The following is a 57,671-nucleotide window of genomic DNA, read 5'->3' as shown; positions in this document are numbered from 1 at the left end:
CGCGTCGTAGTGCGGTCGAAGCCGCAGCAGCGTGGCGGTAACGAACTGTTTTACCCTGCCGTCCAGCCAGCATGCCGGGTTGTCAAACACCCCGGCATCCGCCGCGCTGAGGCTCTGCACCAGGGCCGGAAAGTCCGGCTCGCGTCGGTTATCCGGGTCGACAAGGCTGAAGTTAAGCGCCTCGCTGCCCTGATAGATATCCGGCACGCCGGGTGCCGTCAGCTTGATCACCGTCTGGCTGAGGCTGTTCATCAGCCCGGCGCGGATAAAGGGCTGCATCGCCTCGCTGAAATCATGCAGGAACGGGCTGTTGTCCGGCGAAAGCAGGTGCCGCGCGTAGCTCAACACCACGCTCTCATAGCTCTCGTTGCTGTCAATCCAGTCGGTGCGCTGTTTCGCCTCGCGCAGCGCTTTTTCGAGGAAGCCGAGAAAACGTTCTTCCAGTGATGCCAGCCCGTCAGCGTCGTCCGGTGACAGCATGGCGGGCCAGACGCCCGCCAGCGCCTGGTAGATCATCCACGTATCGGCGGCGTTTGGCGCGGTACCGTCATTGAGAAAACGCACCTGGGTCTGGTTCATCTGCCGCCAGCGGGCCAGATTTTCCCCCCAGCGTTCCGGGGCTTCCGTCAGGGTGTAAAGGCGCGCCCGGGCATCTTCCCCGCGCTTGGTATCGTGCGTAGAGGTGCCCAGCAGCGCGTCGGGCTGACGGGCCAGACGAATGCGCATCTCCTGGTGGAAGCGGGATAAGGAAAACGCGCGCGGGGTCGGGTCGGCACCGACTTCATTGAGCGCAAGCTCGAGGTTGTGGCGAAAGAAAAGCGTGTCTTCAACGGACTTCGCCATCAGCGGCCCTGTGAGCTGCTGGAAGCGGGTCCTGAACAGCGCGGCGCTCTCGCGGCAATCTTCCGGCAGGTCGCCGGTAAGAATGCGCACGATCAGGCTGAGCGCGGCTTCCGACGTCTCCACGCTGGCAACCACGCGGTTGAGCAGCGCCACGTCCGGCGGGGTTAACCCCTCGCGAGTGCCATAGGTACGGTAGACCGGAAACGCAATAAGCAGTTCGCGCAGCGCGTGGCGGATTTCCTCGCGCGGCAGCGCAACCTCATTGCGGCGTGCCAGATCCTCTGCAAGGTTTAGCAGCGTGGTGAATTCGCCCTCAAAATTACGATCGGCCATCAGGCCTTTGGCATCGCGCAGTTCCGCGTGGCGATCGACCGTGATGCCCAGCGTCTCGTCGTGGATTTTCTCCAGACGCCCCAGGCTACTGTCGTCGACCAGCACTTCCGCCAGCGAGGCGATAAACTCGTAGCCGGTGGTACCGGATACCGGCCAGTCAGTGGGGAGCTGTTCCCCTTTGGCGAGAATCTTTTCGACCGTAATGTAGCAGTCGGGCCCGGTGGCCTGCCGCAGGCGCTGCAGATAGCCCAGCGGATCCGCCAGGCCGTCGACATGGTCAATGCGCAGACCATCCACCACGCCCGCGTGGACCAGCTCAAGGATCAGCCGGTGCGTGTCGTCGAAGACTGCATCATCTTCAACCCGGACGCCGACCAGCCCGGTGATCTCAAAGAAGCGCCGCCACGAGAGCTGCTTTGGCGCCTCCCGCCAGGACATCAGCCGCCAGCTTTGCGCGTTGTGCAGTTCTGCAATGCTCTTCTCCTCGCTGTACGTGCCGGGGTTGAGCGGATACTCCGCGTCGTAGTAGACCAGCGCGGCCTTTTTCGTGACAGAGTCACGTTTTAGCGTGATAGCTCCCTTCTCCAGCTCCGCCTCAAAGGTGTCGCCAAGAAACGGCAGCGTTAGCGGTCGCGACCCGTCGATATCGAAGTAGCGGAAATAGCGGCTCTGCTGGCCATATTCAATCACATCCCGCCACCAGAGGTTTTCCAGCGAGGTGGACATATGGTTCGGGACAATATCCAGAATCAATCCCATGCCGGCCTGTTTGAGCGCGGCGGCCATACGGTCAAACCCGTCTCGCCCGCCGATGGCGGGGTCGATTTCATTCGGGTTGGTCACGTCATAGCCGTGGGTAGACCCCGTCGTGGCAGTGAACACGGGCGATGCGTAAAGGTGGCTGATGCCGAGGTCCTTCATATACGGCACCAGCGCCACAACGCGATCGAAGGTCATGCCGTTACGGAATTGAATTCGGTACGTGGCGGAAGGGATCATAACGATGCTTCTCCATCAGCAAAGCGAACGACAATACCGTTCGGGGGTAAAACGTCGGTAACGTCTGGCGAGGCAAAACGCGTCTCCCCCGCCATAGCGGGCAGCGCGACGGGCTTAATGCCGATATTAAGCGCCAGTGAGAGCGTCCCCGACGGAAAGCGCCAGCATACCGCCACCATGCCGGGCGCGGTCTTGAGCACATGGCCCTCAACGGCGCCGCCCGGATGCAGAAGCGGAACGATATAGTGATGGCGCAGCGTCAGCAGATGGCGCGTATAGCGCAGCCACGTCTTGCCCTCGTCGGTGGCGACTTTATGCCAGTCGAGCTTTGAGCGGATAAACGTGTTCACGTCGTTCGGGTCCGGGACGGTTTCATCGTGCCCGGCATGGCCAGTAAACTCTTTCGCGCGCCCTTCCCGCACCGCCTTTGCCAGTTCGCCGTGAAAGTCGGTGAAGAACAGGAACGGGTGGGTTTCACCATACTCCTCGCCCATAAACAGCAGCGGGATATGCGGGGAGAGCAGCAGCGCGGCAAGCAGCACCCGCGTCTTGTCGGCACCCGCGAGGGAGATAAGACGCTCGCCCTGGGCGCGATTGCCGGTCTGATCGTGGTTTTGAATAAAATCGACGAAGAACTGCGGCGGCTGCGTGCGGCACTCCACCCCGCGGGATTCTCCGGTTTGCAGAGACACCTCGCCCTGGTAGACAAACCCTTCCGCCAGCGCCCGGGCGAACTTTTTCTCCGGCTCAAAGGCAAAATCCTGGTAGTAGGCGTGCGTCTCACCGGTGGCAAACACGTGGGCGGCGTTGTGGAAGTCATCGTTCCACTCGCCGGTAAACAACGGCGCGTTGCCCTGTTCATCGCGCGGATGCAGGAAAATCACGTTGCGGCTGTCTTCCGTGGTCAGGTGAACGTGACGGTGCGGAATGGCCTCGCGAATTTTTGCGGCAATCTCCTCGAGAATATGCGTGTCCGAGCCGTCTTTAATCTGGTCGATGGCATCAAACCGCAGACCGTCCAGCCGGTATTCCGTCAGCCAGAAGAGCGGCGCGTCGGTCATGTACTGTCTCACCGGCTCGCGATCGTAGGCGATGCCGTTGCCCCACGGCGTCATCCGCTGAGCATCGAAAAACGCGGGCGACAGCAAAGGCAGATAGTTCCCCTCCGGGCCGAAGTGGTTGAGCACGATATCCAGTACCACGGAAAGCCCCAGCCCGTGCGCGGCGTCGATAAACGCGTGGAAATCCTCCGGCGTACCGTAAGCAGAGTGAGGGGCATACAGCAGCACGCCGTCGTACCCCCAGCCGCGAGAACCGCCAAACTGAGAGACGGGCATCACTTCAAGCTGAGTAATCCCGAGTTCTGCCAGATACGGCAGCTTGTCGATGGCCGCCCGGAAGGTGCCCTCCGGGGTAAAGGTGCCGATGTGCAGTTCATAAATTACCGTCTCTTCCCACGGACGCCCTGCCCAGTCGCGGTTGACCGGCTGGTAACGTCGGGGATCGATCACCACCGAGGGTCCATTAACGTCGCCCTTTTGCGCCCGCGAGGCGGGATCGGGCACCGCCATACCGTCCTGAAGAACAAACTGATATTCTGCGCCGTGCGTAACGCCAGGGACGTCTGCCTGGAACCAGCCGCCGCCTGTTGCCGTCATCGGCACATCGGTGGCGGCAAGACGTAGCGTAAGTTCTTTCTGTCCTTCTGCCCAGACGCGAAAACGTACAACGTCATCGGAAATAAACTCAGCACCCCACTGCTTTTGAAATGTCCTGAATTCCATTCATTGTCCTCGAATGACCCACATTTTACGCGGAACGAAGTACAAGCTTAGTTCAGGATTAAAAGTGCGTGAGCTCAGCGGATTTAACCGCTTCGTCTATTCTTTATGAAATAACTCACTATCGGGAATACTATGCAGATTCGAAAAGGATTAAATACGGACCTCGTCCGTCTTGAATGTTGTGACTTTTCTTTCACCATTAGCCACATTGCGCGAGAGCCCTTTATCCATTGTGATTTGCATATTGAAGCCGTCGCCGAGCCGTGGATAAAAACCTACGAACTTGACATTCAAACGCTTGAAAACCATTGCGTTAATCCGGACGCCATATTTCTTGTGGCGGAAACGGATGACGGTGAATTAGCCGGATTTATTACCGTGTCAATCGGCTGGAATAAGTTTATTTCAGTGGATTATATTGCCGTTGATCGCACCAGACGCAGAACCGGCGCCGCGCAAAAATTAATGGCCGCCGCCCACGTCTGGGCCCGTAGCGTAAATGCGCCCGGATTACGGCTTGAAACACAAAATGTGAACGTCTCCGCCTGCCTGTTTTACCGTCACTACGGATTTACTCTGGGAGGGTACGACCGTTATCTCTACAACGCCTTGCCGGAAAAAGACGAGGTCGCCCTGTTCTGGTATTACATGCTGGTCTAGCGGAAACACATTGCCACATCGCGGTCATATTTCTGTCACTGAATTTCATTACGCTTTCGGGATTTTAACCAGGGTGTTGAGGAAAAAAGCGTGAATTCAATGGCTAAGGCATTACTGCTGGCATTACCTGTTATGAGTGCAGCGGCAACCGCGACGGCTGCCGGGCGCGACCTGTGTGAACCGAAAGCGTACGAAATGGCGCTGCGCTATCAGCAGAAATCGGCAGAGATTATGGCCCTTCAGCTGCAAACCTATCGGTTTGCCACCGAGCGTTTCAACGAGAAGTTAAAAGATCTGAAAACGCCCGAAAACTACGCCGTGGTGATGGACCTCGACGAAACGGTGCTGGATAACACCCCTCTGCTGGTGCGCGACGCGGAGCAGTGTCACGACTATACACAATGGGACACCTGGAGCGACTGGGAGAAGCAGGGAAAACCCGGCTTAATCCCGGGAGCAAAAGCGTTTCTTGACCATGTGAATCAGAGCAAGGTCCGGATCTACTATGTCTCGGATCGTATGCAGGAAAATAAAGCCGACACGCTGAAGACGTTAAACGCTCTTGGCCTGCCGCAGGTGTCTGACGAAAGCGTGCTGCTGGATACGGTCAGCAAGGAAGAGCGCCGCCAGAACATCCTCAAAAAGCAGCAGATCGTGATGCTGTTCGGCGACAGCCTGCCGGACTTCGCCGTGCAGTTTAAAAACAAAAAGCCGAGCGAGCAGCAGCGTGAGCTGGTTGAAGCCAGCGCCGAACACTTCGGCAACGACTGGATTGTGCTGCCTAATGCCGCTTATGGCGCCTGGTCCAAAGCCACGCTCGATAGCTGGAACGCACCGCTGAAAAAATAAGGTCTTACGGGCCGGAAAAGCATTGCACGCCTTCCCGGCCCTTCGGTTGACTATCCATCCCGTTTATAGGTCCTATCATTTCTGGGCAGGTTCTTATAATTTTACGGAGCAGTAAGATGAGCACTTTCAAAGGAGACTCGTATGCTTACCGTGAAAAAACTTGCTCTTTCCACGCTGATTTCCAGTTCACTGCTTTTCTACCCTGCGCTCCAGGCCTCGGCAGAGACGCCCCAGCACGTCGTTAAACAACCGGCGGGCGGATACAGCGTTCAGGTTGGGGACGTTCTGGTCACCTCGTTTACCGACGGGACCGTCGCGCAGGATCTGCACAAGCTGCTGCGCCGGACAACGCCGCAAAACATTGATGCGCTGCTCGCGAAAAACGCCCAGACCAACCCGGCTGAGGTCTCCATCAACGCGTTCCTGATTGCGATACCCGGACATAAAATCCTGGTGGATACCGGCTCTGGCCAGCTCTTTGGTCCTGATACCGGCGGACGTCTGGTTGAAAGCCTCGCCACGCAGGGGATAAAACCCGAGGACATCACTGAAGTCCTGTTGACTCACGCTCACTCCGATCACGCCGGTGGTCTGGTGAAGGATGGAAAAGTGGTGTTCAGCAACGCGCGCGTTTTCGTTGGCAAACCGGATATCGACTTTTTCTTTAACGACGACAATCAGAAGAAAACCGGCTACGGCAAGAACTACTTTGACGTCGCGCAGAAGACCTTAAAGCCCTATCTTGATGCGGGGAAAGTGGTGCCGTTTAGCGGCACATCGGAGATTCTTCCGGGTCTGACCGGCACGGTTCATCCCGGCCATACGCCGGGTTCAGCCTTCTACACGCTAACGAGTAAAGGCGAGAAGATCACCTTTGTCGGCGACATCATTCATGCCGCGGCGGTTCAGTTCCCGCAGCCTGCGGTGACCATCACCTATGATGAAGATCAGAACAAAGCGGCAAGCGTACGCGAGCATGCGTTCGCTGACTTTGTGAAAAACAAGGACCTGGTTGCCGCCCCGCATCTGCCTTTCCCGGGCATCGGCTATGTGACGAAAGGCGAGAAAAGCGGTTATGCCTGGGTCCCTGTCACCTATACCAACCGGGACGCCAGCGGCGCGAAATAGAGCGATGACGCGGATATCTGACATGGACATAGCCCTGCTCCTGACGCTGGACGCCCTGCTTCAGGACAGGAACATCACCCATGCGGCCGCTCGGCTGGGCATCAGCCAGCCCGCGCTGTCTGCCCGTCTCGCACGTCTGCGCACACTGTTTGGCGAACCGCTGTTCATTCCCTCCCCGCATGGACGCGGGGTATTACCCACGCCGCGAGCGGAAGCGCTCAGGCCGCAGGTGGCGAACGTACTGCGCGGCATCAGCGCGATGTTTGCCCCCACGGCATTTGATGCGCAAACCAGCAGCCGGACCTTTGTTATCGCGCTGCATGAGAACCCGGCGCTGATGCTCGGCACCGGGCTGCTTAACCAGGTGGGAACCGACGCCCCCGGCATCCGCCTGCGCTTCGCCCTGCCGGAGATGGCTGACCTGCCGCAGCAGCTGGAAAACGGGGATGTGGACATCTACATCGGCGTGAGCGCGGGCGCTCATGACGGCTGGGTGAGGCGCAAACTCCTCGACGACGCGTTTGCCACCGCCCAGCGTAAAGGCCATCCGCGCGGAACAGGTCCGTTAGATCTGGAAAGCTACTGCGCGCTTTCCCATCTGGTGGTGTCGTCGGCGGGAGATCCGTTTACCGGCTTTGTCGACCAAACCCTCGCCGGGCTGGGCTATCAGCGACACGTCACCATGTCCACCCAGAGCTACGCCATGGCGCCGCCGCTGGTTGCCGGTACCGACCTGGTCTGTACCCTGCCGGAACGGATGCTGCGACGGTTCGCCAGCACGCTGGATATTTTTCCACCGCCGCTGCCGCTCCAGCCGATTATCATCAACATGTACTGGCACCCGAAAAACAGCCAGGATCCGGCGAATGCCTGGCTACGCGAGCAGCTGCTGCGGGCCGCCGGACGTCAGGTTTGAGCGAGGGTAACCAGAAACTTTTTAAGCACTTCTGAGCGTATAATCCGGTGGCAAACCAGGGTGAGTTCGCTCTCCCGCAGCCGGTCGAGGATGTCCACGTAGATGACGTTCTCGACGCTCACCGCCTTTGCCGACGCGGGCAGCAGCGCCAGACCAAACCCTGCCGAAACCAGGCTTATCACCGTGGGCACGTCAGTCGCGTTTTGCACCACGTCCGGCTGAAAGCCCGCCCCGCTGCAGGCGTCATAGAAGTACTGTTCCAGCCCCATTCCCTCCGGGTCGCGCAGGGAGATCCATTTTTCGTCTTTCACCGACGAGAGCGTCAGTGCGGCGGACCCGGCCAGCGGATGCTGACGATATAGCGCCAGCACCGTTTTCTCCGAGGCGAACGGCCGGCTTTGCAGATCGTCCGGCAGCGACGGCAGCGGCGCGCGGATGATGGCCACATCCAGCTGGTTGCTCTGCACGGCGGCGTAGAGCGTCTGCACGTTTCCCGTCATCAGCGACATGGTAATGGCCGGCCAGCGGCTATGCATCTGGCGCAGCGCGGCGGGCAGCCTGCCGTCGAACATCGCGCTCGACACGCACCCGAGGTTTAACACGCCCTGCTCGCCCCTTGCCGTCTGTCTGGCGTCCAGCACCGCCTGCTCGGTTAACGAGATGGCAAGCCTGGCTTTTACCAGGAACGCTTCGCCCGCGGGCGTCAGGGTTAAGCGGCGGTTCGCCCGGCTGAAAAGCGTGACGCCTAAACGTTCTTCCAGCGCCTTTATCTGCTGGCTCAGCGCCGGTTGCGCCATGTTCAGACGCTCGGCGGCCCGGTGCATATGGAGCTCTTCGGCCACGACGATGAAGTGGCGCATCTGACGAAACTGCACGAGACGCCTCCTTATATTGATATTAATTTACTTATCAATTTAACAGTAATGATGCAATTGATGCTATTGGTCATTGCCATAAAAATGGAGGTATTCAACCGAGGGAGGAAAATATGGAACACAAGATTAACGATCTCCGCAGCGCCATCGCCTTACTGCAGCGCCACGAAGGGCAATACATTGAAACCGATCATCCGGTCGATCCCAATGCGGAGCTGGCGGGCGTCTATCGCCATATCGGCGCGGGTGGCACGGTCAAACGTCCAACCCGTACGGGCCCGGCCATGATGTTCAACAGCATTAAGGGCTATCCGCACTCCCGCATCCTGGTGGGCATGCACGCCAGCCGCGAGCGCGCGGCGCTCCTTCTGGGCTGCGAGCCCTCTGAACTGGCAAAACACGTCGGCCAGGGAGTCAAAAAGCCGGTTGCGCCGGTTGTCGTCCCGGCCTCGCAGGCTCCCTGTCAGGAGCAGGTCTTCTACGCTGACGATCCTGACTTCGACCTTCGCAAGCTGCTTCCGGCCCCAACCAACACGCCGATTGATGCGGGTCCGTTCTTCTGTCTGGGGCTGGTGCTGGCAAGCGATCCGGAAGACAGCTCGCTGACGGATGTCACCATCCACCGCCTCTGCGTTCAGGAGCGCGACGAGCTTTCCATGTTCCTTGCCGCCGGGCGCCACATCGAAGTGTTCCGCAAAAAGGCGGAAGATGCCGGAAAGCCGCTGCCGGTGACGATCAACATGGGGCTCGATCCCGCCATCTATATCGGCGCGTGCTTTGAGGCCCCGACCACGCCGTTTGGCTATAACGAGCTGGGCGTCGCCGGGGCGCTGCGCCAGCAGCCGGTTGAGCTGGTGCAGGGCGTGGCGATCAAAGAGAAAGCTATCGCGCGGGCGGAGATCATCATCGAAGGTGAACTGCTTCCGGGCGTGCGCGTGAGAGAGGATCAGCACACCAACACCGGCCACGCGATGCCGGAGTTCCCGGGCTACTGCGGCGAGGCGAATCCCTCCCTGCCGGTGATCAAAGTGAAAGCCGTGACCATGCGAAACCACGCCATCCTGCAGACGCTGGTGGGACCGGGGGAAGAACATACCACGCTGGCCGGATTGCCGACCGAGGCCAGCATCCGTAATGCGGTTGAAGAGGCTATTCCGGGCTTCCTGCAAAACGTCTATGCCCATACCGCGGGCGGCGGTAAGTTCCTCGGGATACTGCAGGTGAAAAAACGCCAGCCGTCAGACGAAGGACGCCAGGGCCAGGCGGCGCTTATCGCCCTGGCCACCTACTCGGAGCTGAAAAACATTATTCTTGTCGACGAAGACGTGGATATTTTCGACAGCGACGACATCCTGTGGGCGATGACGACGCGCATGCAGGGCGATGTCAGCATCACCAATATTCCGGGGATCCGCGGCCACCAGCTCGATCCGTCCCAGTCGCCGGATTACAGCACCTCGATTCGCGGCAACGGCATTTCCTGCAAGACGATCTTCGACTGCACGGTGCCGTGGGCGCTGAAGGACCGCTTCGAGCGCGCGCCGTTTATGGAGGTGGATCCACGTCCATGGGCGCCGACACTGTTTGCTGACAACACGAAATAAAATCACGCGCGTATGACCTGCGGGTCATACGCTGATTTTCTTCTCAAGCGTGGCAATATTTTCACCCGCCACGCGTTCCACAGTGAAGCGATCGACGCTCAGCAAAATGAGCATCAGCCCCCTACCGCTCTCCAGCAGCGGCGACATTTCGCAGAAGCGGTCTCGCCTGGCGGCCTCAAGCCGCTCCTGCGGGAACGCGTCACCCGCGTCGCTAAAAACAACGCAGACGTCATTGCCGCGGACATCGAACTGGACGCGAAAGACGCGCGAGTTATCCTCGTGAAGCGCGTAGCGGATGATGTTCGTCGCCACTTCACAGGCGGCGAGATCGAAGGCGAAACGCCACTCATCATCGACGGGAAGCGCGCTCAACCTGTCGCCAAGCCAGCCGGACAGCGGCGTCAGGGACGCGATCGCCGCCGGAAATTCAGCCTGTTCCGGCCTCTGCATCTACTGCCCCAGTTGCGCAAGCGCGCTATGTTTATCCGGATAGATGCGGAAGATGCGATCCATTCGGGTCAGGGTGAACATGTTCATGATCCCGGGGTTCAGGGAGCACAGCGCCATTTCGCCTTTTCCGTTCATCAGCTTGAACAACGACACCAGCATCCCCAGCCCGCTGCTGTCGATAAAATCCACTTTGCTAAAGTCGACGATTAAGGCTTTACGATCGCTGCCAATTTCCTCCGTCACGGACGCTTTAAACGTCGCGGCAACGGAGGCATCCAGCCGCCGGACCGCAGGCGTGAGAATGTTGGCATGCGGTAGTCGCTCGGTGTTAATAATCATTCTGTTCTCCCTGACGTTCAATCACGAGCAGTGACACGTCGTCGGTTAAGGCGATCGGTTCATCACGATTTGCATTGCGCCAGCCAGTCAGGTGGTCACCAAACCGCGGCAGGAGCTGGTCAACCGGGAGCCGGGCATGCTCATGAAGCCAGCGTTCGAGACGCTGCGGGCCAAACTGCTCGCCGCTGACGTTCTCGCACTCCGTAATACCGTCACTGAATAAGCATAAGCGATCCCCCGGATTGAGGGTAAACGCGACATCCTCCCAGCTCAGGTCTGGGATCAGGCCGACCGGCGGGCCACCATCGCCCACGGACGTGACGGCGCTGTCTGCGTTCACAATGACGGGAGTAGGATGCCCTGCCTGGCACAACAATCCCTGCCCGTTTTCTGGATCGATCACGCCGTAAATGAGCGTGAAATAACTGGTAATGTCGCTCTCTTCACTGCAAAAGCGGCTGTTCAACATCCTGACGACCTCCGCGGGTGACTGAATGCCGCCCTCATCGGTAAACAGGAAGCGGTCCACCACCCGGCCATGTAAAAACTGGCGAGCCACCGCGAGGGACATCATCGCGGCCCCCACGCCGTGACCCGAGACATCAACGCAATAGAATCCCAGATGGGAATCCAGCGGAAAGATATTGAACACATCGCCCGAGACCCAGGCTGACGGTAAGAAAAGCCAGTCGGAGAAGTAGTCGCCGTAGCGTAAGCGGTGTGAAGGCAGCACCGAGTGCTGAACGCGTGCCGCCAGTTCAAGATCTTTTTCAATCTGATGCAAGGCTTCACTCAGGCGCTTGTTGTGCGCCGCGAGGGTCGCCTCCAGCGTCAAAATACGAACCCCGGCGTGAAGCCGCGCCCGTAGTTCAGCCTGTTCAACGGGCTTACTCAAAAAATCATCCGCCCCGGCATCAAACCCCTGCGTCACGTCCCCGGCATTCTCACGGGCCGTCAACAGGATGATATACACATAGCGGCCAAACTGACGGTTTCGGATGGTCTGACACAGCGTCAGCCCGTCCATTTCCGGCATTTCCCAGTCGCTTATCACCATGCTGACCGGCTGGCTGGACAAGATTTCCAGCGCAGCAACACCATTTTCCGCCTCGCTCACGACATACCCCCACTGGGTGAGCATCCGGGAGAGTAACCGACGATAAATCAGCGAATCTTCAACGATTAACACGTGCAGCGCCGACATGTATCCCTCCTATAGCGGTAAGAACCAGATGAGGCTCACGGTCCCTTCCCTGAATTTTGCGTTACCGTTGCCGTGCCCCGGATAGCGCGTCCCCGCATAGTTTGCGTACTGGACAGAGAACGATCCCGGCGTATAGCCCGCGTAGCCGAAGCTGTAGCTGTAATCGCCGTTCCAGGGTTGCTGCTGGCTGCTGTCCGGGAACCAGAACGCCGTCGCACGAACGAAGAAATGTTGTTTAAAGGTGTAGCCGCAGCCGCCGAGCATGACGTTTTTATTTTTGCGGATGTCATCGCTGCTGAGGTCGTAGTAGCGCGGCACCCAGCTGTACCCGACCTGGCAAATGATGGAATCCCCTTTATTAATCAGGAGCGTGTTTTCAACCGGTTTCGGTAGTGAAAACTTATAGGCAAGCGTAAAGGCGCCCTGTTCGAAATAGGTATGTCTCCGGCTGCCAGACGTCCAGAAGTGGTTATCGCCGTAGTTGCCGTATACCAGGCTGAACGTATTGGCATGCCAGTCGTCATAGCCGAAGCTGTAGCGAAAATCGGCGGTATAGCGGGTGGTATCTCTGACCGGCAACCGGGAGGTAATGTTGGCAAACCAGAAGCTGTACGGGGAATACTGCAGACTAAGGTTGAGCGTCTGGTTAATTTTTTTCTCCTGCGCGGCGCTGTCAGAGCTATTAGGCACGCTCACCAGCTGCTCTTTCAGCCCCGAACTGAAGCTCAGAGCCCCAGAAAACTTCTTGTCATTTCCCGAGAACAAACGCCCCCACCGGCTGGTAAAAACGCCTGCCTGAACGGGTTCACCGTTCTTATCGCGCAGGGTTTCTTTATCACTACTTTGTGCCGCCTCTGCGGCGGGGATCGCGGCGAGCAGCACGCCCGCCAGAAGCCATTTTTCGCGCATAACCGCCATCCTTAGTTAGGTATCCAGCGTGCGCCGACGTCGTATTTTGCCATCAGCCACAAAATACCCAGTGCCGCCGCATGTACTAACGTGTTCTCTATCCAGGCGTGACGCCATAAGTCGAAGGTGATGAACTGGCTCACCAGCAGCACCACGTACACATGCAAAATAAAGGTATAGAGCGAGTGCTGGCCTAGCGGGATCAGGAACCATCCCAGCAGGCGGTTGAGCGGCGTCCAGCAATACGTCAGCACCAGGTAGACGGTAACCATCAGGGCGATATCGTTTAGCACCCTCACCGGGCCCAGCCCGTTCTTCGCCGCCCAGGTGTGATAAAACGTATTGAAGCTGTCAGGCGGGATGACGTGCATCAGCAGCTTGGGCGGCATAAACGGGTTGGTATGGTTCTGGGCAACAAACCCCAGAATGAGCGCCACCAGCACCAGCGCGATCGCGACCCCTTTTCCCGGCGGCGTACGGGCGAAAGAGAGCAGTTCGGCTTTATACCAGCCGCTGGCCATGCCCAGCACAAAGATGAACTGCCAGGCGAGCAGTGGGAAGGCAAATTCGAACTCCGACGGCGTCAGCCGAAGCGGCCACCGCTGCCACAGGCCGTACACCAGCAGCGACAGCCCCAGCAGCCACCAGACTTTCCCTTTCTGCAGCATTCCCAAAAATAGCGGGCTGAGTAGCAGCAAGAAGATATACAGCCCCAGAATCTGCGTCTGATGGGGGCCGATCTGCAAATAGAGAATAATGTTGAACCAGGTCTCTTTAATTTGCGGCGTAACAGGATAAAGCGACCAGCTTTGGCCCGAAAAACGGTCGGTAAAATGGGTGACCTCGAAAACATTAATATGTGGGATATAGGCCAGGAGAATAAATGACACTATGATAATGATATTTACGCGATATATTTTCCACGCCCTGAGATAAAGCCCCCAGGAAACCGTGAGTAAAACCACTTTTTGCAGACGCGCGCGATTCAGCATTCCCAGCATAAACCCCGAGAGAATGACAAAGCCTTCTGCACCGGTTGTTAGCCCAAAACGTTCCCAGGAGAATATATTAAATACCGACATGACCTCCGTATGCGCCACGACCATCATGACGAGGGCTATGCCGCGCATAAAGTCAATTCTCAGGTCCCGTGCACCTGCTACGGCATAACGCCATGCTGTTGATTTAGCATCATCTTCTTGCGCTACCGACGGCGCAACATGGCTCATAGGGTGTCCTTTGCCTGAAAACGAAAATTAAGGTCTAAATAAAGTAGATAGCCTAAAGGAATAGTAACCGCAATTAATCGACGGCCGATGAAACATCATTAAGCAGAATTTAAGCTGAATTAACCACCGCTAAATATTAATAAAAACGTGGCTGGACACTTTTATTCGGCGTTCTACACTTATCTTAAATCTTGTTTAATCGCTATTTTCTTTCGCTTTTGGGCAACTGTCTGCGCAGCAGAATGGGTCTGCATTTTCACGGAATCAGGAACGCCGGAACTATGGATTTTTATTTTTCCCGTTTTGAACATCGTCGTCCTCCGGAGCCGTTAACAACACCGCGTTGGGTAATGATGACCTGGCAGGTGTTAGCGGTCGCGGCGCTTATTCTGGGTGCCAATTATATTTACTGGCGCTGGACCGCCTCCCTGAATACTGACGCACTATGGTATGCCATTCCGCTGGTCCTCGCCGAAACCCTGGCGTGGATTGGCACCGTGCTGTTTACCATCAATTTGTGGAAAGAACAGGATCCTCCTCAGAGTCCGCCGCCCGGCGAAATTAACGAATGTCTGTCGCCTGAGGAGGCCGTAGAACCTCGTCCTGTAAAAGTGGATTTGTTCATTGCCACCTACTCGGAAGACACCGAGCTGGTCAGGCTATCCATTCGCGATGCCCTGAAGATGGCGTACCCGTTCCCGATTGACTACCGCATCCACGTGCTTGATGACGGCCGCCGCCCGGAGATGAAAGCCGTCTGTGAAGAGGAAGGCGTTAACTATATTACTCGCCAGACCAACATCGGCTTTAAGGCCGGCAACCTGCGCAACGGCCTTGAGCAAACCGACGGCGATTTTATTGTTATCTGCGACGCCGATACCCGCGTATTTCCCACCCTGCTCAGCCATACGCTGGGTTATTTTCGCGATCCTGACGTGGCCTGGGTGCAGACGCCGCAGTGGTTCTTTGATCTTCCGGAAGGAGAAAACCTTTCGCGCTGGGGCCAGCGAAAAGCCGGAAAAGTGGGCTACGGTCTGGGCTGGCTGATTCAAAAGTGTGTTGGCCCGGTCACGATAGGCCGCGACCCGTTTTTTAACGATCCGCGCATGTTCTATGACGTGATACTGCGGCGGCGCAACTGGGCGAACGCGGCTTTCTGCTGCGGCGCGGCGTCCATTCACCGTCGCGAGGCGGTCATGCAGGCCGCGCTGAGAAGCTATGTCTGGTCCGTCGAAGAGGAGATCCATCGACATACCCGCGACATCCGCGATGACGAAACGCGGGACGCGCTGCAGAATGCAATGCGTCCGCACGTGGCGTTTGACACCGAGCTTACCCCCTACAAATTCCACGTCTCGGAAGATATTTACACCTCGGTGCTGCTGCACGGTGACGCCGCACGACGCTGGCGCTCGGTTATGCATCCGCGGGTGGAGTCGAAGATGCTCTCTCCGCAGGATATGCTCACCTGGATGATCCAGCGCTTTAAGTACGCCGCCGGTTCGCTGGATATTTTGTTTCATGACAACATCTTCAGCCGTCGCCGCTTCAGGCTTTCCCTCCCCCAGACGCTGATGTATGCCACCACCTTCTGGTCGTACATGGCCTGCGTGTGGAACACGGTTTTTTTGATTTCGCCCATTATCTATCTGTTTACCGGCATTCCGCCGGTGTCCGCCTGGTCGACGCCGTTCTATCTGCATTTTCTTCCGTTTTTTATTTTCTCCGAACTGGCCTTTATGTTCGGTACGTGGGGGATCTCGGCCTGGGACGGCAGGGCCTCTTACCTCTCCTTCTTTTCCATGAACCTGCGCGCGCTCAATACGGTGCTGCGCGGCGAGCAGATCAAATTTCACGTCACGCCAAAAGAGCGGCAGACGGGCCGTTTTCTCTACCTGGTGAAGCCGCAGATTGCCATCGTGGTACTGACCCTCGCAGGGCTTATCTGGGGCGGTATCCAGGTGGCGCGTGGACAGGTGGACGACCCCTCCGGCTACGTCATCAATATTTTCTGGGGAGGGGTGAACATCGCCGCCATGCTGCCGCTGATTTTCGCGGCCATGTGGACGCCCGCTGAAGAGGACGAGGTCACCCAATGAGGATACGTGATGCCCTGCTGCCCGCGCGCAGCTACCTCACCATTTTGCTCGGCTTCCTGCTCGGCTTTGCCATTGTGGTCTGGGTGGAGAAACAGATGCCCACGCGCGTGGAAAGCAGCGGCGGCATCGCGCTCAGTAAAGACTTCCCGCCGCTGCCTGCGAAACGCGCGCTGACCTATGACGAAGCCATCTGGGCGCGGGTCGCCTGGCAATACTACGTGAATAATACCCAGCCAAACGGTCTGGCGAACGCCAGCGACGGCGAACCGTGGCTGAGTCTCTGGAGCGTAGGGAGCTACCTGTTTGCGACCGCTGCCGCAGAACAGCTCAACATTATTTCCGCCGATGAATTCGACGAGAGGGTCGGCACGGCCCTGTTCACGCTGGGGCAGTTACCGCTCAACAAGCAAGGCCTCCCTGCCGCGTATTACCATGCGGACACCCTGAAGATCCTCGGCAAACCCGACGCCTCGGCAATTGGGCTGAGCCGCCTGCTGACGGCGCTTCAGACCCTCCTGTGGCGCTATCCTCAGCACGCGGCGGCTATCCACGATCTGTTTAGCCTCTGGAACACCGGCGCACTGATTGAAAATAACGTTCAAAGTCAGGCGGCCGTTCCGCTCCATCACTGGACGCTGACTGATGACGAACAGCGGGACAGCTTTGGCTACCGTCTCTATGCCAGCCATACGCTGCGCCTGATTGACAGCGCGGCAGGCCTCGCGGTGACCAACCCGCCTGAAGGGCAAAAGATGATCGATCTGGATGGCGTGATGGTGCCGGATGAAGGGCTACGCACGCCATGGGGCAAGCAAACCTCCCTGATCAGTCTCCCCTATCTGTTAACCGGTCTTGAGCTGGGCTTTGATGCGCAGAGCGCTGAAATCGCGTGGCGGATTATGCAGATCCAGCAGCGGCGCCATAGCCTGCGCAGCCCAAAACCGCCGGTCAGCACGGATTATGCCGAACCGGCGCCGGATTACGTCAACGATCTGCCGGACAGGCAGCCGGTTCAGGCGCGCAACCTGCGCGACGAGGTGCCGGAGAAAGTGGCGATTACCTCCACCCGCACCGCGTTTGCCTGGTATGCCCTGTTCCGCAACAGCTGGAGCGAAGCGCTGCGCCAGCAGGTTCTGGCCCTTCAGGTGCCGGGTAAAGGCTGGCAGCGCGGGTTAAATCTCAACAACAGCGTCAATGCCGTCGTGGACGCCGATACCAATGCCATTGTGCTGGAAAGTCTGTCTTACATCGCGCATGGTCAGATGCTCTGTCTGGCCTGCCTCTACACTTCCCCCTCAGCAGGAGCAACGCCATGAAGCCACGATCCCCGATCCTTTTCCACCTGCTCACGGGAATAACGATCTGCTGGCTGGCCTTATCGACCGTGCGTGCGGATACCGAGCTCCCTGCATCAGGTTACTCCCCGCGCAGCGGCGAGCTGACCGCCCGGGAGATGACAATCGCGAAAAACGCCTGGCAGTATTTCGTCTCCAACTATCAGCCCACGACGGGCCTGGTGAATGCGGTCAACAAATATCCCTCCACCACCATGTGGGACAGCGCCTCCTATCTGGCCGCCCTGACGGCGGCACGCGAGCTGGGGATCATTGATAAAGCGGAATTTGACCGCCGGATGCTGAAATTCCTCGCCACGTTAAACACCCTGGTACTGTTCCGCAACGAGCTGCCCAACAAAGCCTATAACACCATCAGCGGCCAGAAAGTGGACTACACCAACAAGCCCGGCGAAATCGGATTCTCGGCGCTGGATATCGGGCGAATGCTGGTCTGGCTGAAAATCATCAAAGAGCGTTACCCGGAATACGGCAACAGCATTGATAACGTGGTGCTCGGTTGGGATTTCAGCCACGCAATCGACCCCTGCGGCACGCTGTACGGGGCCTATCTGGAGAACGGCCAGCCGAAATATGTTCAGGAAGGTCGGCTGGGCTATGAAGAGTACGGCGCGGCCGGGTTCCAGCTGTGGGGGTTTAATACCTGTAAAGCCAGCCGTCCGCAGCCTTACGAGCTGGCCGAAATCTACTGCGTGCTGGTCCCGTACGATACGCGCGATCCGCGCAACACGTCGCAGCATAACTACGTGGTGACGGAATCCTACCTGCTCTACGGGCTGGAGTTCGGCTTTGATAAACCGACCGACCGGGATAACGCCCCGCGCGACTACTCCCTGACGTGGATGAAAAACTTTGCTGACCGCGTTTATCAGGCTCAGGAGAACCGCTATACCATTACCGGCGTTCTGACCGCGCGCTCCGAGCACCAGCTCGATAAGGCGCCTTACTTCGTCTATGACACCGTCTTCAGCGACGGATACAACTGGAACACCATTACCGATAAGGGCCAGTTCGTCCCTAACGCTGCCGCGATTTCGCTGAAGGCGGCGCTGGGCATGTGGGTGCTGTGGAACTCCCCTTATACCGACCGCCTGCTGAATACCATTGAGAATGCCAACGAAGAGGGAAAAGGCTACTACGAAGGGCTGTATGAAAACGGTGACGGCCCGATCAAAGAGTTCACCGCGAACAATAACGGCATCATGCTGGAGGCCCTGTTGTTCAAAAAAGAGGGAAAACTGCTGGCCTTCAACACCGACAACCCGAAGAGCAAGGATTTTGCGCCGTCGCTGTGGGATCAAAAGCTGCTCGATCAGTTTGAAGAGAACAACGCGCTGCGCAGTCGCCCGTTCCTGACCAGTACACCGGCCGTAAAAAGCTGGTGCGACCGGACCGGCGTCACGCAGCGTACCAAACCCGCCTGTCAGGCCTGTCAGTGCGCGTCATGCAGCGCGGACGAGCCCGTTAAACTGCCTCCGGTGACTGCGCAATGCTTAAAACCTTAGCCAGAGGGCTCGCGGGATTACTCCTCGCAGGCGCGATCGTCTTTGCCCTGTTTGGCCATCAGGGCGCAGGCTGGCGCTGGCTCATCCACGGCGGCTGGCACTCCAGTGCGCGTATTGCCGCCCTGACGCCGGAGGAGCAGACGTGGGCGGCGATCGCCTGGCGCTATTTCGTCAATAATACCCAGCCGCAAACGGGCCTGGTCAACGGGAGCGACAAACAGCCTCGCGTCACGCTCTGGCAAATGGGCGATACGCTTATCGCCCTGCTGGCGGCAAAAGAGCTGGGGCTAATTGATGATGCCGAGTATGACGCTCGCTTAACCCGTATCATGGGCACCCTTAACCGCCTGATGCTGACCGATGCCCGGACGCCGGGCCGACTCTATTCCAGCCAGACGGCGACGCCCGTCGACTTTAGCGGCAAGCCCAGCAAAAACGGCTGGTCCGCGCGCGATATGGCGCGTCTGATGCTCGCCCTGCGCCTTACCGCAGAGCGGGAACCGCAGTACAGCGAATACCTCGATAAAATCATCCTGCGCTGGAATTTCTGTCCGGTCATCGACGACGAAGGTGAACTGTGGTCATCTTCCCTGCAAAACGGCCAGCCGGTGGTGCGCGAGGAGCTGCGCCTGGGCGAGAGCGAATATGCCGCAACGGCGTTTCAACTGTGGGGGTTTTCCCCGGAGAAAGCGTTTACGCCCCCGGCGCACCACGTCATCATCGCCCAGCGGCGTCTGGCCGTTGATGCCCGGGATCCGCGCACCACGTGGCAGCCCTCCCTGATTACCACCCTTCCCTATATGCTGCCGGGTCTGGAGTTTGGCTGGGAGCCCGAAGGCGTTGCGGCCGATCGGCAAAAGCACCTGCGCAAGCAGGCCGAAAACGTCTGGCTGAGCCAGAAGAGCCGCTGGGAGACCGATAAGATCCTGACGGCCAGAGCAGATTTCTCGCTCTCTCAGGCGCCCTGGCATATCCAGGATACGGTCTGGGGAAATGGCTATGCCTGGAACTCTGTCGGCGACGATGGCCGGGACTACACCCGTTTCGCGCAGGTATCGACCAAGGCGGTTTTTGCCCTGTGGGCTCTTTGGGACACTCCGTACACCGACGTGCTGATGACGGTCACAAAACACCTTAACGATCCGCAGAAAGGCTGGTACGAAGGCCGTCAGGAAGCCACAGGCGATACCAACGCTGCCTTAACCCTCTCAACCAATGCCACGGTTCTGGAAGCCCTTTTCTTTAAACACAACGCCGGGCCGCTGTTTGACGTTCGTCGGTCGAAGAAAGAGAGCTATTTTTCACGCCGTCTGGCAGAGGAATACACGCCTGTCGGCCACTGTCTGCCGGGCGAAAGCACCATAAGGAGGACGCCGTGAAGTTTTATCGCGATCTGTTTGAATCCAGCCTGAACCGCGTCTTTCCGAATAATGAAAAAACCGCGTTTTTTCAGACGTTCTATGACGCCTTCGTCCACATGTCACCCGAAACGGAAGCGCATTTTTCTCGTCTGCCGGATCGGGAGGGTCAGCAGACCCTGTTTAAAAGTTTCTTCGCCATGCTTGCGGTAGACGGCGCCCTGATTGTCCCTGATTTCCTCGAGCGCCTGGCACGGGAGCAAAGCGACGACGGTCTCCACCTCCCCCCGCGATTTTTTGCCCTGTGGCGCGAAGCGATGTTGAACGCGGTGAGCGAGCGCGATCCGCAGTGCGACGATGAGATCCTGACGGCCTGGGCCATGGCGATCGCGCCCGGGCTGGAATATCTGCGCCGACAGGCAGAACTGCACTACCGCGCGTAGGGAGGATCACGATGAGTTCGTTCACGTACGATCTTAACGCACTGCCGGCCGCCGTCATGATTTATGACCGCGAGGAACGCCTTCAGGCCTGGAATCACAACGTGGCCCTGTTTTATCCGGTCATAACCCCGTGGCTGAAGGTGGGGACGACACTTGAGGCGCTGGCGGAACGCTTTATCGATGCCGTTTACAACGTCGACCCCGGCCTGCGCCAGACGCTGCGCGAGTCGATCGTGCGCAACTGTCGGCAGGATAAACACTGCGAAGTGCGGCAGGCGGGCCAGCGGCGGATCTTCGTCCAGCACCAGCGTCTTGCGGACGGCGGCATTGTCAGCCTGCACAGCGATATCACGGAGCTGGATGAAGCGCAGCGGGCGCGCCACCAGCTGCATGACGACTTTCTGCTGACGGCGGAATCCATCCATATCGGGATCTGGGACTGGCAGGTTTCTGGCGACACGCTCCAGGTGAATGACACCCTGCTTGCCATGCTGGGCCAGTCGCGCACACAGTGGCGATATCCGGTACGTTTTCTCCTCAATCAGGTCCACGAGGACGATCGCGCAGCGCTACGCAAGGCGCTGCACGCTTCGAAGCAGGATCACCGTCCGGTCTTTGAATGTGAAATTCGCGTGCATCACCCTACCGAAGGACTGCGCTGGATGCTGCTCTCCGGCCAGGTGGTCACCCTCTCCATTGAGGGAAACGCCGAGCGCGTGATTGGCACGCTGCAGGATATTACGCGGCGCAAAGAGGCTGAAATTCAGGCGTTCGCCTCGGCCATTGAGGCACAAAAAGCCAATGAGGCAAAAAGCGCGTTCCTGGCGAATATGAGCCATGAAATTCGCACCCCGATGAACGGCATTATTGGCATGACCCAGCTGTGCCTGGATACGTCTCTCAGTGCCGATCAGCGCGATTATCTGACCCTGGTGATGAGCTCTGCCCAGTCTCTGCTGCATATCATCAACGACATTCTCGATTTTTCCCGAATTGAAGCCGGCAAAGTGGAGCTGGAGGCGGACCCCGTGCCTGTCCGCCCCTTTATTCAGTCGCTTATTCGCCCGCACATGCCGGGGGCGAGCGAAAAAGGCATCGAGCTGCTGGTTGATATTGCGCCCGACGTCCCCGACGTGCTGCTGGTCGACGGCGCGCGTCTGCGCCAGATCCTGACCAATCTGCTGGGTAACGCGCTGAAGTTTACCCATCAGGGAGAAGTGATCCTGGTTGTTGAGCCCGACGATAGCGCGGACAGATGGCGTTTTCGCGTGCGCGATAGCGGCATTGGCATACCGGCAGATAAGCAGAAGGCTATTTTTGAAGCCTTCAGCCAGGCGGACAACTCAACCACCCGCCGCTACGGCGGTACGGGGCTCGGGCTAACCATCTCGGCAAGACTGGTTGCGGCGATGGGGGGCGAATTAACGGTCTCCAGCGAGCCGGGAAAAGGCAGCGAATTTTCGTTCTCGCTGCCGCTGGCGGCGCAGACCCTTGCGCCCGGAGAGCGCCCACATAGCCAGCGCTTTAACGGGGAACCCGTGCTGGTGGTTGATGATAACGCGACCAACCTACGGCTGCTGGCAGCGATGCTCAGCCAGATGGGGCTGAAACCCACCTGCGTTAACAACGCCAGCGAGGCCATCAACCGGGTTAAAACGGGAACGGCTTGGCCGCTGATCCTGCTGGATGCGCAGATGCCGGATATGGACGGCGTGTCGCTGGCCCTTGAGCTTTCAGTTCTGCCGCAGGTTGCTGAGAGCCATATCATTATGCTGAGCTCCATGAGCCGACATTTTGATATCAATATGCTGAAGCGGATCGGGATCAAGACCTATCTGCATAAGCCTATCGCCCAGGATGAATTACATCAGGCGATTGCCGCCGCGTTTGAACGTTCGCCGGTGCCCGTGGGTGAAAGCACCCCCGCGCCTGTCGCCTCGCCTGCAGCCACGGGACTGCGGATCCTGCTGGCCGAAGATAATCTGGTCAACCAGAAGGTCGCCGCGCGCCTGCTCGAGCGGCTCGGCCACACCTGTCAGATCGTCGATAATGGCGTCGCGCTGCTGGAACGCTGGCGCGAGGATACGTGGGACGTTTTGCTGATCGACCTTCAGATGCCAGAGATGGACGGTGAAACCGCCATTCGCCTGCTGCGTGAAGAAGAACGGTCCCGCCCCGGCCCGGCTCAGCCCACCGTCGCCATGACCGCACACGCCATGCAGGGGGACAAAGAGCGCTGTCTTAACATGGGTTTCGACGGCTACATTGCCAAACCCATCAGCCAGGAGCGTCTCGCTGAAGAGATTGCTCGCGTACTCCAGCACCACGAAGACACCTCCGCTTTTCCGGATGAAGCACGCCTGCTGAAGCAGTGCGCTGACGATCCCGCCCTGGTGCAAGAGCTGCTGGCCCTGTTTGGCGAAGGGCTAAATGAAGCAATCAAAACCATTACCCAGGCGATCGACAGCAACGATCGCGAGGCGCTGCGCCGCGCGGCCCACAAGCTGCGCGGAGAGGCCGTCACCCTGGACTTCAGCACGCTCGCACAGCAGCTGCAGGTGCTGGAAAGCGACGCGCATGCGCTGGATGGGCAACAGCTTGCGGCCCTGAATGACAACCTTCGCCAGGAATCGCTGCGCCTGATGGCGTGGCTCACCGCACGCGGGGTAAACGCATGATGACTCGCAACTGCGCGCTGCTCTTTGCCCTGTTGATCACCCACACGGTGGCGAACTCCGTGCCGGTCAGCTGGTCTCTGGCAGGAGAATGGCAGGTTCAGGATGCCAATGACAGCGCACATCCTGCCGCATCTCGCTGGCGCCCGCTTCAGGTTCCTGCCAACTGGTACAGCGCCGGGTACGATCACCAGGGCGCGCTGTGGTATAAGCACGCGTTTTCCCTCCCCGTGCAGCCCCCCGACGTAATGAGTACTCTGGTGTTTGATGGCGTCGATTATCTTGCAGAGGTGACGCTGAACGGCCAGCCGCTGGGCAAGCATGAGGGCTATTTTCAGCGCTTTTCGCTGGATGCCCGTTCAGCGTTACAACGTCACAACCAGCTCGTGGTCAGGGTCGACAGCCCTTACGAAGATCCCACTAAAGTCTGGCCGCTGCATAAAACGCTCATGAAGGGGATCCTTAACCAGCATGACACGCGTCCCGGTGGGGCCTGGTCGCCGCAAGGACAGGACGCTAACTCAGGCGGCATCTGGGCACCGGTCAGGCTGCATCTTAGCCGGGGCGCTACCCTTGATGAGACCATCCTGCGGCCCGACTGGACGCAGGGACTGACTCGCCCGGCGTTAAAGGCGGAGATTCGCTATCGCGCACTCGATCCGGGCCCGGCGACCCTGCGGCTCACCGCCACGCCCGCCAATTTCAGCGGCAAGCGCTATCAGGCTGATTTTCCGGTTACCCTCGAAAGCGGCGCCCATTCCGTGCAGGTGACGCTGCCCATGCCGAAGGCAAAACTGTGGTGGCCCGTCGGCACGGGGAAACCGCACCTGTATACCATTCGCGTGGCATTGCGGGATGAAAACGGCCTGATGGATACGGCGGTCACCCGTACCGGGCTGCGTAAGATCGTCGAACAGCCCGACAATAAGGGCTGGCTCATTAACGACAAACGCCTTTTCATTAAGGGCAGTAATTACATCGGTTCCCCCTGGCTCAGCACCATGACGCGAGAAAAATACCGTCGCGATCTTCGTCTGGTGGAAACCATGAACGCCAACGCCATACGCGTGCACGGACACGTTGCCGGACGTGCATTGTATGACGTGGCCGATGAGATGGGGATGATGATCTGGCAGGACGTTCCGCTGCAGTGGGGCTACGACAGCCGAGACGCCTTTACGAAAAACGCGGTTCGCCAGACGCGGGAGATGGTCGAACAGTTTGGCAATTCGCCCGCCATCATCGTCTGGGGCGGGCATAACGAACCGCCGTGGAATTCGCCGTGGATGGAAAAACGCTTCCCGGACTGGAATAAGGATCTGAATCGCGCGCTCACGCAGCAGGTAGCGGATACGCTTGCCGAAGATACCTCTCGCATCGTGCATCGCTTTTCCGCCGTCGAGGAGCATTACTGGGCGGGCTGGTACTTCGGTACCGTGCGCGACCTGCTTGCACCGGCTAAAACGGGGATCATTACCGAGTTCGGCGCGCAGGCGCTTCCCCGCTTATCGACGCTAAAAACCATCATCCCGGCGGCGTCGCTCTGGCCAAAAACGACCGCCGCTGACGATCCCGGCTGGACCGTCTGGAAATACCATAATTTTCAGCCCTTCCAGACCTTTAAGTTTGCCGGTATTCCGCGCGGGAAGAACATTCAGGCGATGATTAGCAATACTCAGGCGTACCAGTCTCAGCTGGTGGCCACGGCGGCAGAAAGCTATCGCCGACAGCGCTACCAGCCGGTGACGGCCCTGTTCCACTTCATGTTTGTAGAAACCTGGCCCTCCATCAACTGGGGCGTGGTGGACTACCTGCGTAAGCCTAAAGCCGGGTTTTACGCGTTACAACGTGCGTACCAGCCTGTTTTACCGTCCATTGAACCGGTCACCGCGCAGTGGCAATCCGGGGCGGCGGCGACCGTGCGTCTGTGGGCCATCAACGACACCTGGAAACCGTGCCGCGAATGCCGTCTGACCTGGCGCATCACCCAGCGCGATAAGGTGCTGGCAAAAGGCACGACGTCGATGACGATCGCAGCAGACTCGGGAACGATGATTAAAACGCTGACGGCCACGCCCACGGGCCAGGATGACGTGTCGATTCGGTTTACGATAAAAAACAGTGCGGGAAAAATTGTCGGCGAAAATCAGCGCACGGAGTCCGTCATAAAGTGAGCGAGGGGAAAAGGAAAATTGCCGCTTCCCCTGCTTTCTTGTACCCTTTCAGCGTTTACCCCAATCCCCTAAAAATCGAGACATCCGGACGCCTATGACTGCACATATTTCCAAAGATCCTTTGCATGGCGTAACGCTGGAGATGATGGTCAACGCCCTGGTGGCGAAATATGGCTGGAGCGAGTTGGGCGACCGCATCAAAATTAACTGTTTCAGAAAAGACCCCAGCGTTAAATCGAGCCTGAAATTTCTGCGCCGCACCCCATGGGCGCGCGCGGAAGTGGAAGCCCTGTATCTGGACTCTCTCAACGATGAGGGAAATACAGAGCAGGCGGCGCCCGCCTTTAATCCCTGGGCCAACAGTCGGATTATCAAGAGCTAATACGCAAATGACGCGACACGTAAAACGGATCGGTGCGCTGGCTGCCTGCGCGCTTTTACTTGTGAGTTGCTCCTCAAAACCACCGAAATCGCTGGTTACCCCTCTCCCCACCGTCAGCAAACCGACGCCGCAGGCAAACCAGCCGATGCGCGGCATCTGGCTGGCGACCGTCTCGCGTCTCGACTGGCCCCCGGTGGCCTCGGTGAATGGCCGCAGCGAGGACCAGCGCATCGCGATGCAAAAGCAGGCGCTGATCGCAAAGCTCGACAACCTTAAGCAACTCGGCATCAACACGGTCTTTTTCCAGGTGAAGCCGGACAGCACGGCGCTCTGGTCATCAAAGATTCTCCCTTGGTCGGATATGCTGACCGGCAACATCGGGGAATATCCGGGATACGACCCGCTGCAGTTTATGCTCGATGAAGCGCACAAGCGCGGCATGAAGGTCCATGCCTGGTTTAACCCCTATCGCGTGTCGACCAACACCAAACCGTCCACCATCGCCGCCCTGAACCGGACGTCATACCAGACGCCGTCCAGCGTTTATGTCCAGCACCCGGAATGGGTCCGCATCTCAGGCGACCGCTTTGTGCTCGACCCGGGCATTCCCGAGGTGCGGGACTGGATAACCAAAGTGGTGACCGAAGTGGTGGCGAACTACCCGGTAGACGGTGTGCAGTTTGATGATTACTTCTATGCCGAATCGCCGGGCTCCGCGCTGAATGATTCGCAGACCTGGCGGCAGTACGGCCAGGGATTTGCCTCAAAAGCCGACTGGCGAAGGCACAACACGCAGCAGCTGATCGTCCAGGTCTCCCGCGCGATCAAGCAGACAAAGCCCGACGTTGAGTTTGGCGTCAGCCCGGCGGGGGTATGGCGTAACCGCTCCTTTGACCCGGCAGGCTCCGACACACGGGGCGCCGCGGCCTATGATGAATCCTTCGCCGATACGCGTCAGTGGGTGCAGCAGGGCCTGCTGGACTACATCGCGCCGCAGATTTACTGGCCCTTCGCGCGTGATGCCGCGCGCTACGACGTGCTGACCAGATGGTGGGCCGACGTCGTGAAGCCGACCCACACGCGCCTCTATATCGGCATTGCGTTCTACAAGGTGGGCGAACCGTCGAGAAACGAGCCGGACTGGACGGTTCAGGGCGGCGTGCCGGAGCTGAAAAAGCAGCTCGATCTCAACGATTCGCTGCCCAACGTCAACGGCACCATCCTGTTCCGGGAAGATTACCTGAACCAGCCGCAGACCCAGCAGGCGGTAAACTACCTCCGTGGACGCTGGGGTAGCTAAGTAACGATCAGGCAGAAACGCCCGTTTCTGCCTGTTTTTACGGCTTCGGCCCGAACATCGCCTCGAGCTGCTGCGCATTCGGCATCCCCACCACCTGCTGCAGCTCGTTTTCCGCATTCAGATAATAAATAGCCGGCGTGGCGTTAGCGCCCAGGCTGTCCATCAGCGCCTGATGTTTCTGTAGGATCTCAACCGTTTCGCGGGAAGCCTCGCCTTCAGGCTTGGGCAGTTTTTTGCCGCCGGAGAGCTCGTATTCGCGCCAGGCCGCAACCGGATCTTTCGCATTCAGAATGGCGGCGGCGTTGCGTCCGCTGTTGGGGTTGAGGAACGCCACCAGCAGCGTATTGAGCTGCACCTTACCGGCCTTCACCCACGGCTGCGCCTCGGACCAGAACTGCTTGCAGTACGGACAGAACGGATCGGCAAAGACAAAGACCTTACGCGGGGCGCTATCCGCCCCTTCCTTCAGGGGATGCGCCGCGTTGAGGTTTTTCCACATCTCGCGTCCCATTGGGGCGTAGATCTCTTTCTGGAAATAGCCCTCGCTGAGGTTCTTCCCTTTGTCATCATAAAGATAACCTGAGATCACGTGCTTGCCGTCCGGCGTAAGAAAGAGCGTCACGCCCATATCCTGATACTGCCCCAGCCAGGCTGGCGCGCCGCCCGGCGCATCCAGCTTCTTGATGATTTTGATGTTCTGCTGCTCGCTGAAGTGCTTCACCACATCCGGTATGGCTTCAGCCGCCTGTGCCAGCCCTGACGTCGCCAGCGCCGAAAGTAACAGTAATTTTTTCATTTCCCTCTCCGGTTTGTCGGGGGCATTTCGCTCCCTTCAGGTTAGCGGCTTTTCAGTGCGTCACTGACCATTTCGTCGAATTGTTCGAACGGCACCCAGCCGGGAAGCAGCCCCTCGCCGATAAGCGTAGCGGGCGTGCCCTGGATCCCCATTTTTTCCGCCACAATGAGGCTGCGCCTGATCGTCAGAAAACTCTCCTCGTCCGGCGTCGTCACGCTCACGCCCGCCCGCTTTTGCGCCTCCTGAATGCTGGCGTCATCGTGGTACCCCTTTTTCGCCATCAGGGTGTGGTTCAGCTTCATAAACTGCTCAGGATGCGCACGCCAGAGGGTTAACGCGTCTCGTGCGGCGGTCAGCGAACTTTCCGAGCGGAAAGGTAAAAACTTAAAGACCACCGCCACGTCCGGGTGTTTTTCGACAATCTTCTCCAGGTACGGATCGAATTTTTTACAGTACGGGCAGTTGTAGTCGGTAAACACCACCAGGGTGAGCTTTGGGTTTTTCGCGCCGATGCGCGGGGAGTTTGGATCGTTAAACAGGAAATCAGCGATCATCTTCTGCGCGCGCTGCTCCTGGTCAGGCGCCAGCGGCTGGGCAGCAAATACCTGAAGCGGGGCCAGCAGGAGCAGCAGCGTAATAAGGAATTTTTTCATGACACAGTTAGCCTTTTGCATTGTTCAGGGTGGTAACCAGGGTGCGTTTGTCCAGCAGCGGCGAGAGAATTTCCCCTTCAGGCAGACCGGGGCCATACACCGCGTTAAACGGAATGGCGTAGCGGTTTCGCTTCGCCAGAAAATCCGCGATAAACGCGGACGGCTGGCTCCAGTCTCCGCGCAGGGCCACCACGTCCGGCTGGCGCAGCGCGGCAATCACGTCCGGCTGACTGAGTACGCGATGCTCGTTAACTTTGCAGGTCACGCACCAGTCCGCCGAGATATCCACAAACACTCGCTTCCCCTGCGCCAGGGCCTGCTCAATGGCCTCTTCACTGAGCGGCTGCCACGGGACGGTTTGCGCAACGCTTTGTGCCGGAGCATCAGACGGCGCGTTAAGCAGACCGCGCACTTGATACCCGCCGAACGCCGACAGCGCGATGACCACCAGCCAGAACAGCGGCGAAGATTTTTGCCCCTTCAGCGCGAACAGCACCAGCGCAGCGGCAGTCAGCGCCAGCATCACGATCTGGCTGACCGCCTCGCCCAGATGCACGCTCAACAGCGTTGCCAGCCAGAGGCTGGAGGCCAGCATCATCATGCCGAGGATGACCTTGAGCGTGTTCATCCAGCGGCCGGGTTTCGGCAGCAGCATCGCCGTTTTCGGTACCAGGGCAACGAACAGCCACGGCAGACTCATGCCCACGCCGAGCATCAGGAAGATCAGCCACAGGGCGTGCAGCGGCGCGCCAAGGGCAAAGGCGACCGCGGTACCGAGGAACGGTGCGGAGCACGGCGTCGCCAGCAGCGTGGCGAACATTCCTTCGCAGAAGCTGCCGCAGATCCCCGATCCCCCTGCCGTCGCCAGCCGTCCTGCGGCAGAAGAAGGCAGCAGCATCTCAAACGTTCCAAACAGGTTCAGCGCAAACATGAAGGTCACGGCGACCATCAGGCCGATAAACCACGGGTTCTGGAACTGAATGCCCCACCCCAGCGACGCTCCGGCCAGCTTCAGCGCGGTGACCATCCCGGCCAGCAGCATAAAGGAGGTGAGGATCCCGGCGCTGGTGGCCAGAAAGCGCAGCCTGATGGCGCGGCTGTTCGATCCCGCCAGCAAGATGCTGTTAAGCTTCATGCCTATCACCGGCAGCACGCAGGGCATCAGGTTCAGGATCAGCCCGCCCAGCAGCGCAAAGAGCACCATTTTTCCCGTCCCGTCCGGCACGGAGGTCTCTTCGGGCGTTGCCCCAACGGTCATGGTGGTTTGCTGCGCCCGATCGCCGTTGGTCAGCACAAACGACAGCCTTTTGCCTGCCAACGAAGCGGGTTTATCACCCCATTCGTCGGTCACGGGTACCGTCACCCGAAGCGTAGTGCCGTCATGTTTAATGACCGGCTCGCCGGGCAGAATGTCACCCTCCAGCGGGTCAAAGTAGATCCCCGGATTGTCCCACTTCCCGTCCATCGTGCCGGTAATCACCAGCTTGTCGCCAGAGAGCCAGGCGGAAAGATCAGACGACACGCCTGATGAACCCGGCACGGCGCGCATCGCTTGCCCGAAGGCGCTGCGGAAGCCCTCATCCACCGGCTGGGTAAAATCGAGGTGCAGCGGGTAGTCCGTCAGCAGGCAGACGTTGCTGCACGTAGAGAGCGTCAGCGTCCCGTCGAGCGTGTCGCCCTTCGCTCCGTCGAGCGTAATCGGGATCGTCACCTTATCGTGATAGCCCTGCGTGGTCATGCCGGAGATATCAAAGCGCGACGGCACCGGCCAGGACCAGCTGTCCGTTACGCCTTCCGGCCAGCTGATTTTCGGCGCCACGCCGCCCTCGCCCGGCGATCGCCAGTAGGTTTTCCAGCCGGGCTTTAGCTCAACGGTGAGCAGGCCTTTAACATGCGTTTGTTCCCTCTCCGCCTGAAAGCGGATGCGGGCGTGATCGTTTTGTGGGGAGACCAGCCAGCCGGTGTCTGCCGCATGGACAATGCCGATGCAGGACAGCCACAGGAAGACGAATCCCCTGAAGAGGTTAACCATGTTGTACTCCGTGAACAGTGAAAAATTATCGTGTGAGGACGATGTTTTTCATTCACGGAAAACGCAGTTTTTAAGGTGTATTCGGGGAGGTGGTGCCTGAACGGGCTGTTCCGCCGGAGCCATTGCCCGCCCTTGCGTCAACAGCTGCAGCAGCGCGAAGAAGATAATAATGGCCGGTAACGCACCGTCGAAGAACAGCGGCTGCGCGCAAAGCAGCGAGTGCGCGCCGAGCTGACACGGCGACGGGCCGGGTTGTTCAGTGTTGCTGGTTTGAGTCGGGGCATCTGCACTCAGCGAAATCTGCGAATCCAGTCCCTGTAAAAAATGGTTGAGCATCACCGCACGCTGCACGAGGCAAAGCGCCATCGCGAGACAGGTGATAATCAAAAGCCATTTTCCGAGGAGCTGACGGTTGCGCATAACATTCCAGAGTGACAAGACGCCCCGATCATAAACGATAGTGATGAATCTACAAGTGCCGGAAGTGTAAGGTTTTGTCTGCCGCCGCTATTCGCCCGTCAGCGCGTCATAGACGTCCCGCAGCCGCGTGCGCAGAAACAGCACCGCCTTGTGCTTGCGGGATAACAGCGCCTGTTCGCTGGCGCCGGTCTCCTCTGCCAGCATTTTAATGCTGTAGCCGTGGAGCTCGGTCTTTTCAAATACCTCCCGCTGCGGCGGCGGAAGTTCAGACAGCGCCTGGCCCAGCTCTTCCCACAGCAGCGTTTTGAGGTACTCCTCCTCCGGCGTGTGCGGTACGCCGAACAGGGTTTCGGCCAGCTCGTCTTCCGGATAACCGTCGTCATCTTCGCCCGTAAAATAGCCGGAGAGCGACACCTCGCGCTTTTTACGCGCCCGGTCGGTCATTTCGTTACGCGCCGCGCGGAACAGCCAGGCGGCGACGTTTTCGACCGGCTGCTCCACTTTCATCAGCTGATACGTCACTTCCTGCAAAATGTCGTCGGCATCATCACGCACGGACGTCCGTCCGCGAATGAAGGCTTTCAGCCGGGCGCGGCAGGCATTGAGCGCCGACATCAGCATGGATCCGCCCGTCTCCCCGGCTTTCATCTCGCTCACTCCGCGTCCGGCGCTTTTGGCGTGGCTTCATCGCGCTTATCGTCACGATGGCCATGCCAGCCGCAGTGGCCGCGACCGTGGCGACCGAAGCCTTCACGGCGCTGCTGAATAAACGCTTCGCGCTGTTCGGGCGTCATATTCATCCAGCGCTCGTGCATGCGGCGGTGCGCGCCAAACATTCCGGGGCGGAAACCTAAGCCGCCAAACAGAATGCGACTCAGCACCAGAATGCCCAGCGCCTGCCAGAATCCGATGGCCTTAACGCCCAGGATCGCCGGAAGCAAGGCGTTCCACAGGGACATCACCAGCAGGCCGAGCACGATGAAAATCACCGCGCCGATGACTAAGCCCTTGCCCATACGGTGGCGACCAAATCCGCGCCCGTGACCTCTGCCGTGCATTTCAAAATCTCTCATGGTGTTTACCTCGTTTACCGTAACTGATTATGGCGTGTGATGAGGTAGACGGATGAGGAAGGGAAATATTGCCGGGGTGAATATAATTTTTTTGTGCTGCCGAATTTGGACTCATAGCGGTAACGGCTGGCGGATGCTATGAGTCGCTTGCAGGCAAATCATCGCGTACGAAGAAATCGCTTAACCAATGCGATAGCAATGACGGCCAGTATGATTGATAACAATGTCAGGAAGATGAGTTTGTTAATGGTGCAACGCTTTACTCAAAGGCTCAGGTAGCAGCATCTGCGGCTAATCGACTCAAATTTCAGGATCCTCAGTACTACCAGGCACTGTATAAAGAAAATATCGAGATGTTATACTTCTTAATCGAACCGCAAATGTCTGAAATCATTTATCAGGTAAACTCTGGGGATAATAATGAGCAAGTGATAGGCGACGCCTTGTACGAGATACTGCGGAAATGAAGCAAGCAATTTTATGGCTTTTGAAGTCGTTTTTTTACCTGATTCCTGCGTTGCTTATCGTAATTGGAATATATCTATTTGTACGGTTTATACCGGGGCATGCTGCTTTACTCAGCGTCGTTTGGGTGATTGTTATTTCTGTTATATATGTGAAATACAATAAGTGGTACTGAAACAAACTCAAAGAGTAAGCAGGCAAGACTTTATGTATGACAGTAATATAAAAGGCTCCTTGCGGAGCCTCCTTAATACCATCAAGCCTGCACCGGCAACCTAAAACTCGAAATACTCCGTGAAAGCTGCTGCGCCTGCTCTTCCAGCGAGGCCGCTGCCGCAGCGGACTGCTGCACCAGCGCGGCGTTCTGCTGGGTCACGCCGTCCATCTCGGTCACCGCCTGCCCGACCTGACTGATCCCGCGGCTCTGCTCTTCAGAGGCGACGGAGATCTGCTCCATCAGCGTATTCACTTTATTCACCGACGAAATGATCGAGTCAATCACCTCGCCCGAGCGGCTCACCAACTCCGCACCGTTTTTCACGCTCGAGACCGACTGCGCGATCAGGCTTTCGATGTCTTTCGCCGCCACCGCGCTTTTCTGCGCCAGGGTGCGCACTTCGCTGGCCACGACCGCAAAACCGCGTCCCTGCGTACCGGCGCGCGCCGCTTCAACCGCCGCGTTCAGCGCCAGGATGTTGGTCTGGAAGGCGATGCTGTTAATCACGCTGGTGATGTCTTCAATGCGCTTAGAGTTCGCCGCGATGGTATTCATCGTGTCGATGACTTCACGGGTTACCGCTTCACCGGTATGGGCATTTTTCACCGCGTCCTGCACCAGTTTCCCGGCCTGATACACATTATCGGTATTGTTCGCCACCGTCGCGCTCAGCTCTTCCATGCTGGCCGCCGTCTGGGTTAACGCCGAAGCCTGCTGCTCGGTGCGTGACGCCAGGTCGATATTCCCGGAGGCAATCTCCTGGGCTGCGTGCGTTACGGTATGGCTCGCATCGCGCACCTGGGCGATAGTTGCCAGCAGCGCCTGACGCATCTGCTCCATCGAGCCCATCAGATGGTCGATTTCGTTGCCTGTACTCCCCTTCACCGGCACTGGAATGTCCAGCTTGCCTGCCGCAATCTGGCTGCAGTGCTCGCGTGCCAGGTTAACCGGCGCAAAGACAAAGCGCTTCATCAGCAGGCTGACGGCGACAATCACCACCACAAACAGGCTGGCGATAGCGGCAATGATCGCCAGGCCAGAGACGAAGTTACTGCTCGCATTCTCGTTCAGGCTTTTGGCGTATTTCTGGTGGACGGAAAGCACCTGGTCGAGAACGATCTCGTACTGGCGGTCGAGGCGGGAGACTTCCGGGATCAGCGCGTTGAATTTGGCAACATCGTGCGCCTCGGCGGCGTCGATCAGCGGCGCCAGCCCCTGGTTGCGGTAGTTTTGCCAGGCGTCCTGATAGGCAGTGACCAGCGGCGCTTCATCGCTCAGGCGCGGCGACGCCATAAAGGCCGCAAAGGCGTGGTCCGCTTTGGTCAGCGCCTCTTTCACGGCGGTAAGCTTTGCAGCACCGTCCGCCGCGTTGCCCGCTTCCACCATCTTCACATACTCCATCACCCGCACGCGCAGCGTACGGCTGTGGTTAATAGGGTCAATAATGGACAGCACAACCTGGATCTCTTTGTTGACGTTATCCAGCGAATTATTACTTTTAATGATGAGGCCAACGCTGGTGACGGTGCTGACAACAAAGAAGAAAAGCAGCGAGAACAGGACAATCAGGGATGACTTTTTCAACGACATAAACCAATACCTCAAGGAGAATTATTCCTTATGGTTATCGGCGCGTCCAAAACTTAAATTAATTAAAGTTATTGAAGTATCGAACCGGGCTATTTCGCTGACTTATAGCGTCGCTGCAGGGTAGCATCCAGTTTCCGCTGCAGCGGTTCCGGGGTCTCGCCCTCAATCAATTTGCTAATCAAATCAAAGCAGTGCCACGCCAGCTGGCGGTTATCCTGGCGAATGGTATCCACCGGGATCGTCAGCGAATCGTAGAGATAGTGATCGTCAAAACTGGCTAACCTGATATCACTTTGCAACAGGTTATGTTGGCCCATATAGCGCAGCACCCCTTCCAGCAGCCCGCAGGCGGCGGCGAAAAGCGCTTTCGGCGGACGCCCCAGGCGGGCGCAAAGTTCAGCAAACATCTCGTATCCGGAGCTCGGATGATAGTTGCCGTGAATGATCCACTCGGGGCGCAGCGCCACACCGGCCTCACGCAGCCCTTGCTTAAAGCCTTCCAGGCGGTCGCGCGTGGGCGACAGCCGGGGCTGGCCGCCGAGAAAGTAGAACTCATCAGGATGCTGGCGCGCAATGTCGGCCACCAGTTCGGTCGTCGGGGTAATGGAATCGGTGATCACCAGCGGCAGCGCGCTGTCGTTGATGTGGCGGTCAAACAGAACCACCGGCAGCTGCTCGCTCAGCTTATGGTAGTCCGCATCGTTGAGCATGCTGGAGGCCACAATCAGCCCGTCCACCTGACGCGCCACCATGTTGTTCACCACCACCGTCTCCTGCCCCGGGTTTTCATCGCTGCAGGAGATCAGCAGCTGAACGCCCGCCTCGCGGCACAGCGTTTCCAGCTCGTGAGAAAAGACGGCAAAACCGTAGTTGGTGATCTCCGGGACCACCAGACCAATGGTGTGGCTGCGGTTATCGCGCAGCGACCGGGCATGAATGCTGGGCTGATAGTGGTGCTCTTTTGCAATTGCCAGCACGCGCTCGCGCGTCTCTTCCGCCACGCGAAGCTCTTTGCTGCGACCGTTCAGGACCAGGCTGGCGGTGGCTTTTGACACACCCGCCAGCTCCGCGATGTCTTTAATGGTGACGCGTTTTGTTTTTCTCACAACGACTTAGATCCGGCTGCCAAAACCCTCATTCTATCATGCAGGCGCGCAGCGACCAGTAGCGTAATGTGATATCGGACGCACCTTCGAATCGCACCCGGGCCGGATAGTCAGGAAAATAGCGGCTGCTCATCACCCCTTCGCCCTGGTTAATGAAGATTTCGACGCTGGAGCGGTCGCACAGGACGCGCAAATGACGGACGTCCCCCTGCCAGTAGCGGGTCAGGGTTTCACCGGTTTTCAGGCTCGCGCGCTCCAGACGTATACCCTGCTCATCGAGCGTGAGGCGCAGCGCGCCGGCAAAATCGACGTTCACCTGCGCGGCGCCCAGCTCAAACTCCAGACGCGTCGCGTCCAGTTCGGGCGCGTCGCTGGCGCGCCCCTGCCAGTGCTGCTCATCTTCACGCAGCGCCGCCAGTTCGCGCGCCGGGGTCTGCCAGAGCCTGCCGTCGCGATAGCGTAGTTCGCGCGGGCAGGTCATCTGGTGCATCCAGCCGTGCGCCCGGGTGGGCTGAAGCATCTCTTCCCCGTCCGGTACGCCCATCCAGCCAATCAGGATGCGGCGTCCATCTTCCGCCAGCGTGGTTTGCGGGGCGTAAAACTCAAACCCCGCGTCCAGCTCGTGCAGATCGCCGTTATCGAATGCGGCGCTGGCATAGTCAAACGCCCCGCTCATCCAGGTAGCCGGATAGGTATTGAGGTAGCGATGCGGCTGGCGCGCCAGCCCCTGCGGGCAGCAGATCAGGACATGTGTCCCGTCGAGGGCAAACAGGTCCGGACACTCCCACATATAACCCGCGTCCGTCAGGCCGTTAACCCCGTGACCGGCGATCTCCCCGCAGGATGTCCAGGCGTGCAAATCGGCTGATTTAAACAGCAGCACCTTGCCGCGCTTCTGCACATCCTGCGCGCCGAGCACCATGTACCACATCCCCTCGTGCTGCCACACCTTCGGGTCGCGCACGTGGCCGGTGTAGCCTTCCGGCAGCGCCAGCACCGGCCCCAGCTTCCTGAAGGTCCCGTCCGGCTGCTCCACGGCCAGGCACTGCCAGGCGGTGCGGCTGCCGTCATCGAACTTGACGTTGCCGGTGTAGCACAGGGTCAAAACGCCCTCGTTATCGACGGCGCTACCGGAGTAGCAGCCGTTGCGGTCATAGTCTTCATCGGGCATCAGCGCCAGGGGCTCATGCCGCCAGTGCACCAGGTCCGCAGAGCTCCAGTGCCCCCAGCACTTAAAGCGATGCTCGCAGTCCAGCGGGTTCCACTGATAGAACAGGTGATAGCGGCCAGCGAACCAGATAAACCCGTTCGGGTCGTTCATCAGCCCCGTCACCGGCGCGGCGTGCCATTGCGGATAATGGCTGTCCGCCAGCGCCCGCGGCTGACCTGTCATAACGGCCTGCAGGATCGCAGGCCAGCGGGAAGGTAACGTCATTATTCAGAATCCGTTTTATATTTCAGCAGCAGTGAGACGGTGAACGCCACGCCGAAGGCAATCACCATGCCGATAATATAGTTCAGCAGCGAGCTGGCCTGCACGATGGCCATCCCCGGAATCGCGGTCAGCCCGACAGCGGTCATGTACACATGCACGGAGACCACCCATGCCCCGCCCACCGCGCCGCCAATCAGCGCAGCGATAAACGGCTTAACGAAGCGCAGGTTGATACCAAAAATGGCCGCTTCGGTGATGCCCAGCATTGCAGAGAACGCCGACGGCAGAGTAATGGCTTTGATTTTGGCATCTTTGGTTTTGAACCACACCGCCAGGCAGGCACCGCCCTGCGCCACGTTCGCCATGGCCCAGATCGGCAGCAGGAAGTTAACGCCAATCGACGGGTTGCCCAGCAGCCCGGCTTCAATCGCGTGGAAGCTGTGATGAATACCGGTGATCACAATCACCGAATACAGTCCGCCGAACAGCAGCCCGGCGAGCCAGCCCGCGTGGGCGATCAGCGTGCTCAGAATAAAGGAGATACCGTCGCCCAGAGCGCGCCCCGCCGGGCCAATAATCAGCAAGGCGATAAAGCCGGAGATGACGACGGTGAGGAACGGCGTCAGGATCAGGTCTAACGCATCCGGGATCGCGCGGCGCAGGTTTTTCTCCACGATGCTCATAAACCAGACGGCCAGCAGCACCGGGAATACCGTGCCCTGATAGCCAATCATCGCGATCTCAAGGCCGAAGAAGTTCATGGTGTGGAAGCCCGACGCCACGCCCCAGGCGTTGGTCAGCGCCGGGTGGGTCAGAATGCCGCCCAGCGTCGCGCCGAGGTACGGGTTACCGCCAAATTCGCGCGCGGCGGTAAAGCCAATCAGAATAGGCAGAATGATAAACGCCGCCGAGCTGCACATGTCCAGCATGATGTAGATAGCGTTATCCGCATTGACCCAGCCGTAGGTTTTCACCATGCCGAGCAGGCCCATCAGCAGACCGGACGCCACAATCGCGGGGATGATCGGCACAAAGATGTTGGAGAGCAGACGGGCAATGCGCTGGAACGGGTTCAGCTTGCGCGCCGCCAGATCCGCAGCCTCAGATTTACTGGATTCGCTAATACCCGCCGCCTGAATAAAGGCGGCGTACACCTTGTTGACCACGCCCGTGCCAAAAATCACCTGCATCTGCCCGGCGTTACGGAAGCAGCCTTTCACACCGTCGACCTTGCCGATAGCCTGCTGATCCGCCAGCGCGTCATCGACCAGCACCAGACGAAGACGCGTTGCGCAGTGCGCCGCGCTGGCGATATTTTCCTTGCCACCGAGCAGCGGAATAAGCTCGCGGGCGATTTGATTAAAATCCATAGATACCTCTGCCTGACTTCTTTTTATGATGTGCGAAACGCTCCCGCCAGGCGGGAGCGTGATGGGTTAAAACCAGGTTTCCATCTGGACCCCAAAGTTCCATTCCCCGCCGGCGTTGAAGCCGCTGCTGCCAAAGGCATCATCGCTGGCGTAATGATCCAGTTTGCTGCTCCAGTCCATCCAGGTGGCAAACAGGCGCAGTTCGGGACGGCTGAAGAAATCGCCGATTTTGCTCGCTTTTAAGGTTGGCGCAAAGGTCAGCTTGTAGAAACTGCCGTTCACGGCGTTGCGATCCTTATAGCCTTCCGGGTTTAAATCCATGTACTGATAGCTGCCCTCAAACGCCAGCGCGAAATTCTGGGTGACCTCTTTGATCAGGCGGGTGTTGAGCGTTACCCACTCATAGCTATCGCCCTTGACGTAGCGATCTTTACTGCTCTGTGCCAGAACGGCGGGCGCAACGCTCCAGCCACCGCCGATTGGCGTGACACCGTAACTTGCGAAGCGCCAGGTGTCCGCCTCAGACAGCAAGGCGCCATCGGAGCCGATGCTTTTCACCTCCGCACCCAGCCCGTGACCATACAGCAGCGCCGTTTTGGCGGTCCCTTCGCGCAGGCCGTAGAAGCTGTCATTATGCAAGCCCACCAGGGCATGAACGCCGTGATTGGCGGCATCCGTTTTGATGAGATCGCCGTTAGTGTCTTTACGGTCGTCGTTATCCTTCGCCCGCAGGCCGCTCACCATCAGCTGGAACGGGCCGGCGAAGTGGTTCATGCTGAGGATATAGTTCTGAACGTTGTTGTCGGTCTGCTCCACGCTGCCGAAGTTGCGGCCATAAATGGAGAAGTTGCTGCGCAGCGAATCGTTCCATTTCACGTCATAAACGCCGCCGCCGGTACCGGCCAGGAACACCACGTCGGAATCCAGCCAGTGGATGTCAAAGTTGTCGCGGTCGAAGCGTTTACCCGCCCAGAAGGTACTGCCCTTCAGCGCGCCGGTAAAATCAGGCAGGTTGCCCAGCTCTGCGAAGGCCTGGCGAATATTGAGGTCGCTGGTATCGGCTGACCAGTCGTTATAGGTTCTCTGACCGTCGGCCAGCATCGCTTTAAAGCGCGTGGTCGCCCCGTTATCCAGGGTTTGCTTGTGCTCCAGGTTCAGCTCGACGTAGGTGTCGGCTTCGTTACCCAGACGCCCCACCGCACCACCGGTTTCACCGGCTGGCGTCAGGTAAGGGCCACTTTTGCTGCTGGAGGCCGCATCGTTCATCAGCAGGCCAGAGCGGGCATAGCCGTGGAACTCAAACCCGCCGGTCTGATCCGCCTTCTTCTCCAGCGCGGTGGTGCGCTGCGCCACCTCCTGGGTCGTCGTTTGCGCCTGCTGCTGAGCGGCAACCAGCTGCTGCGTTTTTTGTTCTGCTGCCGCGGCGCGTTTCTCAGCCACCTGCGCGCGCGTCTCTGCGTCCTGAAGGCGCTGCTCCATCGCGGCAAGGCGCGCTTCAATACTGGACATATCGGTCTGGGCAAAAACAGAGGTACTTCCGGCCAGCATGCCTATCATCACGGCAAGTCTGCGTTTTTTATACATTTTGTCGCATCCCTAAAAGAAGTCATTAAACGTGCTAAATTGCTAAACCGGTTTAGGTTGCTGATACTAAACCTGTGAATTTTGGATCGGCAATCTTTTTTGCTAAACCGATTTAGTAAGTGTGATCGAGGCGACAATTCAGGCCGCAGGATGGCGGCCAGGAGAGGAGAAATTACAGGTCGTGCTGCCAGGGCAACGCGGTCATCGCCCCTTTGGCCGTGGTGGCCAGCGCGCCGCAGCGCTGGGCGAGCGCGATAACCGGCGTCAGGTCCTGTCCGGCGGCCAGCCCGTAGAGCAGCCCCGCCACAAAGGCATCGCCCGCACCGGTCGTATCGACGCACTGCACAGGCGTTGCCGGGTAGTGTTTTACGGTACCTTCATGCCACGCGGTTACGCCCGCTTTTCCCTGGGTAACCAGCACCAGACGCGCCGGGCAGCGCTGCATCAGCACCTCCAGACCAACGTTTACCGCCGCGCTACCGGTGAAAAAGGCCAGTTCTTCTACCGAAAGTTTCACCACGTCAGCGCTTTGCAGCGCCTGTTCAAGACAGCGGTGAAGTGCGTTCTCATCCGGCCAGAGATCCGGGCGAATATTGGGGTCGAAACTGACGTAACCGCCCGCCTCCCGGATGGCGGCCATCGCCTGAAAGGTCGTGGCACGGCTCGGCTCGGCGCTTAAGGCGATGGAGCAGACGTGCAGCCACTCCCCGGCGCTGAACGTCGGCAGGTCGTCGGGGTCGAGAAACAGATCGGCGCTTGGGCGCACCATGAAGGTAAACGATCGCTCGCCGTGGTCGTCCAAATCAACCACCACCGTTGAGGTGCGGTGCGCCGGGTCAAGGCGCATCCACGTCACGTCAACCCGCTCGTCAGCGAGCGTTTTCGCCATAAACCGCCCGAAAGGATCGTCGCCAACCCTGCCAATAAAGGCGCTCTGGCCGCCAAGCCGGGCAATACCGACCGCGACGTTCGCTGGCGCGCCGCCAGGGCACTGCAGTAATCGACCTTCTCCATCTGGCAGCAAATCCACTACCGCATCGCCAAGTACCCAGATTTTCTTCATGTGATCCTCGTAGCTAAACTATGTTAAACCGATTTAGCTATTTAAGCACAGGCCGGGCAAAGGGGAAATAACGGGAGGGAAATTTGACTTAACGCACCAGATGCGGCCAGTGGATATCGCCGACGCCATTCAGCTGCGGCCGGGCAAACAGAAATCCCTGAAAGCGTCGGATCCCGGCAGATTCGAGCCAGCACCACTCCTCAATTTTCTCGATACCTTCCGCCACCAGGGTGATTTCAAGATCGGAGCAGCAGCTGATGATGGAGCGCACAATTGCCTGTTTCGGGCCGCTCAGGTGAATATTGCTGACAATTTCCCGGTCGATTTTAATTTTATCCGGCTGGAACCGGGTCAGCAGCGAAAGTCCGGCATAGCCCGAGCCAAAATCATCGATCGCCAGGCCAATCCCCTCACCGCGAAGCTGCTTGATGGCACTGTTAAACTGGTTGAACCCGGAGATCATCTCGTTTTCAGTGACTTCAATGACCACCTGCTCCGGCTGAAGGCCATGTTTTTTAATCTGAGCGACCAGAAATTCCACTGCGCCAGGGACATTCACCAGCGACATGGGCAGCAGGTTTACCGCGATTTTATGGCTGCCAATGCCCAGCTTTTCCGCCAGCGCAAAGGCATAGGCTTTTGTCTGGAGATCGACTTCGTAGATGTTGTCCGGGTCGACGGTGCTGAAGAAATGCTCCGGGCTGCCGCCGTCGTTGCCGCGGATAAGCGCCTCAAGGGAGCTGATCTTCCCTTCCGAGGGCTCGACAATAGGCTGCAGCGCAAACTGGCAGGTTTGCCCGGCAATCAGGCCCAGGTGTTCGCCAAAGGGTAGCGTTTCGGTCGAGAGCGTCCATTTGTCCGCGGTGTAGCGTGCCCCCGACGGGACCGGACGTTTACCGGTTATGAAGGTCTGAATAAATTTGAACACCCGATCGTCGGAGGTCAGATAGCTGTCCAGCTTGCTGTAGCGCAGCACCGACTGCAGCACCTCTTTCGGCGACTGCGTTTGCAGATCGAACAGCAGCATGCCGACGTTTTCGAAGCGTCTGCGCGGACCATAGTCCCGCAGCAGTTCTACCACCCCGCTGTGCCGCTTGTCCTCACGGATGGTATGGAAAAGTTTGACCACACTCTCTTCCGACCCTTCGAGGATCTGCAGAACCTCATTCCCATTAGCCAGGAGGACGCCGGTAATAGCCAGTTTTGTGTTGCGGCCCCTGGCGCGCTCCACCAGCTCCCGCAGTTCAGTGGACGGGCGGGATAAATTCAACTGGCTTCGGTAGATCAGAGTCGTCAGCACAAAAAGGGGTTCCAATGAGAAAGAGAGGTGCCTTGAAGCTACTATGTAACATACTTAATCAATGCGACCTAACATATTCACGCTACAGGGGAACGTTACTTTTTCTCGTCCCCGATCCGGCTGTTAATCCTCTCCTGCATAAAGTCGTAAAACGGGTTCGAGGTGACCCGCATCAGCGCCTCTTTTCCGACGCTTAATACGGACGTTTCTCCCCAGAGCGCAATCGTCCCCAGGCTGATACCGTAGCGGTTTTTCACCCCAGGTTCGCGACCATAGAGATCGTCATCCGGCGGGAACGGCACCGCAACGTGCGACAGGGAATAGACATCCTGCGGCCAGGACTGGGCAAGCGGCACCACCGTCTCCTGCGTTCTGCCTGCCGGGGTTATTTTCGCCACAGTCGAGAAACTGTGCTCGCTGGCATTGGTGATAATCGTGACACCGTAACGTCTCTGTGCGACCGGCAGCAGCGCCGTGGTGGCCGTCCAGGACGACGGTTTGAAGAGCGGACGGAAGCTCGCCGCCTGGTTGATATCGAACATCACCAGCTCGCTGCCGTTTGCCGGAAGCTGGTCAAACAGGCCGCTGACCACCGCGCGGGTACTGACCGTGGAGTCCATCACCGACTGGAACGCCAGCACCGGCGGCAAATTCGCCAGCCTGTTTTCCCGCGCCGCGCGGCCAATCTGCTCCTGCAGGGCCTTCGTCAGCAGCCACGACTGGCGGGCGGCGTTCACCGGGAACGAATTGTATTTATACGGATTATATTCCGGGGAGATATTCAGCCAGGCCGCTTTGGCAAACGGCGGCAGCAGCGCCGGTAGCCCGGCGAAACCGGCGAACCGCGCAAAGGCCGTCACGCCAATCATCGGTGAGAGCAGGATCACCTGCTGTGGTTTACGCAGCGCTGGCGCGTCCAGCGCATCGAGGGCATATTTCATCGCCAGCGCCCCGCCGTTGGAGTAGCCCACCAGATGCAGAGGCACAGCCTCACCCGCCAGGCGCGTAGCTTCCCGTACGGCAAGGCGCGTGGCCGCCAGCCACATTTCCCAATCAACATCCGTCAGCGCGCCGGGCGCGGTGCCATGGCCGGGAAGACGCGGGACCACGGCCACAAAGCCGTGCTGCTGATAGTTCACGGCAAGGCGCCTGACGCTGTATGGCGAATCCGTCAGCCCGTGCAGCAGCACCACCGCGCCGCGGGGCTTTCCGGCTGGCATCAGCACAAAGGAGCGGTTGGCATCGGGGGCAAACTGACCGGGCCACACCATGCTCTGGCGGTAATAGCGGTTTAACGGGGTTTGTTCCTCGCCCGCTGTTTTCGCCGTCACCGCGTTATCCAGATCGGTGAAAATCGCCTTTTCCCGGGCGAGGTATCCGGCGAAATCAGCGTTATCCAGCTCGCGAACGGACATCTCATCTGCCCGCCAGGTGTGCCACAGGTGCAGTTCCGGCCCCTGCTGCGAGAGATACACCCGCACCGCCAGCAGGACGACCAGGACGATCCCCACGACCATTCCTGTTTTCTTTGCAAGCGCGATCAGGCGCACGCTGACTCGCCAGGGCAAATTCGCCATGAGGGATCCCTTTTATGTTCTCAGTGCTTCTATCTTATCAAAAATGTGAACAGGCTGACGTATTCACCAAATTCATACCTGTCAGGTCAGCCAGTGCACCAAAAGTGAACTACGCTGCACAAATGTTGATCATTGGTTAACCAAATATTGCATGAAGTTTACTGCGCAGCGGGTTTTCGCCCGCCTGTGAACATGGCACGCGTCATGCATTGTTAATCAGGTAACACAATTTCGGCCATTGACAGCCTGTTAACAGCGAGGCGGTATGACGACGAAACCTGAGATGTTGAGCCGTATCGAAGCGACTTTCAGCCAGCTGACCCCCAGCGAGAAGCGGGTCGGGAGCTGGCTGCTGGCGCACGCCGCGCAAATCCCGTTTGAAACGGCGGAGAGCGTCGGGCTGGCGAGCGGGACCAGCGGGATTACCGTCGGACGCTTTCTGCGCAAGCTGGGGTATCGCAACCTGGAGGATGCCAAAAAGAGCCTGCGCGATCCTTACCAGCCCTGGGGCATGAACGAGCGCCTCGACTCCTGGCAGCAGCAGCGCCCCCTGCCCAACCGCCTTCAGCACGCCCTGTCGCTGGAAGTGGACGCCATTACGCAGGTGTATCAGCTGGCGCAAACGGACGCTTTTCGTCAGGTGGTGCGCCATCTGGCCCACGCGGACGCGGTTTTTGTGCTGGGGATCCAGTCCACGCGCGGGATCGCCAACGCCTTCTTCAGCCACCTTGAATACCTCCGCCCGCGGGTGAGCTACTCCGAAGGGGCATCCGGCAGCTGGGTGGAATCCCTGAACTCCGGGTTTGCGCACCCTTATGTCGTGCTGACCGATACGCGTACCTACTCCACGATGGCCCGACAGTACTGCCGCGTCGCGAGCGAGAAAGGCATTCCGCTGGCCTTAATCACCGATATCTGGTGCCCGTGGGCGCGGGATTATCCGATTGATTTACTGCAGGTGAAAACCGATACCGGTCATTTCTGGGATTCACTTGCCCCTGTGAGCTGTTTGTTCAACCTGCTGCTGTCGGGCGTGGTGGAAGCGCTGGGTGATGCGCTTCCGGCGCGCCTGGCAGTAAACCGACAATTACAACAAGAGTTTGGTCAATTCGAACGCTAAAGGAGCGGAGCTATGCCCGTAGAGAGTGAACTGATTGATGTGGCGAAGACGTTCCCCACGCTGCATATCGATCTGAAGTACGCCACCGCCGACAATATTACCGGCCGCCCGATTTACCAGGAGGCGCTGTGCCTGCTGCATACCGACGCGGCCACCGCGCTGGCAAAAGCCATCAGCATTGCCACGCTGGCCGGACTGAAGCTGGTGGTCTACGACGCCTATCGGCCGCAGCAGGCGCAGGCCCAGTTGTGGGAGGCCTGCCCGAACCCGGAATATGTTGTCGACGTGGCGATTGGCTCCAACCACAGTCGCGGCACGGCCATCGACGTCACCCTGATGGACGAGCATAACGCCGTGCTGGATATGGGCGCCGGTTTTGACGAAATGCATGACCGCTCGCATCCGTATCACCCTTCCGTGCCGCCCCACGCCCAGCGCAACCGTCTGCTGTTGAACGCCATCATGTTCGGCGGCGGTTTTGTCGGGATCGGCAGCGAATGGTGGCACTTCGAACTGCCGAACGCCGCCAGCTACCCGCTGCTTGATGACCGTTTTGCCTGTTTTCCCCTGACGCACACCCCTCTTTAAACCTGGAGCACTGCCATGAAAACATCGCTTCTCTCGACCGTCATTGCCGCCACGCTGGCCCTGAGTGCACCGCTGGCGCTGGCTGCCGTCCCGAAAGACATGCTGGTCATCGGGAAAGCCGCCGACCCGCAAACGCTCGATCCGGCCATCACTATTGATAACAACGACTGGACCGTCACCTATCCATCCTACCAGCGTCTGGTCAAGTACAAGCCAGGCTCTACCGAGGTGGAAGGCGATCTGTCGACGGGCTGGAAAGCCTCCGACGACCAGAAAGAGTGGACCTTCACCCTGGCGGATAACGCCAAATTCTCCGACGGCACGCCGGTCACCGCCGAGGCGGTCAAACTCTCCTTCGAACGCCTGCTGAAGCTCAGCCAGGGGCCGTCTGAAGCCTTCCCAAAAGATCTGAAAATTGATGCCGTTGATGACCATACGGTGAAATTCACCCTCAGCCAGCCGTTCGCGCCTTTCCTCTACACCCTGGCGAACGACGGCGCCTCCATCATTAACCCGACGGTGCTGAAGGCCAATGCTGCGGACGACGCGCGCGGCTATCTGGCGCAAAACACCGCTGGCTCCGGGCCGTTTATGCTGAAGAGCTGGCAGAAAGGCCAGCAGCTGGTGCTGGTGCCAAACCCGCACTGGTCGGGCGACAAGCCGCACTTCAAGCGCGTCTCGGTGAAAATTATCGGTGAGAGCGCGTCGCGTCGTCTGCAGCTTTCCCGCGGTGACCTGGACATTGCCGACTCCCTGCCGGTCGATCAGCTGGCGGCCCTGAAGCAGGAAGGGAAAGTCGCCGTCGCCGAATACCCGTCCCTGCGCGTGACCTATCTCTACCTCAACAACAGCAAAGCGCCGCTCAATCAGGTCGATTTACGCCGCGCGGTCTCCTGGGCGACGGACTATCAGGGGATGGTGAAAGGCATTCTGAGCGGCAACGGCAAGCAGATGCGCGGCCCAATCCCGGAAGGCATGTGGGGATTTGACGCCACGGCCATGCAGTACAGCCTCGACGAGGCCAAAGCCAAAGCGGCCCTGGAGAAGGTTAAAGACAAGCCCGCCAGCCTGACCTTCCTCTACTCTGACAACGATCCGAACTGGGAGCCTATCGCGCTCTCAACGCAGGCCAGCCTTGGCAAGATCGGCATTAACGTCAAGCTGGAAAAACTGGCCAACGCCACCATGCGTGACCGCGTCGGCAAAGGCGATTACGACATCGCCATCGGCAACTGGAGCCCGGACTTTGCCGACCCGTACATGTTCATGAACTACTGGTTCGAATCGGACAAGAAAGGGCTGCCGGGCAACCGCTCGTTCTATGAGAACAAAGAGGTCGATTCCCTGCTGCAGGCCGCGCTGAAAACCACGGACCAGGCGGAACGCACCAAAGATTACCAGCAGGCGCAGAAAGTGGTTATCGACGAGGCGGCCTACGTTTATCTGTTCCAGAAGAACTACCAACTGGCGATGAACAAAGAGGTCAAAGGCTTCACCTTTAATCCGATGCTCGAGCAGGTGTTTAACATCGCCACCATGAGCAAGTAACCGTTTCGCCGGGGGAAAGTGTATGACGTTCTGGAGCATCGTGCGCCAGCGCTGCTGGGGGTTACTCCTGGTGGTGGCCGGTGTCTGTATTATCACTTTTATTATTTCGCACCTGATCCCCGGCGATCCGGCCCGTCTGCTGGCCGGCGACCGCGCCAGCGACGATATCGTGCAGAACATTCGCCAGCAGCTGGGGCTGGATCAGCCACTGTACGTTCAGTTTGGCCGTTACGTGGACGCCCTGGCCCACGGTGATTTAGGCACCTCCATCCGGACCGGCCGTCCGGTTGCGGAAGACCTGAAGGCTTTTTTCCCCGCCACGCTGGAACTGGCCTTTTGTTCCTTGCTGCTGGCGCTGGTCATCGGCGTGCCGCTGGGGATTTTGTCGGCGGTATACCGCAACCGCTGGCTGGATCACCTGGTACGTTTAATGGCGATGACAGGGATCTCCACCCCGGCCTTCTGGCTTGGGCTGGGCGTCATTGTCCTGTTCTACGGGCACCTGCAGATCCTGCCGGGCGGCGGCAGGCTGGACGACTGGCTCGACCCGCCTGCCCACGTCACCGGCTTTTATCTGCTGGATGCCCTGCTGGAAGGTAACGGAGAGGTCTTTTTCAATGCGCTGCAGCACCTGATTTTGCCCTCGTTGACGCTGGCGTTTGTGCATCTGGGCATCGTGGCGCGTCAGGTTCGTTCCGCGATGCTGGAGCAGCTTAGCGAAGACTACATTCGCACGGCCCGCGCCAGCGGCCTGCCCGGCTGGTATATCGTCCTGCGCTACGCCCTGCCGAATGCGATGATCCCGTCGATTACCGTGCTCGGGCTGGCGCTGGGCGACCTGCTGTACGGTGCCGTGCTGACTGAAACCGTCTTTGCCTGGCCGGGCATGGGAGCCTGGGTGGTGACATCCATTCAGGCGCTCGATTTCCCTGCCGTGATGGGCTTTGCCGTCGTTGTTTCGCTGGCCTACGTGCTGGTTAATCTGGTGGTCGATCTGCTTTACCTGTGGATTGACCCGCGAATTGGGCGCGGAGGTGCCGAATGATGTTAACGCAGGAAACGCCCGTCCCGGTTAAACCCGTCAGACAACGTATCAACTGGGCAAAGCTGTTCTGGATGCTGCGTCAAAGCCCGCTCACGATCGTTGGCGGCGTCATTATGCTTGTGATGCTTTTCATTATGGTGGCCGCACCGTGGATCGTGCCGCATGACCCAAACGCGCTGGATCTGACCGCGCGCCTGCAGGCGCCGTCTGCGCAGCACTGGTTTGGTACCGACGAGGTGGGCCGCGATCTGTTCAGCCGCGTGCTGGCGGGCAGCCAGCAGTCCATTACCGCCGGACTGGCGGTGGTGGTGATTGCGGGCGGCATCGGTTCGCTGCTGGGCTGTCTGTCCGGCGTGCTGGGCGGGCGCGGCGACGCCGTCATCATGCGAGTGATGGACATTATGCTCTCGATACCTTCCCTGGTGCTGACCATGGCGCTGGCCGCCGCGCTCGGGCCGAGCCTGTTTAACGCCATGCTGGCGATTGCGATTGTCCGCATTCCGTTTTACGTCCGCCTGGCACGCGGCCAAACCCTGGTGGTGCGCCAGTTTACCTACGTGCAGGCCGCCCGCACCTTTGGCGCCTCCCGCTGGCATTTGATCCGCTGGCACATCCTGCGCAACGCCCTGCCGCCGCTGATTGTGCAGGCGTCGCTGGACATCGGCAGCGCCATCCTGATGGCCGCCACGCTGGGGTTTATTGGCCTGGGGGCGCAGCAGCCGACCGCCGAATGGGGCGCGATGGTGGCCGTCGGCCGTAACTACGTTCTGGACCAGTGGTGGTACTGCGCGTTTCCCGGTGCGGCGATTTTGATAACCGCCGTGGGCTTTAACCTGTTTGGCGACGGTATCCGCGATCTGCTGGACCCGAAATCGGGAGGTAAACAGTGATGACCGATCCGGTACTCAAGATTGAAGACCTGCATCTGAGCTTCCCGATTTTCCGCGGCGAGGTCCACGCGCTGAACCACGTCTCGCTGGAGATCGGCAGGGGTGAAATTGTCGGCGTGGTGGGCGAATCCGGTTCAGGTAAATCGGTGACCGCCATGCTCGCCATGCGGCTGCTGCCGGAAGGCAGCTACCGTATTCATCATGGCCAGGTGAAATTACTCGGCGAAAACGTCCTGACGGCGTCCGAGAAACAGCTTCGCCAGTGGCGCGGCGCAAAGGTCGCGATGATTTTTCAGGAGCCCATGACCGCCCTCAACCCGACGCGGCGGATTGGCAAACAGATGGTCGAGGTGATCCGCCAGCATCAGCCGCTTTCCCGGCATGAGGCGCAGCAGAAGGCGATTACCCTGCTGGAAGAGATGCAAATCCCGGATGCGAAAGCGGTCATGGCGCGCTATCCGTTTGAGCTGTCCGGCGGGATGCGCCAGCGGGTGATGATCGCCCTTGCCTTCTCCTGCGAGCCGGAGCTGATTATCGCCGACGAACCGACCACCGCGCTGGACGTCACCGTCCAGCTGCAGGTGCTGCGCCTGCTGAAGCACAAGGCACGGGCCAGCGGCACCTCGGTGCTGTTTATCAGCCACGATATGGCCGTGGTGTCCCAGCTCTGCGACAGAATGTACGTGATGTATGCGGGCAGCGTGATCGAGAGCGGTGCCACGCAAACGCTGATCCACCAGCCTGTGCATCCCTATTCCATTGGCCTGCTGCAGTGCGCGCCGGAAAACGGCCAGCCGCGCGCCCCGCTTCCCGCCATCCCCGGCACGGTCCCCAACCTCAGCCAGCTTCCGCAGGGATGTGCGTTCCGCGAGCGCTGCTTTGCCGCCGGGACGAAATGCAGCGAAACACCGCGCTTACAGCCCCATGGCGCAGAGGGCCAACAGGCTGCCTGCTGGTATCCACAACGGGAGAAAGCCCATGTCTGATGTACTGCTGGAACTGGATAGCGTGCACGTGAATTTTGCGGCACGTAAAAACTGGCTGGGCCGCGTGACGGAACAGGTGCATGCCCTCAACGGGCTCGACCTTGAGATCCGTCGGGGAGAAACGCTTGGCATTGTCGGGGAGTCCGGCTGCGGGAAAAGCACGCTGGCCCAGCTGCTGATGGGCATGCTTAAGCCCAGCACCGGCGCCTGCCAGCGGGCGCACCATGCGGGCGGCATGCAGATGGTGTTTCAGGATCCGCTCTCTTCGCTCGACCCGCGCCTGCCGGTCTGGCGCATTATCACCGAGCCGGTGTGGGTACAAAAGCGCAGCAGCGAGCGCGAACGCCGTCAACTGGCTGAAAACCTGGCGCTACAGGTGGGCATTCGCCCGGAGTATCTCGACCGGCTTCCGCACGCCTTCTCCGGCGGGCAGCGCCAGCGCATTGCCATCGCCCGGGCGCTCTCGTCCGATCCAGATATCATCGTGCTCGATGAACCCACCAGCGCGCTGGATATCTCCGTGCAGGCGCAGATCCTCAACCTGCTGGTGACCCTGCAACAGCAGCGTAATCTGACCTACGTGTTGATCTCACATAACGTCTCGGTGGTCAGGCACATGAGCGACCGCGTGGCGGTGATGTACCTTGGGCAGATTGTGGAGCTGGGCAGCGCCGCTCAGGTGCTTGGGGAGCCGCGTCATCCTTACACCCGTCTGCTGCTCGATTCGGTTCCCCGCACCGGTGAACCGCTGGATGAGACGCTGGCCTTACGCAAAACGGAGCTTCCCGGCAACCGTCATCTGCCCGAAGGCTGTTTTTTCCGTGACCGATGCCCGATGGCCGCGCAGGGGTGCGAACGTCCTCAGCCGTTACAGCCCTCTCGCGAGGGCCGTGATGTCCGCTGCTGGCGCAGTCTGGGTTAAATTTGCGCCATCCCACCGTCCACGAACAACTCGGTGGCGTTAATAAAGCTGGCCGCGTCGGAGGCCAGAAACGCCACCACTTTACCCACCTCACCCGGCGCGCCTAAACGGCCGAGCGGCACCTGTGCGGCCAGCGCGTCGTACAGCCCCTGACGATGTTCTTCCGGCACCAGATCGCCGAGGCCAGGGGTTTTGATCGGGCCCGGGCTTACCACGTTGACGCGGATCCCACGGCCCTGCAAATCCAGCGCCCAGGAGCGGGCAAAGTTGCGCACGGCGGCTTTGCTGGCGCTGTAGACGCTAAAGTTTGCCGTCCCCTTAATGGACACCGTCGAGCCGGTCAGAATAATCGAGGATCCGGCAGACAGCAGCGGCAGCGCCTTCTGTACCGTAAACAGCACCCCGCGGACGTTGGTGCCGAAAATCCGGTCAAACTGCTCTTCGGTTATCGCGCCCAGCGGCAGCATATCGCCGCCACCCGCATTGGCGAACAGAATATCGAGGCGGCCTTCTTCTTTGGCTATCCGGGCATAGACCTCGTCCAGGTCCGCCAGTTTTGACACGTCAGCGCGAATGCCCACTGCCGTTGAAGCGATTTCAGCCACCGCCGCGTCCAGCTCGGCCTGACGTCGTCCGGTGATGTACACCTTCGCGCCCTGTGCAGCAAGCTCCTGCGCCGTGGCAAGACCGATGCCGGTGCTGCCGCCGGTGACCAGTGCGATTTTTCCTGAGAGAGTCGTGTTCATGTCATTTACCTTTTGTTGGGTTTGCGTTGGACAAACTTTAGCCCTTGCTGGATTAGTGAAAAACTGGCAAAAATGAAAATGACTATTCACACACAGAAATAATCAGGGGAGCCGAATGGACCAGCTAATGGCGATGCGCGCGTTTACCCGGGTGGTGGAAACCGGCAGCTTTACCCGCGCGGCGGACTCGCTGAACATGCCCATCGCCACCCTGAGCAAGCTGGTGAAATCGCTTGAGGCGCATCTTGAAATACGTCTCCTGCACCGGACGACTCGCCGGGTGGTCGCGACGCCGGAAGGGGCGGATTACTATGAAAAAGCGCTCAGGGTCTTGATAGATATCGAAGATATCGACACCGCGTTTCGCGTTTCCCGTGCGACGCCCAAAGGGCATTTGCGGGTTGACGTGGGCGGCTCCACCGCTCGGGACGTGCTTATTCCCCTGCTGCCGGATTTTATGCAGCGTTATCCGGAAATCCGCATCGATCTTGGGGTAGCCGATCGTCCGGTTGATCTTATCAGCGGTAACGTAGACTGCGTCATCCGCGGCGGCCCGCTGAACGACTCGACCCTCATCGCCCGCCATATTGGCAACGCCGAAATGATTACCTGCGCGACGCCGGGTTACCTGAAAAACCATGGCGTTCCGGCCTATCCGCAGGAGCTGTGCAACGGCCACAAGCTCATTAGCTACCTCTCGCCCGTCACCGGGCGGGCATTTCCGTTTCGCTTCAGAGAGAACGGCGAGACGCTGGAAATCAATATTCCGCATTTTCTCGGCGTAAACGAAAGTAATGCCCATCTGGCGGCTGCCGCAGCGGGATTGGGGATCGTTCAGACGTTTGAGTATTCGGCAAATGCGTATTTACAGGCGGGTACGCTGACGGCGATCCTGAGCGACTGGCGCCCTGCCGCCTATCCGTTTCATGTGGTTTACCCTCAGAACCGGCATCTGACGCACCGTCTTAAGGTGTTTATTGCGTGGCTGGCGGAGGTGTTTCCCGCCGCACTGAAGGGATAGCCGGGCGCAAACCCGGCAGGGAGTTAATTTAGCGTGTAGTCCAGGGTAATCTCGGCTTTCAGTAGCTGCGAAACCGGGCAGCCCGCTTTCGCTTTCTGAATAATACCGTCAAACTGCTGAGGAGCGATGCCGGGAACAGTCACCTTGCTTTTCAGGGCAACCTTCGTAATCGCAAAGCCGCCGTCGGTTTTATCCAGAGAGACGTCTGCGGTGGTATCAATAACGTCAGCGGTATAGCCCGCTTCTCCGAGCATCAGCGACAGCGCCATCGAAAAACAGGCCGCATGTGCCGCGCCGATCAGCTCTTCCGGGTTGGTCCCCTTTTCACCCTCAAAGCGGGTATTGAAACCATAAGGCTGCTGATTGAGAACGCCGCTCTCGGTGGAAACCGTCCCTTTACCGCGCTTAATGTCGCCAGACCAGTGTGCCGAACCGTGCTTATGAATAGTCATTCTTGCTCTCCTTTTGGCTTACAAAGGGTTAAGTATAGAAGGCTGTCCGGATTCTGCGGGCAAGACAGACGAGTCTTAGTCACTGAGTAAATGGTGCGCCAGTGCGTCGAGGAACACCCGCAGCGCGGCAGGCTGGTATTCCCGGGACTGATAAATGCCATGGATGGCCAGCGGTTTCGGCTCCAGCGTCTCCAGTACCGGCACCAGTATTCCCTGCGCCAGCGCGGTTCGCGCCTCACGCTCCGGCAGCATGGCGATACCGCAGTGCTTAACCGCCGCGTCCATCAGCAGCGAAGAGATGCTGGCGCTCAGGTTGCCGCTGACGGCCACGCTCAGGCTTTCGCCTTCCGGCGTCAGGAAGTGCCAGGACTGCCCGGCAAAAAAGCTGTAGTGCAGGCAGTTATGCCGGGCTAATTCTTCGGGGCTGACGGGCGTGCCGTGCTGCGCCAGATACTCCGGCGAGGCGCAGAGCACCGAGCGACACTCCCCCAGCCTGCGGGCAATCATGCCGGGTTCGGGATTGTCGGTAATGCGCACGGCGACATCAATGCGTTCTCCCACCAGGCTGACCGGATGGTTGTTCACATCCAGTTCGATGCGCAGCTGCGGGTAGCGCGAGAGCAGACCGGGCAGCACCGGCGCAATCAGGTGCATCGCGGTAAAGTGCGCGCAGGCCACCCGCAGGGTACCTGACGGGAGATCTTTCTCTGACTGGCCTTCAATTTCCTGCGAGATCTGCGAGAGCGTCCGCGTTTTTTGCAGCACCTTTTCCCCTGCCGCAGTCAGCGTCAGCTTGCGCGTGGAGCGGTTTACCAGACGCGTCCCCGCCCACTTTTCCATCTGTTCAAGGTAGCGGCTCACCATTGGTCGGGAAATACCCAGCGCGCGGGCCGCCGCGCTCAAACTTCCCAGCTCGCATATCCGGTTGTAAACCTGGGCGGCAATAACGCGATCCATATAAGCTCCATTTGCTCGATTTATGAAACTAAGCATGTCCTGTTTCAGGAATTCTGGCAAATGCGATTATCCGTACAATAGAGACATTCCTGAACAACAGAGACAACAGTATGAAATTCACTCACCTTGCCCTGCTTTCCACGCTTTTCACTCCGGCTGTTTTTGCCGCACCGTTGAGCATTGATACCTATAACCCTCAGGAGAAAGGCATTTTCGCGGTCTCCTCCACGCTGGTTTCCGGCCCGAAAGAAGCGGTGCTGTTTGACGCGCAGTTCAGCGTGAAGGATGGCGAAGCGCTGGTAGAGAAAATTCGTCAAAGCGGTAAAACCCTGAACAAGATTGTGATCACCTCCGGCGATCCGGATTTCTATTTTGGCCTGCAGCCGCTGGTCAAAGCCTTCCCGAACGCCAAAGTGGTGGCCACGCAGCATGTGGTTGACCACATCAAGGCTACCAAAGACGCCAAGCTCGCCTTCTGGGGTCCGCAGATGAAAGACGGCGCGCCAACCGAGCTGGTCGTCCCGCAGGTGCTCGCCTCCACCACGTTTATGGTGGACGGAGAAAAGATCGATATCGAACAGCCTGACAGCTACGCGGCCTATGTGTGGATCCCGTCAGCGAAGACCATCCTCGGCGGCACCGGGGTAGCCTGGGGAATTCACGTCTGGACAGCTGACACCCAGACAGCGGAAAGCCGTAAGCAGTGGCAGGAAACGCTGGTGAACATGGCAGCGCACAAACCCGAGCGCGTGATCCCGGGTCACTATCTGGGCACCCCACCAGCCGGGACGGGGGCGATTGATTTTACCCGTGACTATCTCCAGCGCTTCGAAAAGGCCTTATCCGTTCATAAAGATTCTGCAGGCGTCATCAGCACCCTGAAAAAACAGTATCCGAACCTGGCTGAAGAGAGCTCGCTGGAATTAAGCGCTAAGGTGAATACCGGCGAAATGAAGTGGTAATGTAAACTCTGCTCCTGCTATATTTTCGTGATAGCAGGAGCACCGTCATAATATCCCCTCAACGCCACTTTAATTTACCCCCACATTTCAAAAGCACACAAAAGCATACACTTATGTCATTTTTATTTCTAAGATGAATCTGAGCCACAACCGGGAAAATATTTGCCATTCTGTTTATGAATTAATTTTTTTGCGAGCCGTACCATTAAACAGACAACGACACGGAGGCAGCATGTTTACTTATTACCCGGCAAATACCGCAGCAGCACAACCTGAACTCGTTAACGCGATTGCACAGGGTCTTCACGCCGAGCACGGTGCTGTGACTGAAGATGACATTTTGATGGAACTGACCAAGTGGGTGGAATCCACAGATAATGACATCCTCAGTGACATCTACCAGCAGACCATTAACTACGTCGTCAGCGGGCAAAACGCACCCTTGTAAAAACCTGCTAAGCTGGATCTGCAACCTAAGGGGTTACATTTCGTTTGCGTAAGCAAACTGGTCCTTAAAACTATCAACAGGATTGAGGAGTTAATATGAAATCGAACCGTCAGGCACGCCATATTCTGGGACTGAATTACAAGCTTTCTAATCAGCGCAAAGTGGTGATTGAAGGCGACCATGAAACGCAAGTCACTCACGCCACCGGCAGAAAACGCCACGCCGGCAAGTAAGTTCCAGACTGAGATCCAGAACACCATCGGTAATCCCGATGGTGTTTTTGTTTATGTGTTGCGGTAATTAATATTTAGCTCCTTTATAATACCGCCGGACCGCACCCCATCGCACAGGCCAGAAAGATGACAAACAGCAGTGTCAGGGACGGATCTTCATAAAAAGAGTGAGTGACATGGACAACAAACTGAAAAAACATCGTTCCTTATACATCCCATACGCCGGACCGGTTTTACTCGAATTCCCCCTGCTCAACAAAGGCAGCGCCTTCAGCATGGAAGAGCGCAGCAGCTTTAACCTGCTGGGTTTACTGCCCGAAGTGGTTGAAACCATTGAAGAACAGGCAGAGCGCGCGTGGATCCAGTACCAGGGTTTCAAAACTGAAATCGACAAACACATCTACCTGCGCAACATTCAGGACACCAACGAAACCCTCTTCTATCGCCTGGTACAAAACCATCTTGAAGAGATGATGCCGGTGATCTACACCCCGACGGTGGGTGCCGCCTGCGAGCGTTTCTCCGAGATCTACCGTCGCTCCCGCGGGGTATTCATCTCTTATCAGAACCGTCACAACATGGACGATATTCTGCAGAACGTGCCTAACCACAATATCAAAGTGATTGTGGTGACCGACGGCGAACGTATTCTCGGCCTCGGCGACCAGGGCATTGGCGGGATGGGGATCCCTATCGGTAAGCTCTCACTCTACACCGCCTGCGGCGGCATCAGCCCGGCGTATACCCTGCCGGTGGTGCTGGACGTCGGCACCAACAACCAGCAGCTGCTCAACGACCCGCTCTATATGGGCTGGCGTCATCCGCGTATTACCGACGACGAGTACTATCAGTTTGTCGACGACTTCATCCAGGCCGTGAAGCACCGCTGGCCGGACGTGCTGCTGCAGTTTGAAGACTTTGCGCAGAAAAACGCGATGCCGCTGCTGAACCGCTATCGCGATGAGATCTGCTCCTTTAACGACGATATCCAGGGCACCGCTGCCGTCACAGTGGGTACGCTCATCGCCGCCAGCCGTGCAGCGGGAAGCCAGCTGAGCTACCAGAAAATCGTCTTCCTTGGCGCAGGCTCCGCGGGCTGCGGTATTGCCGAGCAGATTATCGCCCAGACGCAGCGCGAAGGCTTAAGCGAAGAGCTGGCCCGCTCCCGCGTCTTTATGGTGGACCGTTTCGGCCTGCTGACCGACGGCATGCCAAACCTGCTGCCGTTCCAGACGAAGCTGGTGCAGAAACGCGACAACCTGAAAAACTGGGATACCGACAACGAAGTCCTTTCCCTGCTGGACGTGGTGCGCAACGTGAAGCCGGATATTCTGATCGGCGTTTCCGGGCAAACCGGTCTCTTCACCGAAGAGATTATTCGCGAGATGCACAAGCACTGCGAGCGCCCTATCGTGATGCCGCTGTCTAACCCGACGTCCCGCGTGGAGGCGACGCCGCAGGACATCATCGCCTGGACCGAAGGTAACGCGCTGGTTGCGACCGGCAGCCCGTTCGATCCGGTGGTGTGGAAGGATAAAACCTATCCGATTGCCCAGTGCAACAACTCTTACATCTTCCCGGGCATTGGTCTGGGGGTGATTGCCTCCGGCGCGTCCCGCATCACCGACGAAATGCTGATGTCGGCGAGCGAAACCCTGG

Annotated in this window: 51 protein-coding genes (2 of these 51 cut by a window edge); 26 read left to right on the top strand and 25 right to left on the bottom strand. The window is 58.7% G+C overall.

Features of this window, described 5'->3' with window-relative positions:
• Positions 1-2,175, bottom strand: the 5' portion of a protein-coding gene (gene treY, locus ACMGGE_RS05265; protein ID WP_420293467.1) for a malto-oligosyltrehalose synthase. The gene continues 294 nt to the left of window position 1, outside the view; only the first 2,175 of its 2,469 coding nucleotides appear in the window; its start codon is at positions 2,173-2,175; its stop codon lies off the left edge, out of view.
• Complete coding sequence (gene treZ, locus ACMGGE_RS05260; RefSeq protein ID WP_420293466.1) at positions 2,172-3,959, bottom strand: malto-oligosyltrehalose trehalohydrolase; 1,788 nt, start codon at positions 3,957-3,959, stop codon at positions 2,172-2,174. Before treZ ends, treY begins: the two co-directional genes overlap by 4 nt.
• 132 nt (positions 3,960-4,091) lie before the next feature.
• On the opposite strand from treZ, the gene ACMGGE_RS05255 reads away from it, so the two are divergent.
• From ACMGGE_RS05255 to ACMGGE_RS05240, 4 genes are all read left to right on the top strand, one after another.
• Positions 4,092-4,619, top strand: coding sequence for a GNAT family N-acetyltransferase (locus ACMGGE_RS05255; protein ID WP_420293465.1), 528 nt, complete (start codon positions 4,092-4,094; stop codon positions 4,617-4,619).
• Between the two features lie 99 nt (positions 4,620-4,718).
• Entirely contained in the window at positions 4,719-5,468 is a 750-nt protein-coding gene (locus tag ACMGGE_RS05250) for a 5'-nucleotidase, lipoprotein e(P4) family (RefSeq protein ID WP_198925760.1), read from the top strand.
• Between the two features lie 141 nt (positions 5,469-5,609).
• On the top strand, positions 5,610-6,596 hold the full coding sequence (locus ACMGGE_RS05245) for an MBL fold metallo-hydrolase (protein ID WP_420293464.1): 987 nt from the start codon (positions 5,610-5,612) through the stop codon (positions 6,594-6,596).
• A 4-nt stretch (positions 6,597-6,600) separates the two neighbouring features.
• Positions 6,601-7,512, top strand: coding sequence for a LysR family transcriptional regulator (locus ACMGGE_RS05240; protein ID WP_420293463.1), 912 nt, complete (start codon positions 6,601-6,603; stop codon positions 7,510-7,512).
• Here ACMGGE_RS05240 and ACMGGE_RS05235 read toward each other — a convergent pair.
• On the bottom strand, positions 7,503-8,387 hold the full coding sequence (locus ACMGGE_RS05235; protein ID WP_420293462.1) for a LysR substrate-binding domain-containing protein: 885 nt from the start codon (positions 8,385-8,387) through the stop codon (positions 7,503-7,505). The genes ACMGGE_RS05240 and ACMGGE_RS05235 overlap by 10 nt on opposite strands.
• Positions 8,388-8,500: 113 nt before the next feature.
• On the opposite strand from ACMGGE_RS05235, the gene ACMGGE_RS05230 reads away from it, so the two are divergent.
• Entirely contained in the window at positions 8,501-9,991 is a 1,491-nt protein-coding gene (locus tag ACMGGE_RS05230; RefSeq protein WP_420293461.1) for a UbiD family decarboxylase, read from the top strand.
• Positions 9,992-10,015: 24 nt separating this feature from the next.
• Here the strand turns inward: ACMGGE_RS05230 and ACMGGE_RS05225 are convergent, their stop codons facing one another.
• Genes ACMGGE_RS05225 through opgC form a run of 5 tightly spaced genes read right to left on the bottom strand, consistent with a single transcriptional unit; the run spans position 10,016 to position 14,122 of the window.
• On the bottom strand, positions 10,016-10,441 hold the full coding sequence (locus tag ACMGGE_RS05225) for an ATP-binding protein (protein ID WP_208762889.1): 426 nt from the start codon (positions 10,439-10,441) through the stop codon (positions 10,016-10,018).
• Positions 10,442-10,780 carry an STAS domain-containing protein gene (locus ACMGGE_RS05220; RefSeq protein ID WP_024908544.1) on the bottom strand — a complete coding sequence of 113 codons (339 nt, stop codon included), beginning with the start codon at positions 10,778-10,780 and terminating at the stop codon, positions 10,442-10,444.
• Positions 10,770-11,984, bottom strand: coding sequence for a PP2C family protein-serine/threonine phosphatase (locus ACMGGE_RS05215; RefSeq protein WP_420293460.1), 1,215 nt, complete (start codon positions 11,982-11,984; stop codon positions 10,770-10,772). Before ACMGGE_RS05215 ends, ACMGGE_RS05220 begins: the two co-directional genes overlap by 11 nt.
• A gap of 9 nt (positions 11,985-11,993) precedes the next feature.
• Positions 11,994-12,893 carry a hypothetical protein gene (locus ACMGGE_RS05210; protein WP_080347314.1) on the bottom strand — a complete coding sequence of 300 codons (900 nt, stop codon included), beginning with the start codon at positions 12,891-12,893 and terminating at the stop codon, positions 11,994-11,996.
• 11 nt (positions 12,894-12,904) lie between these two features.
• Entirely contained in the window at positions 12,905-14,122 is a 1,218-nt protein-coding gene (opgC, locus tag ACMGGE_RS05205) for an OpgC domain-containing protein (RefSeq protein ID WP_420293459.1), read from the bottom strand.
• A 281-nt stretch (positions 14,123-14,403) separates the two neighbouring features.
• Here opgC and ACMGGE_RS05200 point away from each other — a divergent pair, with 281 nt between their 5' ends.
• The 9 genes from ACMGGE_RS05200 (at position 14,404) to ACMGGE_RS05160 (ending at position 27,413) form a co-directional block, all read left to right on the top strand.
• On the top strand, positions 14,404-16,221 hold the full coding sequence (locus ACMGGE_RS05200; RefSeq protein ID WP_045910593.1) for a glycosyltransferase: 1,818 nt from the start codon (positions 14,404-14,406) through the stop codon (positions 16,219-16,221).
• Positions 16,218-17,537: a DUF3131 domain-containing protein gene (locus tag ACMGGE_RS05195; RefSeq protein WP_069719201.1), complete on the top strand. Its 1,320-nt coding sequence runs from the start codon at positions 16,218-16,220 to the stop codon at positions 17,535-17,537. The genes ACMGGE_RS05200 and ACMGGE_RS05195 overlap by 4 nt, the downstream gene beginning before the upstream one ends.
• Positions 17,534-19,081 (top strand): DUF3131 domain-containing protein, encoded by a 1,548-nt coding sequence (locus tag ACMGGE_RS05190; RefSeq protein ID WP_024909516.1) that lies wholly within the window; start codon positions 17,534-17,536, stop codon positions 19,079-19,081. The genes ACMGGE_RS05195 and ACMGGE_RS05190 overlap by 4 nt, the downstream gene beginning before the upstream one ends.
• Positions 19,066-20,460: a DUF3131 domain-containing protein gene (locus ACMGGE_RS05185; protein WP_167210758.1), complete on the top strand. Its 1,395-nt coding sequence runs from the start codon at positions 19,066-19,068 to the stop codon at positions 20,458-20,460. The genes ACMGGE_RS05190 and ACMGGE_RS05185 overlap by 16 nt, the downstream gene beginning before the upstream one ends.
• Positions 20,457-20,882, top strand: a complete 426-nt coding sequence (locus ACMGGE_RS05180) for a globin (protein WP_024909518.1) — start codon at positions 20,457-20,459, stop codon at positions 20,880-20,882. Before ACMGGE_RS05185 ends, ACMGGE_RS05180 begins: the two co-directional genes overlap by 4 nt.
• 11 nt (positions 20,883-20,893) lie before the next feature.
• Positions 20,894-23,560 (top strand): response regulator, encoded by a 2,667-nt coding sequence (locus ACMGGE_RS05175; RefSeq protein ID WP_420293458.1) that lies wholly within the window; start codon positions 20,894-20,896, stop codon positions 23,558-23,560.
• Positions 23,560-25,731, top strand: a complete 2,172-nt coding sequence (locus ACMGGE_RS05170; protein WP_420294174.1) for a glycosyl hydrolase 2 galactose-binding domain-containing protein — start codon at positions 23,560-23,562, stop codon at positions 25,729-25,731. Before ACMGGE_RS05175 ends, ACMGGE_RS05170 begins: the two co-directional genes overlap by 1 nt.
• A 94-nt stretch (positions 25,732-25,825) precedes the next feature.
• Positions 25,826-26,113 (top strand): VF530 family DNA-binding protein, encoded by a 288-nt coding sequence (locus ACMGGE_RS05165; RefSeq protein WP_032647326.1) that lies wholly within the window; start codon positions 25,826-25,828, stop codon positions 26,111-26,113.
• A 7-nt stretch (positions 26,114-26,120) separates the two neighbouring features.
• Complete coding sequence (locus ACMGGE_RS05160) at positions 26,121-27,413, top strand: glycoside hydrolase family 10 protein (protein WP_262780756.1); 1,293 nt, start codon at positions 26,121-26,123, stop codon at positions 27,411-27,413.
• Positions 27,414-27,450: 37 nt separating this feature from the next.
• Here the strand turns inward: ACMGGE_RS05160 and dsbG are convergent, their stop codons facing one another.
• From dsbG to ACMGGE_RS05090, 14 genes are all read right to left on the bottom strand, one after another.
• Entirely contained in the window at positions 27,451-28,209 is a 759-nt protein-coding gene (dsbG, locus tag ACMGGE_RS05155) for a thiol:disulfide interchange protein DsbG (protein ID WP_196346366.1), read from the bottom strand.
• A 41-nt stretch (positions 28,210-28,250) separates the two neighbouring features.
• Complete coding sequence (locus tag ACMGGE_RS05150; RefSeq protein ID WP_420293457.1) at positions 28,251-28,862, bottom strand: DsbA family protein; 612 nt, start codon at positions 28,860-28,862, stop codon at positions 28,251-28,253.
• Between the two features lie 7 nt (positions 28,863-28,869).
• Positions 28,870-30,894 carry a protein-disulfide reductase DsbD family protein gene (locus ACMGGE_RS05145; protein WP_420293456.1) on the bottom strand — a complete coding sequence of 675 codons (2,025 nt, stop codon included), beginning with the start codon at positions 30,892-30,894 and terminating at the stop codon, positions 28,870-28,872.
• Positions 30,895-30,942: 48 nt separating this feature from the next.
• Positions 30,943-31,314 (bottom strand): hypothetical protein, encoded by a 372-nt coding sequence (locus tag ACMGGE_RS05140; RefSeq protein ID WP_420293455.1) that lies wholly within the window; start codon positions 31,312-31,314, stop codon positions 30,943-30,945.
• 87 nt (positions 31,315-31,401) lie between these two features.
• A complete protein-coding gene (locus ACMGGE_RS05135; protein ID WP_420294173.1) occupies positions 31,402-31,962 on the bottom strand; it encodes an RNA polymerase sigma factor in 561 nt (186 codons plus the stop codon).
• Positions 31,963-31,967: 5 nt separating this feature from the next.
• A complete protein-coding gene (locus tag ACMGGE_RS05130) occupies positions 31,968-32,387 on the bottom strand; it encodes a hypothetical protein (RefSeq protein ID WP_111963595.1) in 420 nt (139 codons plus the stop codon).
• Positions 32,388-33,108: 721 nt separating this feature from the next.
• Positions 33,109-34,659 (bottom strand): methyl-accepting chemotaxis protein, encoded by a 1,551-nt coding sequence (locus ACMGGE_RS05125; RefSeq protein WP_420293454.1) that lies wholly within the window; start codon positions 34,657-34,659, stop codon positions 33,109-33,111.
• A gap of 89 nt (positions 34,660-34,748) precedes the next feature.
• Positions 34,749-35,765 (bottom strand): LacI family DNA-binding transcriptional regulator, encoded by a 1,017-nt coding sequence (locus tag ACMGGE_RS05120; protein ID WP_420293453.1) that lies wholly within the window; start codon positions 35,763-35,765, stop codon positions 34,749-34,751.
• A gap of 28 nt (positions 35,766-35,793) precedes the next feature.
• Positions 35,794-37,200: a sucrose-6-phosphate hydrolase gene (locus ACMGGE_RS05115; RefSeq protein WP_420293452.1), complete on the bottom strand. Its 1,407-nt coding sequence runs from the start codon at positions 37,198-37,200 to the stop codon at positions 35,794-35,796.
• Positions 37,200-38,570: a sucrose-specific PTS transporter subunit IIBC gene (locus ACMGGE_RS05110; protein WP_023619263.1), complete on the bottom strand. Its 1,371-nt coding sequence runs from the start codon at positions 38,568-38,570 to the stop codon at positions 37,200-37,202. Before ACMGGE_RS05110 ends, ACMGGE_RS05115 begins: the two co-directional genes overlap by 1 nt.
• A 66-nt stretch (positions 38,571-38,636) precedes the next feature.
• Positions 38,637-40,154, bottom strand: coding sequence for a carbohydrate porin (locus ACMGGE_RS05105; protein WP_045908770.1), 1,518 nt, complete (start codon positions 40,152-40,154; stop codon positions 38,637-38,639).
• 172 nt (positions 40,155-40,326) lie between these two features.
• A complete protein-coding gene (locus tag ACMGGE_RS05100) occupies positions 40,327-41,217 on the bottom strand; it encodes an aminoimidazole riboside kinase (RefSeq protein ID WP_420293451.1) in 891 nt (296 codons plus the stop codon).
• 88 nt (positions 41,218-41,305) lie between these two features.
• Positions 41,306-42,517: a diguanylate phosphodiesterase gene (locus ACMGGE_RS05095; protein ID WP_420293450.1), complete on the bottom strand. Its 1,212-nt coding sequence runs from the start codon at positions 42,515-42,517 to the stop codon at positions 41,306-41,308.
• A gap of 95 nt (positions 42,518-42,612) precedes the next feature.
• Positions 42,613-44,094, bottom strand: coding sequence for an alpha/beta hydrolase (locus tag ACMGGE_RS05090; RefSeq protein WP_420293449.1), 1,482 nt, complete (start codon positions 44,092-44,094; stop codon positions 42,613-42,615).
• A gap of 265 nt (positions 44,095-44,359) precedes the next feature.
• Here ACMGGE_RS05090 and ACMGGE_RS05085 point away from each other — a divergent pair, with 265 nt between their 5' ends.
• Genes ACMGGE_RS05085 through ACMGGE_RS05055 form a run of 7 tightly spaced genes read left to right on the top strand, consistent with a single transcriptional unit; the run spans position 44,360 to position 51,193 of the window.
• Positions 44,360-45,214: a MurR/RpiR family transcriptional regulator gene (locus tag ACMGGE_RS05085; protein ID WP_420293448.1), complete on the top strand. Its 855-nt coding sequence runs from the start codon at positions 44,360-44,362 to the stop codon at positions 45,212-45,214.
• Between the two features lie 12 nt (positions 45,215-45,226).
• Positions 45,227-45,802: a D-alanyl-D-alanine dipeptidase gene (gene ddpX / locus ACMGGE_RS05080; RefSeq protein ID WP_025911023.1), complete on the top strand. Its 576-nt coding sequence runs from the start codon at positions 45,227-45,229 to the stop codon at positions 45,800-45,802.
• A 15-nt stretch (positions 45,803-45,817) separates the two neighbouring features.
• Complete coding sequence (locus ACMGGE_RS05075) at positions 45,818-47,350, top strand: ABC transporter substrate-binding protein (protein ID WP_048223320.1); 1,533 nt, start codon at positions 45,818-45,820, stop codon at positions 47,348-47,350.
• Positions 47,351-47,372: 22 nt separating this feature from the next.
• Positions 47,373-48,395: an ABC transporter permease gene (locus ACMGGE_RS05070; protein ID WP_023327529.1), complete on the top strand. Its 1,023-nt coding sequence runs from the start codon at positions 47,373-47,375 to the stop codon at positions 48,393-48,395.
• Positions 48,392-49,285 carry a D,D-dipeptide ABC transporter permease gene (ddpC, locus tag ACMGGE_RS05065; protein ID WP_045908776.1) on the top strand — a complete coding sequence of 298 codons (894 nt, stop codon included), beginning with the start codon at positions 48,392-48,394 and terminating at the stop codon, positions 49,283-49,285. The genes ACMGGE_RS05070 and ddpC overlap by 4 nt, the downstream gene beginning before the upstream one ends.
• Complete coding sequence (locus ACMGGE_RS05060; RefSeq protein ID WP_196364529.1) at positions 49,285-50,271, top strand: ABC transporter ATP-binding protein; 987 nt, start codon at positions 49,285-49,287, stop codon at positions 50,269-50,271. Before ddpC ends, ACMGGE_RS05060 begins: the two co-directional genes overlap by 1 nt.
• On the top strand, positions 50,264-51,193 hold the full coding sequence (locus ACMGGE_RS05055; protein WP_045908778.1) for an oligopeptide/dipeptide ABC transporter ATP-binding protein: 930 nt from the start codon (positions 50,264-50,266) through the stop codon (positions 51,191-51,193). Before ACMGGE_RS05060 ends, ACMGGE_RS05055 begins: the two co-directional genes overlap by 8 nt.
• Here the strand turns inward: ACMGGE_RS05055 and ACMGGE_RS05050 are convergent.
• Positions 51,190-51,939 (bottom strand): SDR family NAD(P)-dependent oxidoreductase, encoded by a 750-nt coding sequence (locus tag ACMGGE_RS05050; protein ID WP_262749829.1) that lies wholly within the window; start codon positions 51,937-51,939, stop codon positions 51,190-51,192. The two genes, ACMGGE_RS05055 and ACMGGE_RS05050, sit on opposite strands and share 4 nt — an antisense overlap.
• A 115-nt stretch (positions 51,940-52,054) precedes the next feature.
• On the opposite strand from ACMGGE_RS05050, the gene ACMGGE_RS05045 reads away from it, so the two are divergent.
• On the top strand, positions 52,055-52,960 hold the full coding sequence (locus tag ACMGGE_RS05045) for a LysR substrate-binding domain-containing protein (protein WP_420293447.1): 906 nt from the start codon (positions 52,055-52,057) through the stop codon (positions 52,958-52,960).
• Positions 52,961-52,983: 23 nt separating this feature from the next.
• On the opposite strand, the gene ACMGGE_RS05040 is transcribed toward ACMGGE_RS05045, so the two are convergent.
• Both ACMGGE_RS05040 and ACMGGE_RS05035 read right to left on the bottom strand, forming a co-directional pair.
• On the bottom strand, positions 52,984-53,412 hold the full coding sequence (locus ACMGGE_RS05040; RefSeq protein ID WP_420293446.1) for an OsmC family protein: 429 nt from the start codon (positions 53,410-53,412) through the stop codon (positions 52,984-52,986).
• A gap of 75 nt (positions 53,413-53,487) precedes the next feature.
• Positions 53,488-54,369 (bottom strand): LysR family transcriptional regulator, encoded by an 882-nt coding sequence (locus tag ACMGGE_RS05035; RefSeq protein WP_045908780.1) that lies wholly within the window; start codon positions 54,367-54,369, stop codon positions 53,488-53,490.
• 110 nt (positions 54,370-54,479) lie between these two features.
• Here ACMGGE_RS05035 and ACMGGE_RS05030 point away from each other — a divergent pair, with 110 nt between their 5' ends.
• The 4 genes from ACMGGE_RS05030 to ACMGGE_RS05015 all read left to right on the top strand — a co-directional run.
• On the top strand, positions 54,480-55,331 hold the full coding sequence (locus ACMGGE_RS05030; protein ID WP_023292348.1) for a Vmh family MBL fold metallo-hydrolase: 852 nt from the start codon (positions 54,480-54,482) through the stop codon (positions 55,329-55,331).
• A gap of 232 nt (positions 55,332-55,563) precedes the next feature.
• Positions 55,564-55,779, top strand: a complete 216-nt coding sequence (gene bdm / locus ACMGGE_RS05025; protein ID WP_013096534.1) for a biofilm-dependent modulation protein — start codon at positions 55,564-55,566, stop codon at positions 55,777-55,779.
• A 95-nt stretch (positions 55,780-55,874) separates the two neighbouring features.
• Positions 55,875-56,012, top strand: a complete 138-nt coding sequence (gene sra, locus ACMGGE_RS05020; protein ID WP_008501714.1) for a stationary-phase-induced ribosome-associated protein — start codon at positions 55,875-55,877, stop codon at positions 56,010-56,012.
• Positions 56,013-56,188: 176 nt separating this feature from the next.
• Positions 56,189-57,671: the 5' portion of an NAD-dependent malic enzyme gene (locus ACMGGE_RS05015; RefSeq protein ID WP_032674848.1), read on the top strand. It continues 215 nt past the right edge of the window; only the first 1,483 of its 1,698 coding nucleotides appear in the window; it begins with the start codon at positions 56,189-56,191; the stop codon falls past the right edge of the window.

It is taken from the genome of Enterobacter sp. BNK-22 (genome assembly GCF_048684805.1).
Taxonomy (GTDB): domain Bacteria; phylum Pseudomonadota; class Gammaproteobacteria; order Enterobacterales; family Enterobacteriaceae; genus Enterobacter; species Enterobacter quasiroggenkampii.
This window is presented reverse-complemented; position numbering and strand designations above follow the sequence as displayed.

What these genes read in the sequence shown, in the direction of transcription:
- ACMGGE_RS05060 (WP_196364529.1), top strand. Translation starts at nt 49,285, where the DNA reads ATGACCGATCCGGTACTCAAGATTGAAGACCTGCATCTGAGCTTCCCG.
- ACMGGE_RS05050 (WP_262749829.1), bottom strand. Translation starts at nt 51,939, where the DNA reads ATGAACACGACTCTCTCAGGAAAAATCGCACTGGTCACCGGCGGCAGC.
- ACMGGE_RS05250 (WP_198925760.1), top strand. Translation starts at nt 4,719, where the DNA reads ATGGCTAAGGCATTACTGCTGGCATTACCTGTTATGAGTGCAGCGGCA.
- ACMGGE_RS05030 (WP_023292348.1), top strand. Translation starts at nt 54,480, where the DNA reads ATGAAATTCACTCACCTTGCCCTGCTTTCCACGCTTTTCACTCCGGCT.
- ACMGGE_RS05075 (WP_048223320.1), top strand. Translation starts at nt 45,818, where the DNA reads ATGAAAACATCGCTTCTCTCGACCGTCATTGCCGCCACGCTGGCCCTG.
- ACMGGE_RS05125 (WP_420293454.1), bottom strand. Translation starts at nt 34,659, where the DNA reads ATGTCGTTGAAAAAGTCATCCCTGATTGTCCTGTTCTCGCTGCTTTTC.
- ACMGGE_RS05040 (WP_420293446.1), bottom strand. Translation starts at nt 53,412, where the DNA reads ATGACTATTCATAAGCACGGTTCGGCACACTGGTCTGGCGACATTAAG.
- ACMGGE_RS05220 (WP_024908544.1), bottom strand. Translation starts at nt 10,780, where the DNA reads ATGATTATTAACACCGAGCGACTACCGCATGCCAACATTCTCACGCCT.
- ACMGGE_RS05185 (WP_167210758.1), top strand. Translation starts at nt 19,066, where the DNA reads ATGCTTAAAACCTTAGCCAGAGGGCTCGCGGGATTACTCCTCGCAGGC.
- ACMGGE_RS05230 (WP_420293461.1), top strand. Translation starts at nt 8,501, where the DNA reads ATGGAACACAAGATTAACGATCTCCGCAGCGCCATCGCCTTACTGCAG.
- ACMGGE_RS05130 (WP_111963595.1), bottom strand. Translation starts at nt 32,387, where the DNA reads ATGAGAGATTTTGAAATGCACGGCAGAGGTCACGGGCGCGGATTTGGT.
- ACMGGE_RS05140 (WP_420293455.1), bottom strand. Translation starts at nt 31,314, where the DNA reads ATGCGCAACCGTCAGCTCCTCGGAAAATGGCTTTTGATTATCACCTGT.
- ACMGGE_RS05255 (WP_420293465.1), top strand. Translation starts at nt 4,092, where the DNA reads ATGCAGATTCGAAAAGGATTAAATACGGACCTCGTCCGTCTTGAATGT.
- ACMGGE_RS05160 (WP_262780756.1), top strand. Translation starts at nt 26,121, where the DNA reads ATGACGCGACACGTAAAACGGATCGGTGCGCTGGCTGCCTGCGCGCTT.
- ACMGGE_RS05110 (WP_023619263.1), bottom strand. Translation starts at nt 38,570, where the DNA reads ATGGATTTTAATCAAATCGCCCGCGAGCTTATTCCGCTGCTCGGTGGC.
- treZ (WP_420293466.1), bottom strand. Translation starts at nt 3,959, where the DNA reads ATGGAATTCAGGACATTTCAAAAGCAGTGGGGTGCTGAGTTTATTTCC.
- ACMGGE_RS05245 (WP_420293464.1), top strand. Translation starts at nt 5,610, where the DNA reads ATGCTTACCGTGAAAAAACTTGCTCTTTCCACGCTGATTTCCAGTTCA.
- ACMGGE_RS05145 (WP_420293456.1), bottom strand. Translation starts at nt 30,894, where the DNA reads ATGGTTAACCTCTTCAGGGGATTCGTCTTCCTGTGGCTGTCCTGCATC.
- bdm (WP_013096534.1), top strand. Translation starts at nt 55,564, where the DNA reads ATGTTTACTTATTACCCGGCAAATACCGCAGCAGCACAACCTGAACTC.
- ddpC (WP_045908776.1), top strand. Translation starts at nt 48,392, where the DNA reads ATGATGTTAACGCAGGAAACGCCCGTCCCGGTTAAACCCGTCAGACAA.
- ACMGGE_RS05240 (WP_420293463.1), top strand. Translation starts at nt 6,601, where the DNA reads ATGACGCGGATATCTGACATGGACATAGCCCTGCTCCTGACGCTGGAC.
- ACMGGE_RS05085 (WP_420293448.1), top strand. Translation starts at nt 44,360, where the DNA reads ATGACGACGAAACCTGAGATGTTGAGCCGTATCGAAGCGACTTTCAGC.
- opgC (WP_420293459.1), bottom strand. Translation starts at nt 14,122, where the DNA reads ATGAGCCATGTTGCGCCGTCGGTAGCGCAAGAAGATGATGCTAAATCA.
- ACMGGE_RS05190 (WP_024909516.1), top strand. Translation starts at nt 17,534, where the DNA reads ATGAAGCCACGATCCCCGATCCTTTTCCACCTGCTCACGGGAATAACG.
- ACMGGE_RS05045 (WP_420293447.1), top strand. Translation starts at nt 52,055, where the DNA reads ATGGACCAGCTAATGGCGATGCGCGCGTTTACCCGGGTGGTGGAAACC.
- ACMGGE_RS05115 (WP_420293452.1), bottom strand. Translation starts at nt 37,200, where the DNA reads ATGACGTTACCTTCCCGCTGGCCTGCGATCCTGCAGGCCGTTATGACA.
- sra (WP_008501714.1), top strand. Translation starts at nt 55,875, where the DNA reads ATGAAATCGAACCGTCAGGCACGCCATATTCTGGGACTGAATTACAAG.
- dsbG (WP_196346366.1), bottom strand. Translation starts at nt 28,209, where the DNA reads ATGAAAAAATTACTGTTACTTTCGGCGCTGGCGACGTCAGGGCTGGCA.
- ACMGGE_RS05170 (WP_420294174.1), top strand. Translation starts at nt 23,560, where the DNA reads ATGACTCGCAACTGCGCGCTGCTCTTTGCCCTGTTGATCACCCACACG.
- ddpX (WP_025911023.1), top strand. Translation starts at nt 45,227, where the DNA reads ATGCCCGTAGAGAGTGAACTGATTGATGTGGCGAAGACGTTCCCCACG.
- ACMGGE_RS05135 (WP_420294173.1), bottom strand. Translation starts at nt 31,962, where the DNA reads ATGAAAGCCGGGGAGACGGGCGGATCCATGCTGATGTCGGCGCTCAAT.
- ACMGGE_RS05195 (WP_069719201.1), top strand. Translation starts at nt 16,218, where the DNA reads ATGAGGATACGTGATGCCCTGCTGCCCGCGCGCAGCTACCTCACCATT.
- ACMGGE_RS05070 (WP_023327529.1), top strand. Translation starts at nt 47,373, where the DNA reads ATGACGTTCTGGAGCATCGTGCGCCAGCGCTGCTGGGGGTTACTCCTG.
- ACMGGE_RS05150 (WP_420293457.1), bottom strand. Translation starts at nt 28,862, where the DNA reads ATGAAAAAATTCCTTATTACGCTGCTGCTCCTGCTGGCCCCGCTTCAG.
- ACMGGE_RS05090 (WP_420293449.1), bottom strand. Translation starts at nt 44,094, where the DNA reads ATGGCGAATTTGCCCTGGCGAGTCAGCGTGCGCCTGATCGCGCTTGCA.
- ACMGGE_RS05215 (WP_420293460.1), bottom strand. Translation starts at nt 11,984, where the DNA reads ATGTCGGCGCTGCACGTGTTAATCGTTGAAGATTCGCTGATTTATCGT.
- ACMGGE_RS05175 (WP_420293458.1), top strand. Translation starts at nt 20,894, where the DNA reads ATGAGTTCGTTCACGTACGATCTTAACGCACTGCCGGCCGCCGTCATG.
- ACMGGE_RS05035 (WP_045908780.1), bottom strand. Translation starts at nt 54,369, where the DNA reads ATGGATCGCGTTATTGCCGCCCAGGTTTACAACCGGATATGCGAGCTG.
- ACMGGE_RS05225 (WP_208762889.1), bottom strand. Translation starts at nt 10,441, where the DNA reads ATGCAGAGGCCGGAACAGGCTGAATTTCCGGCGGCGATCGCGTCCCTG.
- ACMGGE_RS05165 (WP_032647326.1), top strand. Translation starts at nt 25,826, where the DNA reads ATGACTGCACATATTTCCAAAGATCCTTTGCATGGCGTAACGCTGGAG.
- ACMGGE_RS05210 (WP_080347314.1), bottom strand. Translation starts at nt 12,893, where the DNA reads ATGCGCGAAAAATGGCTTCTGGCGGGCGTGCTGCTCGCCGCGATCCCC.
- ACMGGE_RS05105 (WP_045908770.1), bottom strand. Translation starts at nt 40,154, where the DNA reads ATGTATAAAAAACGCAGACTTGCCGTGATGATAGGCATGCTGGCCGGA.
- ACMGGE_RS05200 (WP_045910593.1), top strand. Translation starts at nt 14,404, where the DNA reads ATGGATTTTTATTTTTCCCGTTTTGAACATCGTCGTCCTCCGGAGCCG.
- ACMGGE_RS05100 (WP_420293451.1), bottom strand. Translation starts at nt 41,217, where the DNA reads ATGAAGAAAATCTGGGTACTTGGCGATGCGGTAGTGGATTTGCTGCCA.
- ACMGGE_RS05055 (WP_045908778.1), top strand. Translation starts at nt 50,264, where the DNA reads ATGTCTGATGTACTGCTGGAACTGGATAGCGTGCACGTGAATTTTGCG.